The 56,837-nt window shown below is 70.6% G+C and carries 49 protein-coding genes and 1 pseudogene; 22 read left to right on the plus strand and 28 right to left on the minus strand.

The annotated features are described in order from the left end of the window. Nucleotides 1-433 (minus strand): annotated as a pseudogene (locus ACFV2S_RS29300) (hypothetical protein); the annotation flags it as partial. 501 nt (nt 434-934) lie between these two features. Between ACFV2S_RS29300 and ACFV2S_RS29305 the strand changes: the two are divergent. Then, a complete protein-coding gene (locus tag ACFV2S_RS29305) occupies nt 935-2,473 on the plus strand; it encodes a recombinase family protein (protein WP_385565282.1) in 1,539 nt (512 codons plus the stop codon). Nucleotides 2,474-3,411: 938 nt separating this feature from the next. Here ACFV2S_RS29305 and ACFV2S_RS29310 read toward each other — a convergent pair. Beyond that, nucleotides 3,412-4,002 (minus strand): hypothetical protein, encoded by a 591-nt coding sequence (locus ACFV2S_RS29310; RefSeq protein ID WP_385565286.1) that lies wholly within the window; start codon nt 4,000-4,002, stop codon nt 3,412-3,414. Between the two features lie 861 nt (nt 4,003-4,863). Between ACFV2S_RS29310 and ACFV2S_RS29315 the strand changes: the two genes are divergently transcribed. From ACFV2S_RS29315 to ACFV2S_RS29330, 4 genes are all read left to right on the plus strand, one after another. Continuing rightward, the gene (locus ACFV2S_RS29315) at nt 4,864-5,919 is read left to right on the plus strand and encodes a phage major capsid protein (RefSeq protein WP_385565290.1); all 1,056 of its coding nucleotides are present in this window, start codon (nt 4,864-4,866) and stop codon (nt 5,917-5,919) included. Between the two features lie 18 nt (nt 5,920-5,937). Then, nucleotides 5,938-6,746, plus strand: a protein-coding gene (locus tag ACFV2S_RS29320; protein WP_385565295.1) for an IS5 family transposase whose coding sequence is annotated in 2 segments (ribosomal slippage) — nt 5,938-6,285 and nt 6,288-6,746 — 807 coding nt in all. Because the reading frame shifts where the segments join, the coding sequence is not laid out codon by codon here. An 83-nt stretch (nt 6,747-6,829) separates the two neighbouring features. Further along, nucleotides 6,830-7,426 carry a hypothetical protein gene (locus ACFV2S_RS29325; RefSeq protein ID WP_385565300.1) on the plus strand — a complete coding sequence of 199 codons (597 nt, stop codon included), beginning with the start codon at nt 6,830-6,832 and terminating at the stop codon, nt 7,424-7,426. 6 nt (nt 7,427-7,432) lie between these two features. Continuing rightward, a complete protein-coding gene (locus tag ACFV2S_RS29330; RefSeq protein WP_385565304.1) occupies nt 7,433-7,624 on the plus strand; it encodes a phage major capsid protein in 192 nt (63 codons plus the stop codon). A gap of 317 nt (nt 7,625-7,941) precedes the next feature. Here the strand turns inward: ACFV2S_RS29330 and ACFV2S_RS29335 are convergent, their stop codons facing one another. From ACFV2S_RS29335 to ACFV2S_RS29370, 8 genes are all read right to left on the minus strand, one after another. Beyond that, a complete protein-coding gene (locus ACFV2S_RS29335) occupies nt 7,942-8,151 on the minus strand; it encodes a DUF397 domain-containing protein (protein ID WP_385565309.1) in 210 nt (69 codons plus the stop codon). Between the two features lie 121 nt (nt 8,152-8,272). Continuing rightward, nucleotides 8,273-8,683 carry a hypothetical protein gene (locus tag ACFV2S_RS29340; protein ID WP_385565313.1) on the minus strand — a complete coding sequence of 137 codons (411 nt, stop codon included), beginning with the start codon at nt 8,681-8,683 and terminating at the stop codon, nt 8,273-8,275. Between the two features lie 345 nt (nt 8,684-9,028). Further along, nucleotides 9,029-9,232 (minus strand): hypothetical protein, encoded by a 204-nt coding sequence (locus ACFV2S_RS29345; protein ID WP_385565316.1) that lies wholly within the window; start codon nt 9,230-9,232, stop codon nt 9,029-9,031. Continuing rightward, nucleotides 9,229-9,357 (minus strand): hypothetical protein, encoded by a 129-nt coding sequence (locus ACFV2S_RS29350; RefSeq protein ID WP_385565321.1) that lies wholly within the window; start codon nt 9,355-9,357, stop codon nt 9,229-9,231. The genes ACFV2S_RS29345 and ACFV2S_RS29350 overlap by 4 nt, the downstream gene beginning before the upstream one ends. A gap of 182 nt (nt 9,358-9,539) precedes the next feature. Further along, nucleotides 9,540-10,382, minus strand: a complete 843-nt coding sequence (locus tag ACFV2S_RS29355; protein WP_385565326.1) for a helix-turn-helix domain-containing protein — start codon at nt 10,380-10,382, stop codon at nt 9,540-9,542. Then, nucleotides 10,372-10,896 carry a DUF6879 family protein gene (locus ACFV2S_RS29360; RefSeq protein ID WP_385565330.1) on the minus strand — a complete coding sequence of 175 codons (525 nt, stop codon included), beginning with the start codon at nt 10,894-10,896 and terminating at the stop codon, nt 10,372-10,374. Before ACFV2S_RS29360 ends, ACFV2S_RS29355 begins: the two co-directional genes overlap by 11 nt. Beyond that, nucleotides 10,880-11,086 carry a hypothetical protein gene (locus tag ACFV2S_RS29365; protein WP_385565335.1) on the minus strand — a complete coding sequence of 69 codons (207 nt, stop codon included), beginning with the start codon at nt 11,084-11,086 and terminating at the stop codon, nt 10,880-10,882. Before ACFV2S_RS29365 ends, ACFV2S_RS29360 begins: the two co-directional genes overlap by 17 nt. A 240-nt stretch (nt 11,087-11,326) precedes the next feature. Beyond that, entirely contained in the window at nt 11,327-13,000 is a 1,674-nt protein-coding gene (locus ACFV2S_RS29370) for a fumarate hydratase (protein WP_385565338.1), read from the minus strand. A 271-nt stretch (nt 13,001-13,271) separates the two neighbouring features. On the opposite strand from ACFV2S_RS29370, the gene ACFV2S_RS29375 reads away from it, so the two are divergent. Together ACFV2S_RS29375 and ACFV2S_RS29380 are read left to right on the plus strand one after the other, a co-directional pair. Next, entirely contained in the window at nt 13,272-13,988 is a 717-nt protein-coding gene (locus ACFV2S_RS29375; RefSeq protein WP_385565343.1) for a DUF1707 domain-containing protein, read from the plus strand. A 138-nt stretch (nt 13,989-14,126) separates the two neighbouring features. Beyond that, on the plus strand, nt 14,127-14,498 hold the full coding sequence (locus ACFV2S_RS29380) for a WhiB family transcriptional regulator (protein WP_078908476.1): 372 nt from the start codon (nt 14,127-14,129) through the stop codon (nt 14,496-14,498). A gap of 185 nt (nt 14,499-14,683) precedes the next feature. Here ACFV2S_RS29380 and glpX read toward each other — a convergent pair whose 3' ends face one another. Then, a complete protein-coding gene (gene glpX / locus ACFV2S_RS29385; RefSeq protein ID WP_383797364.1) occupies nt 14,684-15,718 on the minus strand; it encodes a class II fructose-bisphosphatase in 1,035 nt (344 codons plus the stop codon). A 117-nt stretch (nt 15,719-15,835) separates the two neighbouring features. On the opposite strand from glpX, the gene ACFV2S_RS29390 reads away from it, so the two are divergent. Next, nucleotides 15,836-16,369 carry a DUF4245 domain-containing protein gene (locus ACFV2S_RS29390; RefSeq protein WP_385565351.1) on the plus strand — a complete coding sequence of 178 codons (534 nt, stop codon included), beginning with the start codon at nt 15,836-15,838 and terminating at the stop codon, nt 16,367-16,369. Nucleotides 16,370-16,426: 57 nt separating this feature from the next. On the opposite strand, the gene ACFV2S_RS29395 is transcribed toward ACFV2S_RS29390, so the two are convergent. From ACFV2S_RS29395 to ACFV2S_RS29410, 4 genes are all read right to left on the minus strand, one after another. Further along, nucleotides 16,427-17,017 carry a malonic semialdehyde reductase gene (locus ACFV2S_RS29395; RefSeq protein WP_385565355.1) on the minus strand — a complete coding sequence of 197 codons (591 nt, stop codon included), beginning with the start codon at nt 17,015-17,017 and terminating at the stop codon, nt 16,427-16,429. A gap of 158 nt (nt 17,018-17,175) precedes the next feature. Beyond that, complete coding sequence (locus tag ACFV2S_RS29400) at nt 17,176-17,430, minus strand: exodeoxyribonuclease VII small subunit (RefSeq protein WP_383797367.1); 255 nt, start codon at nt 17,428-17,430, stop codon at nt 17,176-17,178. Between the two features lie 46 nt (nt 17,431-17,476). Continuing rightward, on the minus strand, nt 17,477-18,694 hold the full coding sequence (xseA, locus tag ACFV2S_RS29405) for an exodeoxyribonuclease VII large subunit (RefSeq protein ID WP_385565362.1): 1,218 nt from the start codon (nt 18,692-18,694) through the stop codon (nt 17,477-17,479). Between the two features lie 167 nt (nt 18,695-18,861). Continuing rightward, complete coding sequence (locus tag ACFV2S_RS29410) at nt 18,862-20,214, minus strand: APC family permease (protein ID WP_385565366.1); 1,353 nt, start codon at nt 20,212-20,214, stop codon at nt 18,862-18,864. Nucleotides 20,215-20,268: 54 nt separating this feature from the next. On the opposite strand from ACFV2S_RS29410, the gene ACFV2S_RS29415 reads away from it, so the two are divergent. Further along, nucleotides 20,269-21,321: a 4-hydroxy-3-methylbut-2-enyl diphosphate reductase gene (locus tag ACFV2S_RS29415; protein ID WP_385565370.1), complete on the plus strand. Its 1,053-nt coding sequence runs from the start codon at nt 20,269-20,271 to the stop codon at nt 21,319-21,321. A gap of 29 nt (nt 21,322-21,350) precedes the next feature. Beyond that, entirely contained in the window at nt 21,351-22,094 is a 744-nt protein-coding gene (gene ppgK / locus ACFV2S_RS29420; protein WP_385565375.1) for a polyphosphate--glucose phosphotransferase, read from the plus strand. A gap of 31 nt (nt 22,095-22,125) precedes the next feature. Here ppgK and ACFV2S_RS29425 read toward each other — a convergent pair whose 3' ends face one another. Beyond that, nucleotides 22,126-22,839, minus strand: a complete 714-nt coding sequence (locus ACFV2S_RS29425) for a DUF6542 domain-containing protein (protein WP_385565380.1) — start codon at nt 22,837-22,839, stop codon at nt 22,126-22,128. A gap of 161 nt (nt 22,840-23,000) precedes the next feature. Between ACFV2S_RS29425 and ychF the strand changes: the two genes are divergently transcribed. Further along, nucleotides 23,001-24,089: a redox-regulated ATPase YchF gene (ychF, locus tag ACFV2S_RS29430; RefSeq protein WP_030320605.1), complete on the plus strand. Its 1,089-nt coding sequence runs from the start codon at nt 23,001-23,003 to the stop codon at nt 24,087-24,089. Between the two features lie 157 nt (nt 24,090-24,246). On the opposite strand, the gene ACFV2S_RS29435 is transcribed toward ychF, so the two are convergent. Genes ACFV2S_RS29435 through ACFV2S_RS29445 form a run of 3 tightly spaced genes read right to left on the minus strand, consistent with a single transcriptional unit; the run spans nt 24,247 to nt 29,569 of the window. Then, a complete protein-coding gene (locus ACFV2S_RS29435) occupies nt 24,247-27,921 on the minus strand; it encodes a DEAD/DEAH box helicase (protein ID WP_385565386.1) in 3,675 nt (1,224 codons plus the stop codon). Between the two features lie 41 nt (nt 27,922-27,962). After that, nucleotides 27,963-28,868: an effector-associated domain EAD1-containing protein gene (locus ACFV2S_RS29440; protein WP_385565389.1), complete on the minus strand. Its 906-nt coding sequence runs from the start codon at nt 28,866-28,868 to the stop codon at nt 27,963-27,965. After that, nucleotides 28,865-29,569: a hypothetical protein gene (locus ACFV2S_RS29445; protein WP_385565393.1), complete on the minus strand. Its 705-nt coding sequence runs from the start codon at nt 29,567-29,569 to the stop codon at nt 28,865-28,867. Before ACFV2S_RS29445 ends, ACFV2S_RS29440 begins: the two co-directional genes overlap by 4 nt. 837 nt (nt 29,570-30,406) lie before the next feature. On the opposite strand from ACFV2S_RS29445, the gene ACFV2S_RS29450 reads away from it, so the two are divergent. Together ACFV2S_RS29450 and ACFV2S_RS29455 are read left to right on the plus strand one after the other, a co-directional pair. Beyond that, on the plus strand, nt 30,407-33,052 hold the full coding sequence (locus ACFV2S_RS29450) for a BTAD domain-containing putative transcriptional regulator (protein ID WP_385565397.1): 2,646 nt from the start codon (nt 30,407-30,409) through the stop codon (nt 33,050-33,052). A 130-nt stretch (nt 33,053-33,182) separates the two neighbouring features. Beyond that, nucleotides 33,183-33,959, plus strand: coding sequence for a DUF4232 domain-containing protein (locus ACFV2S_RS29455; RefSeq protein WP_385565402.1), 777 nt, complete (start codon nt 33,183-33,185; stop codon nt 33,957-33,959). Between the two features lie 34 nt (nt 33,960-33,993). Here the strand turns inward: ACFV2S_RS29455 and ACFV2S_RS29460 are convergent, their stop codons facing one another. Both ACFV2S_RS29460 and ACFV2S_RS29465 read right to left on the minus strand, forming a co-directional pair. After that, nucleotides 33,994-34,686: a DUF6000 family protein gene (locus ACFV2S_RS29460; RefSeq protein ID WP_385565406.1), complete on the minus strand. Its 693-nt coding sequence runs from the start codon at nt 34,684-34,686 to the stop codon at nt 33,994-33,996. An 87-nt stretch (nt 34,687-34,773) separates the two neighbouring features. After that, nucleotides 34,774-35,928, minus strand: a complete 1,155-nt coding sequence (locus ACFV2S_RS29465) for a threonine synthase (RefSeq protein ID WP_385565410.1) — start codon at nt 35,926-35,928, stop codon at nt 34,774-34,776. Nucleotides 35,929-36,256: 328 nt separating this feature from the next. On the opposite strand from ACFV2S_RS29465, the gene ACFV2S_RS29470 reads away from it, so the two are divergent. Then, nucleotides 36,257-37,327, plus strand: a complete 1,071-nt coding sequence (locus tag ACFV2S_RS29470; protein WP_385565414.1) for a DUF4190 domain-containing protein — start codon at nt 36,257-36,259, stop codon at nt 37,325-37,327. Between the two features lie 162 nt (nt 37,328-37,489). On the opposite strand, the gene ACFV2S_RS29475 is transcribed toward ACFV2S_RS29470, so the two are convergent. Beyond that, on the minus strand, nt 37,490-38,851 hold the full coding sequence (locus ACFV2S_RS29475) for a glycoside hydrolase family 18 protein (RefSeq protein WP_385565418.1): 1,362 nt from the start codon (nt 38,849-38,851) through the stop codon (nt 37,490-37,492). 213 nt (nt 38,852-39,064) lie between these two features. On the opposite strand from ACFV2S_RS29475, the gene ACFV2S_RS29480 reads away from it, so the two are divergent. The 6 genes from ACFV2S_RS29480 to ACFV2S_RS29505 all read left to right on the plus strand — a co-directional run bounded on the left by ACFV2S_RS29480 (nt 39,065) and on the right by ACFV2S_RS29505 (nt 46,092). Next, nucleotides 39,065-39,817: a GntR family transcriptional regulator gene (locus ACFV2S_RS29480; RefSeq protein ID WP_385565421.1), complete on the plus strand. Its 753-nt coding sequence runs from the start codon at nt 39,065-39,067 to the stop codon at nt 39,815-39,817. A 393-nt stretch (nt 39,818-40,210) separates the two neighbouring features. After that, nucleotides 40,211-41,941, plus strand: coding sequence for a purine-cytosine permease family protein (locus tag ACFV2S_RS29485; RefSeq protein ID WP_385565426.1), 1,731 nt, complete (start codon nt 40,211-40,213; stop codon nt 41,939-41,941). Between the two features lie 155 nt (nt 41,942-42,096). After that, nucleotides 42,097-42,276: an SPOR domain-containing protein gene (locus ACFV2S_RS29490; RefSeq protein WP_383791132.1), complete on the plus strand. Its 180-nt coding sequence runs from the start codon at nt 42,097-42,099 to the stop codon at nt 42,274-42,276. 40 nt (nt 42,277-42,316) lie between these two features. Continuing rightward, nucleotides 42,317-42,811: a (deoxy)nucleoside triphosphate pyrophosphohydrolase gene (locus tag ACFV2S_RS29495; RefSeq protein WP_385565433.1), complete on the plus strand. Its 495-nt coding sequence runs from the start codon at nt 42,317-42,319 to the stop codon at nt 42,809-42,811. A 143-nt stretch (nt 42,812-42,954) separates the two neighbouring features. Further along, the gene (locus tag ACFV2S_RS29500) at nt 42,955-43,377 is read left to right on the plus strand and encodes an ATP-binding protein (protein WP_383791137.1); all 423 of its coding nucleotides are present in this window, start codon (nt 42,955-42,957) and stop codon (nt 43,375-43,377) included. Nucleotides 43,378-43,521: 144 nt separating this feature from the next. Then, nucleotides 43,522-46,092: a SpoIIE family protein phosphatase gene (locus ACFV2S_RS29505; protein ID WP_385565438.1), complete on the plus strand. Its 2,571-nt coding sequence runs from the start codon at nt 43,522-43,524 to the stop codon at nt 46,090-46,092. A 31-nt stretch (nt 46,093-46,123) separates the two neighbouring features. Here the strand turns inward: ACFV2S_RS29505 and ACFV2S_RS29510 are convergent, their stop codons facing one another. Together ACFV2S_RS29510 and ACFV2S_RS29515 are read right to left on the minus strand one after the other, a co-directional pair. Continuing rightward, nucleotides 46,124-46,834 carry a PspA/IM30 family protein gene (locus ACFV2S_RS29510; RefSeq protein WP_385565443.1) on the minus strand — a complete coding sequence of 237 codons (711 nt, stop codon included), beginning with the start codon at nt 46,832-46,834 and terminating at the stop codon, nt 46,124-46,126. A gap of 29 nt (nt 46,835-46,863) precedes the next feature. After that, on the minus strand, nt 46,864-48,969 hold the full coding sequence (locus ACFV2S_RS29515; protein ID WP_385565447.1) for a TPM domain-containing protein: 2,106 nt from the start codon (nt 48,967-48,969) through the stop codon (nt 46,864-46,866). 138 nt (nt 48,970-49,107) lie between these two features. On the opposite strand from ACFV2S_RS29515, the gene ACFV2S_RS29520 reads away from it, so the two are divergent. Beyond that, a complete protein-coding gene (locus ACFV2S_RS29520) occupies nt 49,108-50,133 on the plus strand; it encodes a hypothetical protein (RefSeq protein WP_385565452.1) in 1,026 nt (341 codons plus the stop codon). 104 nt (nt 50,134-50,237) lie between these two features. Here the strand turns inward: ACFV2S_RS29520 and ACFV2S_RS29525 are convergent, their stop codons facing one another. The 4 genes from ACFV2S_RS29525 to ACFV2S_RS29540 form a co-directional block, all read right to left on the minus strand. After that, on the minus strand, nt 50,238-51,008 hold the full coding sequence (locus tag ACFV2S_RS29525; protein ID WP_385565456.1) for a succinate dehydrogenase/fumarate reductase iron-sulfur subunit: 771 nt from the start codon (nt 51,006-51,008) through the stop codon (nt 50,238-50,240). Further along, nucleotides 51,005-52,888 carry a fumarate reductase/succinate dehydrogenase flavoprotein subunit gene (locus ACFV2S_RS29530; protein ID WP_385565527.1) on the minus strand — a complete coding sequence of 628 codons (1,884 nt, stop codon included), beginning with the start codon at nt 52,886-52,888 and terminating at the stop codon, nt 51,005-51,007. Before ACFV2S_RS29530 ends, ACFV2S_RS29525 begins: the two co-directional genes overlap by 4 nt. A gap of 10 nt (nt 52,889-52,898) precedes the next feature. Next, nucleotides 52,899-53,729 carry a hypothetical protein gene (locus ACFV2S_RS29535; RefSeq protein ID WP_385565460.1) on the minus strand — a complete coding sequence of 277 codons (831 nt, stop codon included), beginning with the start codon at nt 53,727-53,729 and terminating at the stop codon, nt 52,899-52,901. Between the two features lie 70 nt (nt 53,730-53,799). Continuing rightward, nucleotides 53,800-54,027 (minus strand): hypothetical protein, encoded by a 228-nt coding sequence (locus ACFV2S_RS29540; RefSeq protein WP_385565464.1) that lies wholly within the window; start codon nt 54,025-54,027, stop codon nt 53,800-53,802. Nucleotides 54,028-54,227: 200 nt separating this feature from the next. Here ACFV2S_RS29540 and ACFV2S_RS29545 point away from each other — a divergent pair, with 200 nt between their 5' ends. After that, the gene (locus ACFV2S_RS29545; RefSeq protein WP_385565468.1) at nt 54,228-56,639 is read left to right on the plus strand and encodes an ABC transporter family substrate-binding protein; all 2,412 of its coding nucleotides are present in this window, start codon (nt 54,228-54,230) and stop codon (nt 56,637-56,639) included. Nucleotides 56,640-56,837: the final 198 nt, after the last annotated feature.

A 56,837-nucleotide genomic window follows, 5' to 3' on the forward strand; every position in this document is an offset into this window, starting at 1 on the left:
GGGGCGTGAGTCTCGCGCCGCGCGCTGCTCGCGGCGGGGGTCGGGGGGGGGGGGGGCCCCCCCCCCCCCCCCCCCCCGCGCGGGGGGCGGGGGCGCCCCCCCCCCCCCCCCCCACGTCCGCGATGGCCGGGGTCGGCAGCTCCCAGAAGGGGTGGAAGTCCGTCTCCAGGGAGCTGTTGTCGATGTCGAGGACGATGGCCTGCTTCTCGCCGCCGGCGTTCTCGGCGCGCGCCTCGATGTACGGGCGGGCCTCGGCGACGACGGCGGCGACGTCGCGGCGCCAGGTCGCGTAGTCGACGTGCGCGAGGGCCGCGGCCGAGGTGATGTGCGTGTCGGGGTCGGCGGCGGAGGCCGCGGGCGCGGGACCGACGACGAGGAGGGCCGTCAGGCCGAGGGCGGTGGTGGCCGTGGCGGTGGCCTTGGCGGAGGGCATGGGGGGCTCCCGAGTGGTCGACCGGCTCAGTGGTTGACATGCTCGCGCCCCATACTGGCCAGTAGGCGACGGGAAGGCTACCGGTCGGTAGCGACTTTCTGAGCGGAGATCGACGAAGCCCCCGGTCCGGCGGACGGACCAGGGGCTTCGCGGGGGACCTGCGTACGGCGGGGCCGGCCGTACGAACGGGCTCGACCCTGCGTGCGCGGTGGGGCCGGTCGTACGACGGGCTCGATGCTGCGTACGGCGGGGTCGAGCCGTACGCAGGGCTCGACCGGGCTACGGAATCAGCCGGACCCCGGGTTCAGCCGGACTCCGGGTTCGGCCGGACTCCGGGATCAGCCGGACCCCGGGATCAGGCGAGACCGGGGCCGCGCACCGGGATGTGCGTGAACGTCGGCTCCGGCGCCGGGTTCTGGAAGAAGTCGTTTGGCTTGTTCATCCAACGTGAACCCTCATGCGATCCTGCGCATGATCTCTAATCCGAGGGTCCTGGGCGCCGTGCGACTGTCGATCCTGAAGGACGACACGACCAGCCCTGAGAAGCAGCGTCACGCCGTCGAGCACTGGGCGACCGGCCCCGCCGTCGACGGGCGGGTGGTGGGGTGGGCCGAGGACCTGGATGTGTCCGGAGCGATGCACCCCTTCAAGCGCCCCGGGCTCGGCCCCTGGTTCGAAGAGCGCGCAGACGAGTGGGACGTGTTGGCGGTGTGGAAGCTCGACCGCCTCAGCAGGAAGGCGGGGCACTTCGCCGAGGTCTTCGAGTGGTGCCAGAAGCACGGCAAGGCAATCGTGTCCGTGACCGAGGGCATCGACATGTCCACCCCGATGGGGAAGATGTTCGCCCAGATCATCGCGGCCTTCGCCGAAGGCGAGTTGGACACCATCCGCGCCCGTGCCCTCTCCGGGTCGGCCGCGCGGAAGGCGAAGGGTGTGTGGATCGGCGGCGTGGAGCCGTACGGCTACCACTTCGAGCGGCAGGAGGACGGCGGCAAGAAGCTCGTCCAGGACGAAACCTATGCGGAGTTGTTCCGGGAAATCACTACGCGGCTGCGGGGGGACTGGACGGCCTACAAGATCGCGCATGATCTGAACAATCGGGGAGTTCCGACGTGGCGGGATCATCTTCGGATCACGAAGGGAGAAGAGCCGAGGGGAATCTCTTGGACGGCGAATGCCATTCGGGCCATCATTATGAATCCCACGGTCGCCGGCATCTACACGCACAAGGGTGAAAACGTCGTCGACGAGAACGGCGAGAACGTGCGGATCACCGATCACCCCCTGATGGACTTCACGGAATGGTCCGAGCTTGTGGCCACCTTGAAGAGTGACCGTCAGGTACGACGAGCTACGCCGTCCCGGTCGATGCTGGGGGGCGTGGCTGTCTGCAAGAACTGCGGTGGCCGTATGTCCTCGAACAAGAAGATCAAGTCCAGTGGTCGAGTGCACCATTACTACAGCTGCAACAACGTGAACATGGGGACCTGCCCCTATCCCAGCCGTATCCGTCGCGAACATCTCGACCAGGCCGTTGACCAGTTCGTCAATGTGACTCTCGGCCCGCTGCCGGTAATGGAGCGGGTGAAGAATTCCATCAGTCAAGCCAAGATCGAGCTTTCCGAATCCGAGGCTACGTTGGACAGGCTGGAAACGGATTACCGTGCCGGACGATACAAGAGCGACGTTCAGATCGAACGGTATTGGACTCAGCATGAATCCCAGTCCGTCAAGGTGGAGCGCTTGAGGAATGAGATCAAGAGCGCCGAGGCTGCCCCTACGTGGAGGGAGACGGGGCGAACCTATACCGAAGAATGGGCCGTCAAGGATGATGAGCAGAAGCGCGTATTCCTGCAACGGCACGGCATCACCGTGACGGTGGGAATCGCCGAAGACGAAAGTCGTCGCGTAACCTGCAAGATGCCTGAGCTTGCAGAGATCGCCGAGGAAACCGGACTTCAGATCCCGGAAGGGTATCTCTGGAAGGAACCAATTTCTGAGTACTCCTTCCCTGCTCGGGTTGCCTCTGTGCGAAAGTAGCGCCGGGTGTACGAATGCGAGCCCCACCGTGTGTCCACACGGTGGGGCTCTTTTGTTTCTTCCGAGCGTGCCGTTCGGGGCAGCGTTTAAACGGTCTCCTTGAAACCGCCAGGTACTCAGGCTTATACAGGGTTCGCCGACAACGACCGAAGGACATTGATTGATCAGCTTTGGCGGTAACGCCCCGTGGGGGGCGGTCTCTCAACTCGACTGTCGGGCGAAAGCCCGCGACCCTCGTATACGCCCGCTGGCGTTCCGGGTCTACTTCGCTGCCCTCGGCTGGGGAAACCGTCTGGGGCACGCTGAGTTCGCCGAGGGCGCCCTAGCGTCCATCCTGGGCGCCGAGGGTGCCCCGCTGACCAAGCAGGCCGTACAGAAGGGCATCACGGCCGCCAAGGCCCTTGGGCTGGTCGCGGACGACTCCGGGGCCCGTTGCCTGGTTCTGCCGCAACACCACTTCCAGAACGGCGGCAAGGGCGCCGCGTCCTGTCGGGTGCACGCCCTTCGGACCTCCACGTAACCCTGCCCGGGGCACCGCGTATCCCTAGCGGGATTACCAATCTTTCTCTGACCTGCGGATACGTTCGCTTCCTCTCTATCTCTTTTAGTCATCCCCTGACCGAACAACGGGAGACCAGGCAGAGAGGTAGCAACACAACGCCCTGGCGATCGAGCCAGGGCTATTGAGATCAGTAGTAGAACCTTGCCCGCTCCGGCTCTTACGGCCGGAGCGTTCTTAGTCTCCTTGGCCGAGGCTGAAGGCCGAGGAGAGAACGACTGATAGAAGGCACCCGAGCGAGGGTGCCTTGAATAAGTACTGAAGCCTAGGCCGCGTTCGGCGGCCTTCTTCTCTCTATCTGATATCTGAGGCCGGCGACGGCCGACCATGGGATTTCAACCCGCCAAGGCTTCAACCTGCCTAGGCAGTGAAGCGCATTTCAGTTTGCTTCCGGCGTAGACGTGTCTTCAGCGGACGTCTCATGGGAGTCAAGTAGTCCACCGAAGTGGCCGAATGCCCAGTCGTCAAGCATGGCTGGGTAGGCGTCTACCAGTGCCCTCGGCACCGGCTGATTCGGCTCGTCAATATGAAAGCACCATTGAGATACGACATTGTCACCACCGGCAAGTTCGGCCACGGCTGAGCGTAGACGAACGGCCTGCGCCAGGATGCCGTTCATCCTTGCTTCCATCACGGAACCGGTTGAGGCGCCTTCATGCGCAATGAAATTGCGCGCCTTTCTTGCTCGATCGAGCAGGTCAAAGTCAGAAGTATGCGATCCTAGCGAAGAGCTCGCTAGATCTTTCAGCGTGTTTCCAAGCATCTTTTTCGAAGGCAGGCTGGAGATGATCTCTTGAAGCTCCAAGATTGGATCAGCTTGTGTTGCCTCGACGAAGTGCTTCATGCACAACACGTATTGGCATTTTGATTCGAACGAATTGGCCAAGTGAAGTGCCCGGCCAGCTGAGAAGAAGAGTGCATCTAGCAACTGCGGTTCACGCGGCTGCAAGTACCCAAGTGACCATCCCATGAGCTCTACGGTACCGGGCTAGTCAAGGGATTTTTGGTTGCTTCCAGAGGGGGAGGGGGATCCAAAAGGATCCGGGCGCCCTTCTCCGCACCCGCCGTCTTCCCTCTACGCGAACGCGCGGGGGTTAGCCCAAAGTCGTGGGACCGAATTCCGCCTAGGTCAAGATCGAATTGTGACGGGCATCACGCGATTGCGACGCAAGAATCGCGCAAGTAACGGGTCTATAGGGAGTGAAGTAAGAAACCTTCGGTTCCTTTCAGGTCGGGACCGGAGAGCGGCACGGGCGGTGTTGCTGAGGTGGGTAGGTCCATGGTTTGCCTCCAGAGGTCATGTGGCCTGCCCACCTCGCTTCCCGGCGACATGGCTTTGGGCCGAGTAGGGAACGAGGAATCATGAATGACGACGTCACGCTTCGATGCTGGGCTTGCTATAAGGAATTCAGCGTGAGGTACGGCCCTGGCGTCCTCGGCGCTACTGCGATTCGCAGTGCAAGTCCGTGGCGCGCATGGCAGCGCGCAAGCTCCGCTACAGGCGAACAGGGAACGGCTTCGTAGGACGTATGTCGCTACGAACTGAGCGTCCGGGAAGCCAGGAAATCGGCTACTCGTTCCACTTGTACATCAACGCCGATGGTCGAGATCTCGCGACTGTCCTTTCGGAACGCATCATCGAGTGCCAGCACAAGGCCGATGCCGCAATGCATGCAACGGCCAAGGCTGAATGGCTAAGGCACATTCGAGACCTTCAGTCGCTCATGACTGAATCTGAGTAATACCGCCCAACTTTTATCCGCCCCACCCGTCAGGGTGTCTGGGCGGTTTTTCATGGCCGCTTCCGGCCCGAACATCGAAGGAACAATTCTTGAAGACTGAGCTTCGCAAGATTTTTGATTCTGCCGAGTCCGAGGATCGCGGCCTTTCGGCCCGCGAGATTGCTGCCGTTATCAACTCCATTCCAGCCGAGGAACGCATGGCGCGCACTGAGATCCTGGCGGCCGTTAATGGCTCGGACGGCTCCGATTCTCCGGAGACCCGTAGGGCGATTGCCGAGACTCTGAAGTACATGGAGTATCGAGCCAATGAAGCCCGTGAGGATCGAGCGCGGGCCGATCGGGAGGCCGAGGTTCGCAACCTCGTAGCTGCACATTCGGCGATCCTGACCCCGGGCAGTGCTGAAAGCCCCAGCACTGAAGAGTGGCGTTCCCTGGTCCCGTCTCTGAGTGAGTACCGCGCTATTTCCGGCGGGGTGGCCTCCGAGGGCGGGTACACGGTCCCTTCGGAGATTTCCGGGAAGTACATCGACGCGCTGAAGGCGAAGTCCACGTTCCTGCGTGGCCTGCCGGAAGGCAGCGTTATCCCCTTCACGTCGGCCACGTTCTCGGTTCCTCAGCTCATCTCTTCCACGGGCGCCGACTATGTCGCCGAGGGGCAGACCATCCCCGAAGGTCAGATGGTTTGGGGAGAGGTCAAGTTCACCGCCAAGAAGATTGGCGAAGTCCAGTGGGCTTCGTCTGAAGTGCTCGAAGACAGTGCCGTTGATCAGCGGCGAGTGATCGCCGACAACCTTCTTCGTGACGCTTCCCTGAAGTTCGACGCCGACGCGTTCACCGGGGCCGCTGGGACCCCGATTCGGGGTGTCCTGTCTCAGGGTGTCTCTACGACTCTCGGCGCCGGAAAGGTCACGGTCACCTATGACGACCTGGCCGACGCCGTTGCCCGTATCGAGGCGACGAACGGCACCCCTTCGGTGGTGTGGGCGTCCGTGGATATGGCTGCGGCTCTCCGGAAGGAGAAGGCTGCCGGTTCCGGCGTCTACCAGGGCGGTTCCCCGACCGACGCCCCGGCGTCGACGGCTTGGGGTCTCCCGATCCTGCCGAGTGCGTTCCTCCCCGCTAAGACGTCGTTTCTTATGGCGTGATCGTTCGTTGATCCGTGCATGACGGATCTCGTTGAGCGACTGGTGCCGGACGAATTGTGGGTGCTGTTCAGGCGGGTGGTGCCACCGACGGAGGTGATACGTCCGCAGGGCGGTGGCCGACGCCGGACAGGTGACCGTGAGGCCCTGGCAGCGATCATCTTCGTGGCGACGTCGGGCTGCACCTGGCGACAACTGCCGCCGGTGTTCGGCCCGGCCTGGCCCACGGTCTACCGTCGGTTCGCCCAGTGGAGCCGGGACCGGGTCTGGGCGAGGCTCTACCGCGTGGTCCTTGACGAGCTCGGAGCGCGGGGCGAGCTGGACTGGTCGCGGTGCGCGATCGACTCCGTCAGCCTGCGGGCCGCAAAAGGGGGCCGCTGACGGGACCGAATCCGACCGACCGCGGCAAGTTGGGATCGAAGATCCACCTGATCACCGACCGGAACGGTCTGCCGCTGTCGCTGGGCATCTCCGGCGCGAACATGCACGACAGTCTGGGCCTGGAGCCGCTCGTGCGCGGCATCCCGCCGATCCGGTCCCGCCGCGGGCCCCGGCGCCGGAGGCCGGCGAAGCTGCATGCGGACAAGGGGTATGACTACGACCACCTGCGCCGATGGCTCCGCGAGCGCGGTATCCGCCACCGCATCGCCCGTAGGGGCGTCGAGTCCTCGCAGCGGCTGGGCCGGCACCGGTGGGTGGTCGAGAGAACCGTGTCCTGGCTGGCCGGCTGTCGGAGGCTCCACCGCCGCTATGAACGCAAAGCTGAACACTTCCTCGCGTTCGTCGGCATAGCCGCAGTCCTCATCGGCTACCGCCGACTGATCCGGTGAGTCGGTCGGTAGCAGCAGTCGGCCGGCACCGGTGATGTCAGTGACAGCTCGTAGGGTGCGCTGGGATTCGACGAGGAGGTTCGATGGGCTTTTCCGGTCATCTGGTCTTTGCACGCAGCCAGCGCCCACTGCTGGAAGCACCCATGTTCAACAGCACCGGTCCAGGGCTGAGGGACGACGTGCACGAGTGGCAGCCGCGACCGGGCGGCTGGCAGACCCTGCAGCTGGAACAAGGCATCTGGGAGGACGAGTACCTGTCCACCTTGGTCGAATGGACCGGAGCGCCAGCCTGCGTCGCCGATGTCTCTGACAGCAGCATCGCCCTCGTGACTGGCCTGGACGCCGACGGGCACCGCTGGCAAGCATGGCTCAACCTGGACAACGCCGCCGCTCTCCTCGTCGAGGAACCGGAGGACGTAGACGACGTGAGCCTGTGGATGGCCACCCCGGAGTTCGAAGAAGCCATCGGACACAAGCGTGCAGAGCTCGATGCGGAGGTGCCGGCCGACGCCGAAGGCGCTCTCGTGTGGGCTTCAGCGGCTGGTGTCCAGGCCGCGGCGCAGCGGTCTCGGATCGAGGAACTGCTACGCGCGCAGGAGACCTTCGTGGAGGAGCTGTTCGACGCGCTGCTGGACGAGTTGGGCTTCCCTGAAGCCGTCCACCCCGCACCGCAGCCATAAGAAACGATGTCTAAGACCGTGATCGTCGCGGATGCTTCCCGAATCGTTGTCGGTGTCCGTCGTAACGCCACGGTCCGAATCAGTGAGGACGCTCGATTCGATAAGGATCAGGTCGGCTTCAAGCTGACCATGCGTATGGCTGGTGTTTCTGTCGCCGAGGCTTCCTCGGTCCAGGTCATTAAGGCCGCTGCCAGCTAGGCCGGCTGCGCTTATGCCCCCGCTCCCGAAAGGGATGCGGGGGCCTTTCGTATTTCCGGGGGGCAGGGAAAAGCCCCGCCCATCTGCCACGGGGGAACAGCAGACGGACGGGGCCGATCGAGGGAGGTCCCGCGCTCAGTGCTGGCGCGGCCTGTTCGGTGTGCGGGTGGCCGCGTCACGCCACCACCATAGGCCCCGGCAGCGAGGTTCGGTGAGCCCCGAATGAGCCCCGCAGGACGGACACCAGGGCAACCCGCTCTCCGGGTCTGTAAGGCACTGGGCGGCGCACCTGGGGCATTCGGGCACGGGACCTTCTCTCAGGCGTTCAGGTCGTACTCTCCGCCCTTCACGGCGGCCGACAGGTCGGCCCACTCGGCGGCGGTCATGACGACGATGGTGTCGGGGTCCTCGGTGTTGCACAAGGCGACCACGCCCGGCACGTTCACGGCCACCGCCGGGCAGTTGTTCACGCGGGCGTCACGGCACGCGGCCGTCTTGACGAACTCGAATTCGGGGCGCTTGCTCACAGTGCACTTCCCTTCCCGCGAAGATCGGGGATTCGGTCCCCGCGCCGGTCATGCCCCGCCCCCTGCCTCGCCGACGAACTCCCCATCGGCGCGATGAGAGTTCAGGCAGGGGACGGGAGTCTCAAGAGCCACGGGCGCCAGGGGTTCCGTGGCGGCCGTAAAGGTCGCGCAAGTACTGGTCCGCCATCGCCTGTTCCGCGACCTGGCGCGGGTCCACGTAGGCCCACTCGCACCGCCCGGGGTGGCCCGCGTAGATCGTGCAGGAGGACCCCGCAGGGGTGCGCGTCTTCATGCAGCACTCGACGTCCATGAGCCACTGTCCCTCCGGCGACCAGCACAGGAACACGTCGGTGTTCTCGCCGGAACCGGTTCGCAGCCACGCCGCGTGGAACGTGTGCTCGACGTTCTCGACCAGGCACTGAAAGCCGTCGTCGGGCGCCCATTCCGTGTCCCCGCGAAAGTTGGGGACGGCGTGGGCCAGGACGAGGATGCGGCGTTCCGGCGCGGTCGACTCGGTACAGCGGTAGGTCACCGGAATACCCCCGTGGCCCTGGCCGCGATGAGCCACCCGCACAGGGCCCACACGGCGCCTGTGCCGACCAGCCAGCAGGCGCCGACAAGCTTCCGCCGAGGAGACTTCACCATCCGACGCGCCTTGCCTTTCCGGTAACGCACTGCGGACACGACACCTTGCGCGTGTGCTTGCAGGCGTCACACCCCTTGAAGCCGAGACACTTGGCGCACCAAACGGAGCGGTGAGCGAAGCAGACGCCACAGACCGTAGAAAGATCGATCAGCCACTCGACCAACCCCGGGCACCCGAAGCCGGTGTACCCGGTCCGCCCCGCCCGCTTCTTCGGGCGCTCCGGAGCCGTGGTCATTCGCTCGCCCGGTGCGGGTGAGCACGAACCTTGCGGGACGCCTCGAAGCGCTTCGTGGCGTCGCCGGCCTTCTTCGCTCGCCTCAACTCCCGCATGGCGGCGGCACATTGGCGACAGCCCGGAACAGGATTCGCCTCGTACAGCCATGCGTCTATGGGCAGATCGATGGGCGGTTCCGGGTAGCGCTGCTGGGTGGTCACACCACCACCCCCCACACGGCCGTCGCTGGGAGTCTGCGGCCCTTGTCCGCGAAGTAGTGGGGGTGGTTGCCGATCTCCCGATTCGCGCCCGCCACGGCCTGGGCTTCGCCCGCCTCTCGGGCCATGTCGCGCGAGTGAGCGAGAGCGGCGCATGTCATGCACCCCTCGACGGCGACCGGCTCCAACGCGTTGAGAGTGGTCAGTCCGTTTCCTGATTCAGCGTGCGGCTTGTGTTCAAGCATCGATCGCCCCTCGGCTCCAAGACTGTCGTGTCAGGGTGCCGAAGGGCTGTGGTGAGACGCGAGGATTATTGGCGTGGTCGGGTAAATGCGGCCGACCACTCGGCGAGGAGCGTTCGGCAGTCGTCACCGAAGAGTGCGTATTCCTCGTATCGACTGAAGTCTTCTCGATACGCGTTGACGTCGCGATGGTCTCGAAGGATCAACGCACCCGTGCCGGTTTCGACAGTGGCTAGCCGCCTGTCGTAGACCGTGAATGTGTTGAGCGGCCTCTCCGGTACATGCCCACTCAACGGGATGACGCCTAGCCGGACATTCGGGAGGCGGGAGATGGATACAAGCCGGTCAAGCTGCATGGCCATCGCCATGGGAGGGAGTAGCGGCCATCTCGCCGCCTGCTCGGTGAGAATGAACGTGAACGACTTTGCTGAGTCGTAGAGCACTTGTTGCCGCTCTAGCTTCTTCGCGATCGTCTTCGTCTGGTCCCCGGGAACATCGGCGATGCTGGCGCGCACATAGTCGGGTGTGGCCAGCAGGCCGGTAATCATCGAGAGCAGGAAGAAGCGGAACTCTGTGGAGACGACTTCGAGTCTCGCTAGCTCATTCTGCTTCTTGTCCAAGCCTCTGCGGCGAGAGGACCAGTGGTCTTGCCACTCGGTGTTTGCCGTACGGGCCAAGGCGAGGAGCTTCTCAGCTTCGGGGCCTGTGGCTTCGAGTGCTTCTAGGATCAGCTCTATGTCGACCATGGCGGGTGTGAGCTTCCCGCTCTCGATGTTGCTGATCTTGGTTTGAGACATGTTGCAGCGGCGGGCGAGCCAGGTCTGAGTTTTCCCCGCTCGCTTCCGCGCGCTACGAAGTGCTTCCGCTAGGTCTGATCTGGACTGGCCTAGCCTCTCAGGCTCAAACGTCAAGGCCCTTCACGTACTCCTCGAAGGGTACCGATTCCGCTACTGCGATTCGCTGGTACTCGATGAACGGGGAGACGTCCCCGTCGTGTACCTCGCGGCTGATCTGCCTTCCGTCCGGGTGGTAGTTCATGAGCACTACTTCGGTACGGTCGAACATCCAGAAGTCCTGAACGCCTTCCAGCGGGTTCGTCCGCCCGGTCACGTCAAGGATTCTGATTTCCTCCCCTGCTAGAGAGTGAGCCGCGTAGTACTGGTGGAACTCGAATCGCAGATACTCGGAGAGCGGTCGCGTGACGACGTGTACGCGCCCCTGTGAGCGCCCCTCGGTGACCTGTCGGCGAAGCCGGTCGGTGTATTCGTTCGACACATCGTTAGGGTTTACACGGGCGCCATTGCGCCATGCCTCGATTTCCTCGACCTCTTGCGGCATGAGGTATTGAGGAAGGGTTTCGAGACGCCATGCTTCCCGCTGGAACCCCTCGAATCGAGCCGCCCACGACTCACCAGCCAAGAGCACGAATGGCCTCCCTCAGGATGTGCTCGGGGATCTCAACGAGCCCTTCGCCGTCCGGCGGCGTGAACGCGTTGGACACGTCGCCCTGGACCACGAGCGACCCGGAGGCGGTCCGGTAGACGTTGGGGCAGTCGTCCTTTCCGCAGTTTCCGTTTCCGTTGCCGGTGAGCCGGGTCAGTTCCTCGCGCGCCATGCTAAAACCCCCTTGTTTCTGGCCCCTGTTGAGGCCCTCGGGGATGACGGTACGGACGTGCGCGCTGTGGGTCTACGCGGGCACGCGAATATTTGCGTAGTCGGGTAGACCGGTGCTCGCGGGTGGTCGCCCCACCGTTGGCGGTGCCGCGCGTGGTGCCTGGCGGGCAGCCCCCGCCCTCGGTGGCAAGGGGAGAGCCCCCGGCGCTGGCCGGGGGCTCTGAAGGGATCAGGGGGCGTCTCAGGCGAGACCGGGACCCCGAACCGGGATGCTGGTGAAGGTCGGCTGAGCGGGTTCCTGCGAAGTGAAGAAGTCGTTGCCCTTGTCGTCGACCACGACGAACGCCGGGAAGTCCTCGACCTCGATCTTCCAGACCGCCTCCATGCCGAGCTCCTCGTACTCGACGACCTCGACCTTCTTGATGCAGTCCTGCGCGAGACGGGCCGCCGGGCCGCCGATCGAGCCCAGGTAGAAGCCGCCGTGCGCGCCGCACGCGTTCGTGACCTGCTGCGAGCGGTTGCCCTTGGCCAGCATGACCTTCGAGCCGCCCGCCGCCTGGAACTGCTCCACGTACGAGTCCATGCGGCCGGCCGTCGTCGGGCCGAAGGAGCCGGAGGCGTAGCCCTCGGGAGTCTTCGCGGGGCCCGCGTAGTACACCGGGTGGTCCTTCAGGTACTGCGGCATCTCCTCGCCCGCGTCCAGGCGCTCCTTGATCTTGGCGTGCGCGATGTCGCGCGCCACGACCAGCGGGCCGCTCAGGGAGAGGCGGGTCTTCACCGGGTACTTGGTCAGCTCGGCGAGGATCTCGTCCATCGGCTGGTTGAGGTCGATCCGGACGACGTCCTCGTCGCCGGCGAGCTGCTCCTCGGTCGTCTCCGGCAGGAAGCGGGCCGGGTCGGTCTCCAGCTGCTCCAGGAAGACGCCCTCGGCGGTGATCTTCGCGACGGCCTGGCGGTCGGCCGAGCAGGACACGGCGATCGCGACGGGCAGCGAGGCGCCGTGACGGGGGAGGCGGACGACGCGGACGTCGTGGCAGAAGTACTTGCCGCCGAACTGCGCGCCGATGCCGATCTTCTGCGTCAGCTCGAAGACCTTCTCCTCCAGCTCCTTGTCGCGGAAGCCGTGGCCGGTCTCGGCGGAGCCCTCGGTGGGCAGCTCGTCCAGGTAGTGCGCGGAGGCGTACTTCGCGGTCTTCAGCGCGAACTCGGCGCTCGTGCCGCCGACGACGATCGCCAGGTGGTACGGCGGGCAGGCGGCCGTGCCGAGCGAGCGGATCTTCTCCTCCAGGAACTTCATCATGGAGGCCTCGTTCAGGACCGCCTTGGTCTCCTGGTAGAGGAAGGACTTGTTGGCCGAGCCGCCGCCCTTGGCCATGAAGAGGAACTTGTACGCGCCGCCGTCCGTCGCGTACAGCTCGATCTGCGCGGGCAGGTTCGAGCCGGTGTTCTTCTCCTCCCACATGGTGACCGGGGCCATCTGCGAGTAGCGCAGGTTCAGCTTGGTGTACGCGTCGTAGATGCCCTTGGACAGGGCCTCCTCGTCGCGGCCGGAGGTCAGCACGTTCTGGCCGCGCTTGCCCATGACGATCGCGGTGCCGGTGTCCTGGCACATGGGGAGCACGCCGGCGGCGGCGATGTTCGCGTTCTTGAGGAGGTCGAGCGCGACGAACTTGTCGTTGCCCGAGGCCTCCGGGTCGTCGATGATCCGGCGCAGCTGGGCCAGGTGGGCCGGGCGCAGGAAGTGCTGGATGTCGTGGATGGCCTCGGCGGCGAGCGTGCGCAGCGCCTCCGGCTCGACCTTGAGGAAGGTACGCCCGTCGGCCTCGAAGGTGGAGACGCCTTCGGAGGTCACCAGGCGGTAGGGCGTGGTGTCCTCTCCCAGGGGGAGCAGATCGGAGTACGCAAACTCAGGCATGACGGCGGCCATTCCTCACTCGGCAGACAGCTGCGCCGCCTCCGTTGGCGCGCGCGCCCTCCAGCGTAAGACGCGGGGGCGGCGCCGATCCTGTGAGGTAAGGCTCAGTAGGTGCCGGGACCGCACCGGAATGGCGTGTTTCCGTGCCCCGGTGCGGAATTCGGCCCGGGGGCGCGGTCGTCGCCGTTCCGGCCCCGGGTCCATCCCCTAGGGGATGGACCCGGGTGACTCCCTCTGGTTGCGATCTATCGCGTTTCGCTAGGCTGGCTCCGTGGACCTCGAAAAGCAGCCCGAACCCGAGAAGCAGCCGCAGCCGCAGCGGTCGGCCGCCCCCGCCGAGCCCGCCCTCGCGGAGCCCGCCTTCGCCGATCCGGAGGGCTCGCTGCGGGCCTCGGACGCGGACCGGGACCGGATCGCGGACATCCTCAGGGACGCTCTGGCCGAAGGGCGGATCGACCCCGAGGAGCACTCGGACCGGATCGACGCGGTCTACCGGGCCAAGACCGTCGGGGAGCTGGAGCCGATCGTCCGCGACCTGCCGGGCGCCCGGACCCCGCGCGAGTCCGAACCGGCCTTCGCCTGGGGCTCCGACGACTCCGAGGGTCCCGCGGACAACCTCGTCGCGATCTTCTCCAGCACGACCCGCAAGGGCCGTTGGCGGGTGAGCCGCCGGACGAACGCCTTCGCCCTCTTCGGGAACATCGAGGTCGACCTGACCGAGGCGATCTTCGCCCAGCGGCTGACCACCATCAACGCCACCTCCATCTTCGGCAACGTCGAGGTGCGCGTCCCGGAGAACATCAGCCTGCGCGGCAACGGCAGCGGCATCTTCGGGAACTTCGAGGTCGTGACCCTGGAAGGGGTCGACCCGCAGGCGCCGGTGGTCGTCATCAACGGCTACTCGGTCTTCGGGAACGTCGAGGCACGGCCCAAGCGCGGCAAGTGGATCACCGACCTCCAGGACAAGCTCCGCAAGCACCTCAAGTGACCGTTCCGGGAGTGACCGGAATCCGTCTTCGGGTATCCGCAGTGCGGAACGGCGAGGCACGCAGTGCATAGGCGCGCGCACAGCGGGTAGGGCTGGTGCATCGCCGCTCGCTCGCGAAGCCGTCGTCAGGAGTAGACCGTGCTGCAACTGCCGCATCAGCCCCTCCAGGTCGCCGCCGTACCCTCTCAGCGCGCCCCTGCCCGGGAGGACGAGGCCGGGCCATGGCACGCGGAGGCGGTGTGCCGCCGGGACGAGGCCGGGCTCTTCTTCGCCCCGTCCAAGGAGCCGACCGCCGCGAGGCTCGCGCGCGAGGAGGCGGCGAAGCGGGTCTGCGCGCGCTGTCCGGTGATGGTCGAGTGCCGGGAGCACGCGCTGCTCCAGCCCGAGCCGTACGGCGTGTGGGGCGGGCTCACGGCGGCGGAGCGCCGCGTGGTCCTCGCCCGGCGGCGGCGGCGCGAGGTGGAGCTGCGGAAGGCCGCCGCGACCGAGCGGATCGCCCAGGCGGGCTGACGGGATCGCGGAGACCTTCCCCCCGGGTCCGTACGAGCGGGCCGACGGGATCGCGGAGACCTTTCCCCCGGGTCCGTACGAGCGGGCCGACGGGATCGCGGAGACCTTCCCCCGGTCCGTACGAGAAGGGGCGCCCCCACCGCACATGGGGGCGCCCCTCTTCGTACCGTCACCGCGCAGGAGCGTTACTTCGCGCGGTCGAAGTCGATCTTGCTGTACGCGCGCAGCTTCGAGAGCCGGTGCGTCGAGTCGATCTGGCGGATCGTGCCCGACTTCGAGCGCATGACCAGCGACTGCGTGGTCGCCGTCTCGGCGCGGTAGCGCACGCCGCGCAGGATCTCGCCGTCGGTGATGCCGGTGGCGACGAAGAAGACGTTGTCGCCGGAGACCAGGTCGTTCGTGGAGAGCACGCGGTCCAGGTCGTGGCCAGCGTCCAGCGCCTTCTGGCGCTCGGCGTCGTCCTTCGGCCACAGCTTGCCCTGGATCACGCCGCCGAGGCACTTGATGGCGCAGGCGGAGATGATGCCCTCGGGGGTGCCGCCGACGCCCATGAGCATGTCGACGCCGGTGCCCTCGCGGACGGCCATGATCGAACCGGCGACGTCGCCGTCCGAGATGAACTTGATCCGGGCGCCGGTCTCGCGGATCTCCTTGACGATGCCCTCGTGGCGCGGGCGGTCCAGGATGACGACCGTGATGTCCTCGGGCGAGGAGTTCTTCGCCTTGGCGACCCGGCGGATGTTGACCGAGACGGGGGCGTTGATGTCGACGAAGTCGGCGGCCTCGGGGCCGGTGACCAGCTTGTCCATGTAGAAGACCGCGGACGGGTCGAACATGGTGCCGCGGTCGGCGGCGGCCAGGACGGCGATCGCGTTCGGCATGCCCTTGGCGTTGAGCGTGGTGCCGTCGATCGGGTCGACGGCGATGTCGACCTCGGCGCCGGTGCCGTCGCCGACCCGCTCGCCGTTGAAGAGCATGGGGGCTTCGTCCTTCTCGCCCTCGCCGATGACGACGACGCCGTTCATCGAGACGGTGGAGATCAGGGTCCGCATGGCGTTGACCGCCGCCCCGTCCGCGCCGATCTTGTCGCCGCGGCCGACCCAGCGGCCGGCGGCCATGGCGGCGGCCTCGGTGACGCGGACCAGCTCAAGGGCGAGGTTGCGGTCGGGGGCCTCGGGGGAAACGACAAGCTCGGGCGGAAGGTGGTGGTGCTCGGTCATCGGAACGCACCTTTCTGTACGGCGACGGCCGGAAAAAAGAGGGTGCTGCGACTCTATCGGTACGTCGACAAAATGAGCAGAGGGGCCCACGTATGAGCACGGCACCATGATGCGACCATGGTGGGCGTGGCAGGTATGCGAGGCAGGCAGACGGTACGCGGGATGTTCCAGTCCCTCGGGGTGATCATGGTCGCCGCGGGCGTGATGTATCTCTTCATCCCGCACGACGAGAACGCGGAACCGGTCAAGGCGAAGGACTACCGGGTCGAGCTCCTCACGGCCCAGCGGGCGGCGCCCTATCCGGTGCTGGCCCCCGAGGGCCTGGGGGAGGGCTGGAAGGCGACGGTGGTCTCGTACAAGCGCGAGAAGTCCGACGCCTGGCAGCTGGGCTTCCTCTCCCCGGACACCCAGTACGTGGCCGTGAACCAGTCGACGGCGGAGCCGGGGAAGTTCGTGCCCGAGGTGACGCAGAAGGCGAAGAACACCGGGAAGACCCAGACGGTCGCCGGCCAGGTCTGGCAGCGCTGGGAGGGCCCGAGGTACGACGCGCTCGTCCGCACGGAGAACGGCGCGACGACCGTGGTGACCGGCACCGCCTCCTTCGAGACGCTGGCGGAGATGGCCGGCTCGCTCCAGTCGAAGAAGGCCTGAGACGCGACGGAGAAGGGCCCCGCACTCGTGGAGTGCGGGGCCCTTCTCGCGTACGGGTCAGACGGTGGTGATGACCTCGTCGTAGGAGAGGCGCGGGGAGCGCGGGAACCAGGCGTCCTCGCCCGGCTTGCCGATGTTGACGACCATCAGCGGGGTGTGGTCGTCGTCCAGGAACTCCTTCTGGACGCCGGCGAAGTCCAGGCCGGTCATCGGGCCGGCGGCCAGGCCGGCGGCGCGGACGCCCACGATGAAGTACGCGGCCTGGAGGGCGGCGTTCAGCAGGGCGGAGCCCTCGCGGACCGGCCGCTCGGCGAAGAACATGTCCTTGGCCTGCGGGAAGTGCGGGAGCAGGGCCGGGAGCTCCTCGTGGAACTCGTTGTCGGCGGACAGGATCGCGACCAGCGGGGCGGCGGAGGTCTTGGCCTGGTTGCCCTCGGCCATGTGCTTCACCAGGCGCTCGCGGGCCTCGGGGGAGCGGACCAGGGTGATGCGCAGCGGGGACTGGTTGAAGGCGGTCGGGCCGTACTTCACCAGGTCGTAGATCGCCTGGACCTGCTCGTCGGTCACCGGCTCGTCGGTGAACGTGTTGGCGGTGCGGGCCTCACGGAAGAGGAGGTCCTGGGCGACGGCGTCAAGGGCGAGAGACATGCTGCGTACCTTCCGGACTGCAAAGGGGAACCGCTCGAACATGGGCTCGGGCGACGTCTCGACAGTACGCGGAGGATTGGTGAAACTTCAACTAATCCATCCGGATAGTGATCCGCTTCACTCGGAGTCTACATGCCGGCCCCGGCCCGCGCCGGGGGCTACTCGTCCCCCTCCGCCGCCTCCGCCCCGGCCGCGCGCTCCGCGGCCAGCGAGGCGTCGAGCCGGGCCCGCGCGCCCTCCAGGCGCAGCCGGCACACCTTCGCCAGCTCCTCGCCGCGCTCCCAGAGCGCGAGGGACTCCTCCAGCGAGGTCCCGCCCGCCTCCAGCCGCCGGACCACCTCGATCAGCTCGTCCCGCGCCTGCTCGTAGCCGAGAGCCGCCTCTTCCGCGCTCGTCTCCGTACCCGCTGCCATCCGTCGCTCCATCCCTGGTTTTCCGTTCTCTTCGCTCAGGCTCCGCTCAGGCGGGATCGGCCGTGCGGCGCACCGTGAACTCGCCCTCGGCGACCCTGGCCCGCAGCTCCTCGCCCTCCGCGACCTCCTCGGGGGAGCGGACCACCGCCCCGTCCACCCGCTGGAGCACCGCGTACCCCCGCTCCATCGTCGCCGCGGGCGACAGCGCCCGGACCCGCGCCCGCGTGTGCGAGAGCTCCGAGTCCGCCCGGTCCAGCAGGTGCCCGAGGACCCGCCGGCTCCGGGCGAGCAGCGCCGCCAGCTCGTCCTCGCGGACCTCGACCATGCGCTGCGGATGCTCCATGACGGGCCGTGCGAGCGCGTGCGCCAGACCGCGCTCCTCCCGCTCCAGGAGGCCGCGCACGGTCCGCAGGGCCCGGTCCCGCAGGCCGCGGACCCGGTCCAGCTCCTCGCCCACGTCCGGGACGACCTTCTTGGCCGCGTCCGTCGGCGTCGAGGCGCGCAGATCGGCCACCAGGTCGAGCAGCGGCGAGTCCGGCTCGTGCCCGATCGCGGACACCACCGGCGTGCGGCACTCGGCCACCGCCCGGACCAGCTGCTCGTCCGAGAACGGCAGCAGGTCCTCGACGCTGCCGCCGCCCCGGGCCACGATGATCACGTCCACGTCCCCGTGCGCGTCGAGCTCCTTCACCGCCTGGGCGACCTGCGGGACCGCCTTCACGCCCTGCACCGCGACGTTCCGCACCTCGAAGCGGACGGCGGGCCAGCGCCGGCGCGCGTTCTCCAGGACGTCCCGCTCGGCCGCCGAGGCGCGGCCGCAGACCAGGCCGACGAGGTGCGGCAGGAACGGCAGCGGCTTCTTCCGGTCGAGCGCGAAGAGGCCCTCCGAGGCCAGACTCCGCTTCAGCTGCTCCAGCCGCGCGAGCAGCTCGCCGATCCCGACGGGCTTGATCTCCACCGCGCGCAGCGACAGCTGGCCGCGCGGCGCGTACCACTCGGGCTTCGCGTGCACGACGACCCGGGCGCCCTCCGAGACGACGTCGGCGACCGCGTCGAAGACCTGGCGGTAGCAGGTGACGCCGATGGAGATGTCGTGCGAGGGGTCCCGCAGGGTCAGGAAGACGACCCCGGCGCCGGGGCGCCGCGACAGCTGCGTGATCTGCCCCTCGACCCAGATCGCCCCGAGCCGGTCGATCCACCCCCCGATCATCCGGGAGACCTCACCGACGGGAAGCGGCGCTTCGGCGGACGTAGTCAGAGCCATGGACCGAGCGTAACCGCGCGGTACGACAACGTCAGGGGTGCGCGGCGGCCGGGCGGCTCCCCGCGCGCGGGGACACCGCCCCGTGGCGCACCGCGCCTCACGCGCGCGGGGACACCGCCTCGTACCTCGTACCGCGCTTCACGCGCGCGGGAACATCGCCCCGCGCCTCACCCGCCCGTGGACGTCCGGGTCGCGCCCTGGACCGCGAGGACCACCAGGCCCACGCCCAGCCACACCACGCCCACCACCTGCGCGGCGGGCGACGCCTCGACGATCACCGCGATCAGGATCGCCGCGCCGGTCACCGGCAGCACGATGTGCTTCAGCCAGTGCGGGGGCCCCTCGGCCCGGCGTACGGCGAACCAGCCCACCACGCTCGCGTGCAGCAGGACGAACGCGGTCAGCGCGCCGACGTCGACGACCGAGACCAGGTGGTCGAGGCCGTCGTCCCGGCTCGCCGCCCACAGCGCCGCGATCATCGTCACCGTCGCCGCCACGAGCAGCGCCACGCGCGGGACGCCCCCGTCGGTGCGGCCCAGCACGTGCGGAAGGCGCCCCTCACGGCCCATCGCGAACAGCAGCCGCCCGCCCGCCGCCTGCCCCGCGAGCGCCGCGAAGGCCGCGCCGATCGCCTTCGAGGCGGCCACCAGGTCGTGCAGCCAGTCCCCCACCGAGGCGTCCACGGCGTCGTAGAAGGCCGAGCCCTGCTTGGCGGGGTCGGCGGCGAGGTCGGCCGAGGAGAGCGGTTCGAGGAGCGCGACCAGCCAGGTCTGGGCCACGAAGAGGGCGCCCGCGAGCGCCAGGCAGAACAGCACCGCCCGCGCCACCTTCGCCGAGCCTCCCGTGACCTCCTCCGCGAAGGAGGCGATCGCGTCGAAGCCCAGGTACGACAGGACGGCCACCGAGACCGCGCCGACCACCGCGGCGAGGGAGAACGAGACGTCGCCGGTGAGCGGCGACCACCAGTCGCGCAGCGCCCCGTCCCGTGCGAGCACGACCACCGCGGAGACGACGAAGACCAGGAGGACCACGATCTCCAGGGCGAGCACGGCGAAGCCGACCCGGGCCGCCGCCCGCACGCCCCACAGGTTCAGGAGGGTGGTGACCACCACGGCGATGCCGGTCCACACCCACCGGTCCACCTCCGGGACCAGCGCCTCCATCGCGATGCCCGCGAACAGGTAGGCGACGGCCGGGATCAGCAGGTAGTCGAGCATCGCCATCCACCCGGCGATGAATCCCGGCCCCTCGCCGATGCCCTTGCGCGCGTACGTGAACACGGAGCCGGCCTGCGGAGCGACCCGGACCATCTGGGCGTAGCTGAACGCCGTGAAGGCCATGGCGACGGTGGCCACGACGTACACCAGTGCCACCGCGCCGTGCGACTTCGCGTCGAGCGTGCCGAAGACGCCGACCGGCGCCATGGGGGCGATGAACAGCAGTCCGTACACGACAAGATCGCGGAACCCGAGATTCCGCCGCAGCTTCTCGTGGTCCGTGACCTGCGTCTCCTCAGCCATGGCGCCAGTTTCGGCCACGGCGCCGCTCCAGACGCTCACCGACGCGGCCTTACGATGGGACGCATGACTGCAACGCCCGCGCCGACGCCCGATTCCGCCTCCGCGACGAACCGCCCGAAGCGTGTCCTGCTCGCCGCCCCCCGCGGCTACTGCGCGGGCGTGGACCGTGCCGTGATCGCCGTGGAGAAGGCCCTGGAGCAGTACGGGGCCCCGATCTACGTCCGGCACGAGATCGTCCACAACAAGTACGTCGTCCAGACCCTGGAGCGGAAGGGCGCGATCTTCGTCGACCAGGCGACCGAGGTCCCGCCCGGCAACATCGTGATGTTCTCCGCGCACGGCGTCGCCCCGGCCGTCCACGAGGAGGCCCGCGTGGGCCGGCTCGCGACCATCGACGCCACCTGCCCGCTGGTCACCAAGGTCCACAAGGAAGCCGTCCGCTTCGCCAACGACGACTTCGACATCCTCCTCATCGGCCACGAGGGCCACGAGGAGGTCATCGGCACCTCCGGCGAGGCCCCCGACCACATCCAGCTGGTCGACGGCCCCGAGGACGTGGCCAAGGTCGAGGTCCGCGACCCCTCCCGGGTCGTCTGGCTCTCCCAGACCACGCTCTCGGTCGACGAGACCATGGAGACGGTCGACGCGCTGAAGGAGAAGTTCCCGCAGCTGATCTCCCCGCCGTCGGACGACATCTGCTACGCCACCCAGAACCGCCAGACCGCGATCAAGGAGCTGGCCGGTCAGGCCGAGCTGGTGATCGTCGTCGGTTCGAAGAACTCCTCCAACTCGATCCGCATGGTCGAGGTCGCCAAGCAGGCCGGCGTCCCCGCCGCGTACCTGGTCGACTTCGCCAGCGAGATCGACGAGGCCTGGCTGGACGGCGTGACCAGCGTCGGCCTCTCCTCCGGCGCCTCCGTCCCGGACGTCCTGGTGCAGGAGGTCCTGGAGTGGCTCGCCGAGCGCGGCTACGCGGACGTGGAGATCGTCAAGACGGCCGACGAGTCCCTCACCTTCTCGCTGCCCAAGGAGCTCCGCAACAAGGACCTGCGCGCCGAGGCGGACAGGCTCGCGGCGGCCGCGGCCGTCTCCTCCGTCGACAAGTAGCGAGGCGCGCCAGCCCTTACCGTGGGTCCATGAACGTCTTCGGAGTGGACATCGGCGGCTCGGGCATCAAGGGCGCCCCCGTGGACCTGGAGCGCGGCACGCTCGCCGAGGAGCGCCACAAGGTACTGACCCCGCAGCCCGCCACACCCGACGGTGTGGCGGGCTGCGTCGTGGAGGTCGTGGAGAACTTCGGCTGGACGGGACCGGTGGGGGTGACCTTCCCGGGCGTCGTGGCGGGCTCCACGATCCGTACGGCCGCCAACGTCGACAAGTCCTGGATCGGCGTCGACGCCGGCACCCTGCTGAGCGAGCGGCTCGGCGGACTCCCGGTGACCGTCCTGAACGACGCGGACGCGGCCGGGATCGCGGAGATGGCCTTCGGCGCGGGCCGGGGCCGCAAGGGCACGGTGATCCTGCTGACGCTGGGCACGGGCATCGGCTCGGCCCTCTTCGTCGACGGGCGGCTCGTCCCCAACACCGAGCTCGGCCACCTGGAGCTCAAGGGGCACGACGCGGAGACCCGGGCCTCGACGAAGGCCAAGGAGGACGAGGACCTCAGCTGGGAGCACTGGGCGACGCGGCGGCTGCGCAAGTACCTCGCGCACGTGGAGATGCTCTTCTCGCCGGAGCTGTTCATCATCGGCGGCGGCGTGAGCCGCAAGGCGGACAGGTTCCTGCCCCTGATCGAGGGCATCCGCGCGGAGATCGTCCCGGCGGAGCTCCAGAACAACGCGGGGATCGTGGGGGCGGGGATGGCGGCGAGCACGGCCTGAGGGGCGGACCGAGCCGCCCCTGCCGGGTCGTCTACGCGACGGGCCGGCGTCCCGCCGTCCGCGGCCGCCCGCCGGGCCCCTCGCCGGCCCCGGAGGCCGTCCGGGCGACGGGCCGGTGGGGGCGGCGCCCCATGTCGCGCACCTTGCGGACGCTCGCGATGACACCGGCGACCAGGGTCCCGCCGTAGAGCCACCCGGCGTGCACGGCGAGGGCGGTCACCACGGCCATGGCCTGGCCGCCGAAGCCGCCCGTGCCGCCCGCGATGGGGACGACGCCGACGGCGAAGGCGATGGGGACGGCGATCGGCGCGGTGACCAGGTCGGCGGTCCGGACCCAGAGCGCGGTCAGGGCGCTGACCGGCAGGAACAGCAGGCCGTAGACCACGGGGGAGCCGTCGAGGAGCAGCTGGTCGAGGAGCCCGAGGGTGAGCATGACGGCCGAGGCGAACAGCCCGCTGCCGAGCCCGGTGAGACGCGGCGACGGGAGCCGGCGCAGGGCGACGACCACCGGCGGCGCGGGCCGGCGCCCGGAGGGGCGCCCGGAACCGCGCCCGGCCGGTCCCGCGCCCGCCTCGGCCGCCGCGGCCCGCTCCACACGGCCGCGCCCCGGCGGGCGCCCGGCCCTGCCGGTCACCCGGTAGACGGCCGCGCCCTCCACGAGCGCGCCCGGCGGTGCGACCGGCGGCGTGGCGGGGTTCTGCGCGCTTCGGCGGCCTTGCGGCTGACTTGTCCTGTGCTGCTCCACCTGACCAACGTAGGTCGGAAGGGGGCGGGAACCGGGTCCGGGACACGCCCTTTGGGTGACCTTGCCCCCGAGAACGACCGAAGGTCGGCGTCACTGGCCGGTTCGGCCCGCCCGTAAACTGGGGGATCGGCCCACCATCCACACTTCAGGAAGTCGCCACCGTGTCGCTCACGATCGGAATCGTCGGTCTGCCGAATGTCGGCAAGTCGACCCTGTTCAACGCCCTGACCAAGAACGACGTGCTGGCGGCCAACTACCCGTTCGCCACGATCGAGCCCAACGTCGGCGTCGTCGGCGTCCCGGACGCCCGCCTGACCAAGCTCGCGGAGATCTTCAGCTCCCAGCGCATCCTCCCGGCGACCGTCGACTTCGTCGACATCGCGGGCATCGTGCGCGGCGCGAGCGAGGGCGAGGGCCTGGGCAACAAGTTCCTCGCGAACATCCGCGAGTCGGACGCGATCTGCCAGGTCATCCGCGCCTTCAAGGACGAGAACGTCGTCCACGTCGACGGCAAGGTCTCGCCGAAGGACGACATCGAGACGATCAACACGGAGCTGATCCTCGCGGACCTCCAGACGATCGAGAAGGTCCTGCCGCGCCTCCAGAAGGAGATGCGGATCAAGAAGGACACGGCGCCGAAGGTCGCCGCCGTCGAGGCCGCCCAGGCGATCCTGGAGAAGGGCGACACCCTCTTCTCGCAGGGCATCGTCCAGGGCTCGGAGAAGGCGGAGCTCCTGCACGACCTCCACCTCCTCACCACCAAGCCGTTCCTGTACGTCTTCAACGTGGACGAGGACGAGCTGACGGACGACGCCTTCAAGGCCGAGCAGAGCGCCCTGGTGGCCCCGGCCGAGGCGATCTTCCTCAACGCCAAGCTGGAGCAGGACCTCGCCGAGCTCGACGAGGAGGACGCCATGGAGCTCCTCCAGTCCGTCGGCGCCGAGGAGCCCGGCCTCGCCACCCTCGCCCGCGTCGGCTTCGCGACCCTCGGCCTCCAGACCTACCTGACGGCCGGCCCGAAGGAATCCCGCGCCTGGACGATCAAGCAGGGCGCGACGGCCCCCGAGGCGGCCGGTGTCATCCACACCGACTTCCAGAAGGGCTTCATCAAGGCCGAGGTCATCTCCTTCGCCGACCTCGTCGAGACCGGCTCGGTCGCCGACGCCCGCGCGGCCGGCAAGGCCCGCATGGAGGGCAAGGAGTACGTCATGCAGGACGGCGACGTCGTGGAGTTCCGCTTCAACGTGTAATACGTTCGGCGAAAGGCCGTCTGACCTGCGACGGAGCGGGTTGGGCGGCCTCTCTGGACCGTGCTGGGCGCTCTGGCGGGCGACTGGTATCGCTCTCTCGCGATCCCAGCTGCCCCCACCCCGCCACCCGTGCACCCCCGCGGGGGTGCACGGGTGGTCACCAGTCTCTTCCGATTGACGACACCCGGATCTTGCGCAGCTCCTCGACCACATGGTCCGGCGAGAAAGCGTGCTGGAGATCCTGCACCAGATGCGCCAGGCTCTGGAGCACGTATTCCATGGTCACGAACCGAGCCTGGGTGCCCTGCTCCTCCAGTACCCTCCGCGCGCCGGCGTCAGCGCTCCGCACGATGACCCGGGCGGGCCGCTGTGCCACGGCCTTCGCTCCGTCGGCCGTGAGCGAGAACTGCTTGGGCACCATGATCTCGACGGTGGCCCCGGTGCCGGGCGCGGTCCAGACGGACATGGCGAACGCGCCTTCCGTCTCCGTCTCCGTGGCGTCTACGCCCATGTCCCGCACGGTCTCGCAGAGCCGGTCCAGATACTCCTTGGCCGTCTCCGCGTTGTCGAGGTCGTCCGAGAGTTCCGTGAACGTCTCGCCCTCGGTGCCCGGAATCGTCTCTCCTGCCACCTCGCCGCCGACCCGCTCGAGCTGTTTCCGTTCGTCCTCCATCCGGCTCTCGATGGTCTTTCGGACGAGCTCGCGCTCCTGCTCGTCGAGCACCGCCTTGATGACGTCGGCGTTCACGAGGTCGGACAGAGGGGTCAGCTCCTCTCCGTCGGCCAGCTTTGCGAGGCGCTCGCGGTGCAGCGAGGGGATCCGCATTTTCGAGACACGCGCGAGCCAGGTCGGTAGCCCCGATTCCACGCGCTGCGCGAGCGCGTGGATGCGGAAGGAGTGGTCGGACCCGTCGTCGCCCACGCAGAGTTCGGCTGCGGCGCGTAGGTACCCCGCGACCTGTTCGCAGAGCTGCTCGACGTCCGCGTAGTACAGCTTGACCGACGGTGCCCTCCGTTTCCCGCGGTCGGGCTCCTCGGACGACTGGACCACGCCACCGATTCGCCTGGCCATCTCGTCGTACGGAGTCCCGTTCAGCCACTCCCACGCGACGACCGCTCGCAGGAGCGCATTGGCGTCCTCCATCGTCAGCGCGTCCTCGTCGATGGTCAGGAGCTGGCGCAACTCGTCGGAGATCTGCTGGTTGTTTGCGTTGAGCAGTCGGTCCGGTACGGCCGGCCCCTTGGCGGCGATGTAGCGAAGGGAGAAGTGGCGTTTCGTCGGCGCCTCGGCCGAGTCGTCCGGCAGACAATGTGCGCACAGGAGGGTGAGTACGGCTCCTTTGAGTGAGGGCATGTGGTTGCTCGTGGGCTGTCCCGGCAACGCGACCCAAGCGGTGATCCGCTGCACGGACCGGGCCTTGAACGCATGCCACAGCAGGTCGAGGTGGCCCTTGTTCTCGATCGCGAGGCGCGCGAGGTGCTGTAGTTCCGCCGCGTCGTCCAGTTCCAGCCCCGACTGACCGAGCGCCTGGCCGAGAGGGGTCAGCGACAGCACCTCCTCACCGCCCCGGTACCCCTCGCCCTCGCTGAACACGATCAGGTTCCGGGCCTCGAGTTCCCGCAGCACGTCCTCGGCGTCGGGAATGTCCGGGGCGTCGGGTTCGTAGGAGATGAGGAGTCCGGCGATGATCTCCGACACCCGAGCGAGCCACTGCCGCCGGGTGAGACCGCTGCGTCCCTGGCAGAGCACCTGGAGGACCAGACCGCTGATCTGGAGCGTGTCGCGGAATTGTGACTGGATTCTGAGCGAGCGTTCGGAGCTCGCGACGAAGGTCCGGTACACGCCCTCCTCGGTCGAGAGTGCCTTGACCTGCTCCGGGGCCAGTCCGTCGATCTCCTGGAGATCCTTCGGGGACGGGACGAGGATGAAGAACTTCCCGAGCTGGTCCGTCACGGTTTTGCCGAGTCGCCGCCCGGCCCGTCCGCCCTTGTTGTCCAGATCGGCCGCCGGCAGGAGGCGCCGGATCCGGTTGGCCCCCCCACCGCCCCAGCCAGACACGCTCGTCGAGATGACGACGTCGGCGGGCAGATTGAGGCCCACGGCCAGGGTGTCCGTGGCCACGATGACCCGCAGCAGCCCGTCGGGCTCCCTGAACTCGTCCTCCACTTGGCGCCGCAGGGTGGGTGCCAGGGCCGCCGTGTGGAAGGCGACGCCGTGCCGCAGACCTCGCATGACCAGGTCGTACAGGGGCAGATCCGAGTTCCTGAGCTTCTCGTAGAGATGGCCCGCCTCGTCCCTGGCCTGCGACTCGGGCCCGTGGTAACGGCCGACGCGCCAGGGAGAACCACGCCTGCCTACCGGCTTCTGACCGCTGGTTGCCTGCAGCAGGTCCTGAATGGCCAGCGCGAGGCTCTGCGCGATGGTGCGCCCGGGGACGAAGACGATGATCCGCTTGTCCCGATCCTTGATCAGGGTCTGGACGACCAAGGCGGCCGCGAGTGGCGCGGTGGAGAGCCTGCTTCCCGGGAGTCCCTCGAAACGGAGGGACAGGGCCTTCGCATGCTTGTCGCGGATGTCGCCGAGCCCGTGATCCTGCTCGTAGGGAGGTGGGGGCGGCTGGTGCTCTCCAGGCATGCTCAGCAGGTGCGCCTTCTCCTGCACAAGCCAGCGCCGTGGACCCACCACATAGGTGTCGAGCGGCACCGGTCGCACGTTGGTGAAGTGCTTCCGGAGGAGGCGGTCGTGCCCGAGCCAGCGTTCCAGCGTCTCTCCCGCCGCAGGCGAGAGAGCGGCCGACAGGCCGAGGAGGGCGGGCTGCTGGTCCCGGGGGAGCATCTTCACCAGTGTGAGCAGGGCCTCCAGTTTGGCGGCCCGCTCGCTCCGCTCCGCCAGCATCTGGAGTTCGTCCACCACGACGAGGGCACTGCGGCGCAGCGGCGACAGCCGGTGCACCAGGTAGACCCCGAGCTTCTCGTAGATGGCGAGTGCGACGTCGTACGAGCCTGCCCCAACCGGCCGGTCGTTCTCCGGATAGTCCCGCGAGGCCGGGTAGACGCGCAGGCCCTTCATGTCCGGGCTGCTGTCCTGGAGCACCTGCCACTCGGAGTGCTCCTGGGTCACCAGAGCCTTGATCGGCAGCAGCATCATCGACGTCTTCCCCGAATTGACCGCCATGGTCATACCAAGACGAGCGAGGGTGGTTTTGCCGCTGTTGGTGACGGCGTAGACGAGGCCCAACCCGCGCTGGTCGATGATCTCCCGGCACAGGATGAGCAAATGCTTCTGGAAGTCGGACAGTTCGGACCAGGAGCCGAGCCGATCCTCCCAGCTCTCCAGCAGCGCGTTCCGCAGCTCCGGGCGGTCTCCGGCGGGGAGTAGTTCGCCGTAGCCACGGATGGTGGGCGCCATGGCGCCGATCCTCGACTCAGCCCGCTCCTCCGGGGGCTCGACGAACGGTGCCGCGTCGGGGAAGGGATCGACGGCACCGCCCAGCCGGGTGAAGACGGGCTGGTGGGCGGCCGTCTGGTCACGGTTCGCGCGGTCGGCGAAGTCTCGCCAGCCCAGCGACACAGCTCCCGACTCGCACCGTTCCCGGACGTGCTCCCAGAAGTCTGCCTGGCTCGATGCGGACGGAGGGAGTTCGTTGGCCGGGAATTTCAGGTCGCGCATGAACCTCGCCCTGGCTGTGGAGTCCTGATACGCGTCGCTCAGTCCCGCGCGCAGTTCCTCCCAATCCTCCTGCGAGATGTCCCATAAGGGGGCCGGGCCCGTCACTTCCTCGTCGGATACATCGTCCGACGTCTGGAACTCGGGCGAGTCGTTGAATGGCATGACGGCTCCTGTGCGAGACGTGGATCAGTGCTGCGGGCGGTTCACGTCGTGCGGGGCAGAACGATGAGCTGGGTCTGGACGCTGCGGCACGGGGCGGCCTGGTTGACGGTGTCCTGGGCCGCGAAGCGGGCGGCTGACCCGATGGCCTGCGCGTCGGGCGAGTGGGGGGAGGCCGCGAGTTCGCGGTAGAAGGCGGTGGCGAAGAGGACGGAGCACTCGGCGTCCAGCCTGCCTTGGTGGGCGATGACGACATCCGCGTAGGGCATGAAGCGCTCCGCCACCTCCTGACCCTCGCAGGAGCGGAGGAGCAGTGCCCGCAGGCGGTGACCGCGGTGCTCGGCGACGAGTTTCAGGGTGTTGACGAGATCGTCCGCCGCCAAATGGTGTGCGTCGCCCGCGGCATCCTCGAGGATCAGTTCGTCGCGCGTACCGTGACAGGCGAGGTGCAGCACATGGGGCAGGATCGAGCGGATCTCACTCAGATCGGCACCGCCGGCGGCCGGGAAGAGCCGCATGTCCAGGCGCCCGCGGTCCTCCCTGGCAGCCGCCCCCAGTTCGGCGCTCGCCCTGGTGGTGCCGTAGCGGGCGGGCTCGGCGCCCATCAGCATCACGCGCAGGCGCTCGTCCGTCGTTCTCCCCGCAGTCGGAGCCCCCGCCGTTTCCGGATCGCCTTGGTCGGCCGTGGCGAACACGGGATGGAAGGGATGCTCGTCGTGCGCTTTGGCCAGGATGCGGGTCCGTCCCGCCGCCATCACCCCGCCCTCCAGCTCGGAGGAGACCTGTCCCCAGAACTCGCCCATGGTGTTCGCTCCGGCCGGGATCGCCCACGCAGGGAATCCGGCGGAGCGCAGCATCAGCCGGGCCCGCCCCGCCGAGTGGTAGACCTCCGCCAGTGCACGCACCTCCTGCCTGCGCAGAGGGACACTGTCTTTGTCCGCGGGCGTCATAGGAACGCCTTCAGCCGCAGCGGATTGGGCAGCTCCCGGCTGAACCGGCGCAACAGTGGCTTCTCTACCCCGGCTGTCACCGTGCATCTCAACTCTGTCTCGGTGCCCGCTCCGCAACGTACGACGAGGCTGAGCGGATAGGTGCCGCTCAGTTCGGTCGCAGCGGTTGGCCTGAAGTCCCAGGCCGGGGTAGAGCCGCCCAGGTCGAGCGCCTGGACGATGGGCTGATTGGTCGTGTAGCCGACCGTCCGTGTCATCTCGCCGAGAGAGGCGTCAGCACCGAGCAGGGAGAGCTGCGGTCCGAGGCGACGTACGTGTTCGATCTGCACCGGGTCCGTCAACCGGATCGGGTCCATGGAGTGGGCGACGGGCTTCGGTCCCCAGCCGGAGGTGAGGTGGAGGGCCACATTGGCGAACTTGAGCCGGGGGCCGCTCGTGTGGGGGACGAAGGTGAGGGACAGTCGTACCAGGTGGTGTTCGTACAGGGCGGCCTGTTCCTCGGCGTACCTGGCGAGTTCCGGGTCCGCGGCGAGTTCCTCGGGGGTCAGTCGGACGGCGTGCGGTCCGCCGAGCCGGAGCCGGCCGGCCAAGGCGGCGGGTTCGCTGACCTCCGCGGGCCCTTGTTCCGGCCCTCGCGCGGGGTCGTCGGCGCTCAGGACAATGTCGTACGTCGTTAACCCAGGATCGGCGAGCTCGATCATCAGTAGTCACCCTTTCGGGGAGGGAGGCATTTCGGGATGGACCTCGGAGCCGTGGCTCCAGCCGGCGTGCTGACGTCGATGATCTTTTCGAGTTGTCGCCGCGTGTCCCCCTGGCGGTAAAAGGTTACCCATAGTGGGTCCTTGGGGTTGGAGCTTTGCCACGCATGGATCTCCGGCCGACCGTCCGTCGGGTGCCAGACGACCCTCGTGACCCCGGCCGGACTCCTCGGGTCGTCGCAGGGAGGGGCCGCGGAGGCGATCCGTGCGCGGGTGGGCAAGCGGTAGTTCTCTGCGGTCGTCGCCGCGGTGGTAGGGCGTGAGCTACGCCGCCAGGAATCGGGGGAGTGCCTGGACGACTACGAGAACTGCGAGGGGCCGGTTTTCGAGCGGGCGCAGCAGGTCTTCGCCGAGGAGGCCCGCGTGCCCCGCCGCAAACTGATTCGCGAGGGAATGCCGGCCCCTTACAGCGAGGGGTTCTCGAAGCTCCTGGCCGACGACGAGCGGGTGGTGGCTCTGGCTCTCGACGACATGGTTACCGATAGAGGGCCCGCCGGTCCGCAGCCAGTCCGCAGGACACTCGTAAACGACCGTCGAAAGCCAATGCACGCCGACACGGAAATCACAGGTCAGAGCCCTGGAGAGGGCTCCGCCGCAGGTCAGGATCTGACTTCAGGCGTTCCGCTTCAACGTCTGACGTCCGGGAGTGGTGGGCAGGGTCGGGCCTCGGGGTCCGGCCCTGTTCGTTCCGGGTCGTGGGACGGCTCGGCGGGTGACCCCTTACTGCCACGTATCCTCGGTTCCTCGGAATGGGGGAGACGGATCGCGGAGGTACAACAGGTGGAGTTCCGGCTGCTCGGCTCCGTTGCGCTCGTGACGGAGGACAGGGACGTAGCCTTGGGGCCCGCCAAGCGGTCCAGTCTGCTCGCCATGCTCCTGCTGCGGCCCAACAGTGCGGTGAACACCGGGCAGTTGATCGACGCCCTGTGGGAGGAGGAGCCGCCCACGCACGCCAAGACCGTGCTCCAGGGGCACGTCTCGCGGCTGCGGGCGCTGCTCGCCGAGCACGGGGCGGAGGCGTACGGGGTCGAGCTCGCCACGCAGGGGTCCGCCTATGTGCTGCGGATGCCCGAGTCGTTGGTGGACGCCCACCGCTTCGAGGAGCTCGTCGGGCTCGCCGGGGTGCAGCGCAGGCCCGCCGACGCGGTGCGGATGCTCCGGGAGGCGCTGTCGTACTGGCAGGGGCCCGCGCTCACCGGGACCGTGCACAGCAGGCCCCTGGAGGCCGCCGCCGGAGGCCTGGAGGAGATGCGCCTCGCGTCGGTGGAGGCGCTGGCGGAGGCGTACGGGCAGCTCGGGGAGCACGGCAGGGCCGCCGCCGTCCTGCGCACCGAGGCCGTCGCCCACCCGCTGCGCGAGTCCCTTGCCGCCGCGCTGATGCTGGCGCTCGCCCGCTCCGGACGCCAGTCCGACGCCATGGACTGGTACCACCGCACGCGGCGGCTGCTCGCCGAGGAGCTGGGCGTCGACCCCGGCGAGGCCCTCAGCGAGGCGTACGCGACGCTGCTGCGCGCCGCCGAGCCCGTCCCCGTGCCCCGGCCCGCCGTCGAGGTCAAGGCCCCGGCACCCGAGGGACTGCCCCGGGCGCCGCGCGGCTTCACCGGGCGCGCGGCCGAGCTGGCCGAACTCGACCGCGCCGTCCGGGCCGGGGACGGGCCGGTCTGCCTCGTGACCGGGCCCGCAGGCGTCGGCAAGACCGCGTTCGCCGTCCACTGGGCCTACGAGCGGCGGGCCGACTTCCCCGACGGGCGGCTCTTCGCCGACCTGCGCGGCTTCAGCGACACCGCGGAGCCCGAGACCGCCGCCGTCCTGCGGGAGTTCCTGCTCGCCCTGGGTGTCCCGCCGCAGCGGATCCCGGAGACCGTCGAGGCGCGCGGGGCGCTGTTCCGGTCCCTCACCGGCGGGCGCCGGCTGCTCGTCGTCCTCGACAACGCCCGCTCCTCCGAGCAGGTCCGCCCGCTGCTGCCCGGCGGGGACCCCTGCACCACCCTCGTCACCAGCCGGGACCGGCTCGGGGGCCTCATCGCCTCCGACGCGGCCCGCCCCGTACCGCTCGGACACCTCCAGCCGGCCGCCTCGGCCGCTCTGCTCACCACTGTCCTCGGCCAGGACCGGGTCGCCGCCGAACCGGCCGCCGCCACCCGTCTGGCCCGGCTCTGCGACGGCCTGCCGCTCGCCCTGCGCGTCACGGCGGCCCGCCTGGCCGAGCGGCCGCAGTGGACGCTCGACGCGATGGTCGGCGAACTCGCCGACGAGCAGGGCCGGCTGGCGCTGCTCGACGTCGAGGACCGGGGCGTCTCGGCCGCGCTGCGCCTCACCGTGCAGCAGCTGCCGGAGTCGGCCGCCCGGATGTTCCGCGCGCTCGGCCTGCACACCGGCTCGGACCTGGACCGGTTCGCCGCGGCGGCGCTCGCCGGGACGACGCCCGGACAGGCCTCCGCCGACCTGGACCGGCTCGCCGCCGCGCACCTGCTGACCGAGGCCGTCCCCGGCCGCTGGACGCCGCACGACCTGGTGCGCCTCTACGCCCGCCACCTCGCCCCGCTGGCCGACCCCGAGGGCCTGCCGCGGCTCCTCGACCACTACCTGTACACGGGCCTGGCGGCCGACGCCGCCGCTGAGCCCGGCTCGCAGCCCTGCTACGGGCTGCCCGCCGACGCCCGGCGGCCCGCCTCGACGCGGGAGTTCGAGGACCGTACGGCGGCGCTCGACTGGTACGTGGCCGAGCGGCCCGCCCTGGAGGGCGCGGTCGCCGCCGCGGCCGCCCTCGGCATGCACGACCGGGCCTGGCGGCTCGCGCTCGTGCAGTGGCCGCTGATGCTCAGGCGGATCGGGGACGGCTGGACACCGCTCCTGGAGGCCGGTCTCGCCTCGGCCGAGGCCGTCGGCGACCTCGACGCGCAGTCGCGTACGTGTGCCCTGCTCGGCTGGATCCTGCACGAGGAGGGGCGCGACGAGGAGGCGCTGGTCCACCTGGAGAGGGCGCCCGGTCTCGCGGCCCGCGCCGGTGACGCGATCAGCGAGGCGATCGCCTACGTCAACCACGCCGCCGTCCTGGACGCGACCGGGGAGCACGAGCGGGCGGGGCTGCTCATGCTGCACGCGGTGTCGCTCGCCGACCGCACCGGCCACCCCTCCACCCAGGTGCTGACCCTCCAGCACCTCGCGGGCCACTGCCTGAAGGCGGAGGAGTACGAGGCGGCGCTCGCCCACACCCTTCGCGCCGGGGAACTGGTCGCGCCCGACGCGGTGGTCATCCGGGCCTCGCTGCAGATCACCCTGGGTGAGGCCCTGGCCGGTATCGGGCGTCTCGATGAGGCCGCCGACCAGCTGAAACGTGCGATCGTCGCGGCCGACGCGGCCGGTTTCACCGAGGGTTCGGCGCGGGCGGCGGCGCATCTCTCGCGGCTGTCAGCGGATCGTTAGCGGTACGCAAGCGGGACGGCAGCGCGGGCCGGGAAGCTGAACACGGCACCGAGGAGAGCACGACGGTGCCGCGAGGCACGCGCACCGGGCGCGTACCTCGGCCGAACCGCGTCAACGGGGGAGAACCACCATGCGCAACCACCGCAAGCACACCGTCCTGGCCGCCGCCGCCATCGCCGCCCTCTCGCTGGGCCTCACCGCCTGTGGCGGCGGGGACGCCGCCGCGGGTGCGAAGGACGCGGGCAGCGCGAGCTCCGCCCCGTCGACCACCGGTGAGGCCGGCAGCGGCACGGCCGGCGGCGGTACGGCGGACCAGACGGCCGCGCAGAGCGGCTCGGGCTCCACGGGCGGGTCCACGGGCGGGTCCACCGGCGGCTCGAAGGCCGGTGGCTCCACCGGCTCCGGCTCCGGCTCCGGCTCCAAGAGCGGCTCCGGCGCCGGCTCCACGGGCTCCACGGGCGGGAGCTCCGCCAAGGCCCCCGCCTGCGCCTACGGCGACATCAAGGTCACGGCGGCGAAGGCGGACGAGGTCCCGACCGAGCACATCGTCCTCACCGCCACCAACACCTCCGGCCGCTCGTGCACCCTGCTCGAGTACCCGCTCATCGCCTTCGGCCCGATCCAGACCGCCAAGGACATCCCGTCCGTCGCGAAGAGCAAGCCGGGCACGCCGATCGTCCTGAAGGCCGGCGCGCCCGCGTACGCGAACGTGCGGATCGCGCTCGGCGGCGTCCACGAGGACAACAAGGTCGTGAAGGAGTTCAACGTCAACCTCTTCGCCGCCGAGGGCCCGGCCGAGGGCAGCATCGTCGTCAAGGCCCCCGCCGGCGGCCTGGCCGTCGACGAGGCCGCCGCGAAGACGGGCTACTGGACGTACGAGCTCCGCAACGGCGCCGACGAGTTCTGATCCGCACGGCGGCGTGAGGGCCCCCGGCGCGGCGTCAGGGGCGGGTCCAGCCGTCCGCGAAGTCGCACCGGAGGTCGCTCCATCCGCGCAGCCTCTCCGGGGTGAACACGGGGTCGTCGCGCAGCAGGGGCGAGGAGCCGACCCAGGTGTCCCAGAGGCCGTCCGGGGCGAGGAACCGTTCGGCGTAGGAGGTTCCCAGGGCGGCGTCGAGCCGCAGCAGGGAGCCGAGGGCCTTGGGCTGGTCGTACCGGAGGTCGGTACGGGGCAGGTAGCGGTCCAGGTAGGCGGTGAGGAGCTCCGCGTCCGCACGGGTGCCGAGCCTGGCGAGGGCGAAGCAGTAGGCCCCGCCCGCGTAGCAGACCTCGCTGGCCAGGAGCAGTGCGCCGAGCCGCTCGCGGAACCGGTCCCGCCGGTCCACCCCGATCAGCCAGGCCGCGGTGAACCGTGACCGCCACTCGTACGCGAGCAGGGCGTCCAGCTCCTCGTCGGTGACGGCCGCCGCGTCCTCGGCGATCCGGCGGACGAAGTCGTCCTCGGGTTCCTGCCCGGGGTGCAGGAACCGGCCGCCGAGCAGCCGCAGGTAGCGCGGCGGGCCGCCGCCCTTGGCGACCACGTACCGCTGCACGACGTCGCCGTGCCCGCTGTCCCGGGGGTCCCGCAGGACGACCCGGCCGGTGGCGCCCGCCACGTGGGCCTCGACGCCGGTCACCTCTCGACTGCCGCTCATGGGGCGCAGTCTGCCGGGGAACGGCGCCGGGCGGCCAGGTGTTTACGCCTCGCCCGCCCGTTCGTCAGGAACCCGTCGGCCCGGGGCTCACGGGGCCAGGCCCGTCTTCGCCCCCGCCCCGCACAGCGGCACCACCGTGAGCCCCGGGCGGGGCGGGGCCGCGCTCACCGCCGCCCAGCAGGCCACTCCGGTGGCCTCCACGAAGAGCCCGCGCCGGGCCAGGTCCTTCTGGGCGGAGCGGATCTGCTCCTCCGTCACCGTCAGGAACGTGCCGCCCGTCGCGCGGACCGCCCGGAGGATCTGCCGGGCCCGGGGCGGGGCCGGGATCGCGATGCCCTCGGCGAGGGTGGGGCGGGCGGCGGCCGGTTCCGTGAGGTCCTCCGCGCCCGCGTGGAAGGCCTCGGCCAGCGGGGACACGGCCTCGGCCTGGACGGCGACGAGCGCGGGCCGGGTGCCGATGAGCCCGTGGCCGTACAGCTCCTCGACGGCGAGCGCGGCGCCGAGGAGCAGGGTGCCGTTGCCGACGGGGACGACGATCGTCTCCGGCAGGCGTCCGCCGAGCTCCTCCCACAGCTCGTACACGTAGGTCTTGGTGCCGTGCAGGAAGTACGGGTTGTACACGTGCGAGGCGTAGAACACGCCCGGCTCGCCGGCGGCCTCGCGCGCCGCCCGCGCCGTCGCCTCGCGGTCGCCGGGGACCTCGACGATCCGGGCCCCGTGGGCCCGGATCTGCTCCAGCTTCTTCGGGGAGGTCCCCTCGGGGACGTACACGACGCAGTCGAGCCCGGCCCGTGCGCCGTACGCGGCGATCGCGGTGCCCGCGTTGCCGCTGCTGTCGGCGAGGACCGTGCGGGGCCCCAGGGCGCGGGCGTGCGCGGCGAGCATCACCGCGCCCCGGTCCTTGAAGGACAGGGTGGGCATGAGGAAGTCGAGTTTGGCCGCGACCGAGCCGGTACCCGGATCCGAGCCGGTGTTCGAGCCGGTATCCGGCGCGGTGGCCGACGTGGCGAGGCGGACGAGCGGGGTGCGGCCCTCGCCGAGGCTCACCTCGGGCCCGTACGGGAGCGAAGGGAGCGCCTCCGCGTAACGCCACAGTGAATTGACGCGTGAGCCGAGGGACGCGAGGGGGACCGGAGCGCTCGTGAACGCGAGGTCCCAGGGGCCGCGGCACTTCGGACAACACCAGGTGAGGGCGGAGACGGGCGACTGGATCCGGCATTCGGGGCACTCGTAGACGGTCATGAACGGCAGCATGTCAGCCGTGTGGCAGGGGTGTTGCGGAGATGCGCGGGCCCCTGTGCGATTCCTGTGGATCAGCCGATCCTCCGATCCGGTCCCCGCCGTCCGATCCACGCCTGGAACAGGGGGGCGGTCGTCCGCGGGCGGCCGCCCCTTTCGTACGATGCGCGACCGAGCGTCTGTTCGCATCGCCCGCCCGTCACAGGAGCACGCACCCGTGGAGCCGACCCAGCCGAGCCAGCCGATCCCGCCGCCCGCAGGCGGCCCGCGGTCCGGGGGTGGTCCAGGGGCCGGAGGATGGCCCGCACCGGGCCCTTACACCTCTCCGGGGATGCCGTACACGGCGTACGGGCAACCGGGCGCGCCCGGCGCCGCCCCCTACGGGCAGCCGCCGCACCGCTCGACCAACGGGCTCGCCGTCGGCTCCCTCGTCTCCGGCATCGTGTGCTGCCTCCCGCCCCTCGGGCTGGTCCTCGGCCTCGTCGCGCTGCCGCAGATCAGGAAGCGGGGCCAGAACGGCAAGGGGCTCGCGATCGCCGGCATCGTGCTCTCCGCCCTCAGCTGCCTGCTGCTCGTCGCCGGCCTCGTCAGCGGTGGCTTCAGATCGGCGTACGACGGCTTCAAGGAGGGCGTCGACGAGGCCTCCCGCTCGCGGTCGGCCTTCGCGCTGCGCCCGGGGCAGTGCTTCACGGACCACAGCAAGGGCGCGGAGTTCGCGACGGACGTCCGCGTCGTCGACTGCGCCCGCCCGCACGACGGCGAGGTCAGCGGCACCTTCAAGGTCACCGGCGTCGCCGCGTGGCCCGGCGACGACGCGATCGAGGACATCGCCGACAAGCGCTGCGAGCCGATCAACGCGGCGTACGCCATGGACACCTGGGCGATCCCGCGGAACGTCGGGCTCTCGTACTACCAGCCCAGCCGGGAGAGCTGGCGGCTCGGAGACCGCGAGGTGACCTGCGCGTTCACCGGTGAGAAGCCGTTCTCGGGCTCGGTGCGCTCCGACTCGACCCGGCTGACCCTCGACCAGGAGCACCTCCTGCTCAGCCTCAACCCGATCGAGACGGTCGGCTACCGGGAGCCGGAGGACGACCCGGACGAGGACTTCGAGGCCAACCGGCAGTGGGCCGGCGAGCTGCTGACCGCGATCGACTCGGCCCGCGCGGGGGTGCGGGACCACGACTGGCCCGGCACGTCCAAGGCGGCGCTCGCGGCGCTCGGCGAGGAGCTCGACACGGCCTCCCGCCGCTGGCGCGCGCTGTCCGCGGCGGCCGACGCGGACGCGTACTGGGCCGCCTACGACGCCGCCTGGGACGCCCTTCCCGAGGACCTGGGCGCCGAGGCGCGGACCGCGCTCGGACTGACGGGCACGCCGCCGGCGGGCGAGGGCACCCAGGCCTGAGCCGGGCGCGCGCTGTGCGGACGGGGCCGGGCTCCCTCCTCGGGAGGCCCGGCCCCGTCGGGTGCGGACCGGCGGCGGTGGACCGGGGACGGCGGCCCGTGACCGGCCGCCGTTCCGGGACACCGTGGGCGGCGGGGCGCCGGTCCGCGGTTCGGGGGTGTGTCAGCGCCGGGTGAGGCCGCGGTCGATGGCGGTGATCAGCTCGCCGTCGGGGGTGTCCCCGTCGAGGGACCAGACCATCGCGCCGCCGAGTCCGTTCCGGCGGACGTAGGAGGCCTTGGTGCGCAGGACGGTGGGGTCGTCGTACGTCCACAGGGTCGTGCCGTCGAAGAGCCAGGCGTGGCCGTTCGACGCGCCCCGGTAGAGCTTGTACGTGCCCGAACCGGCCAGCGTCTTCAGGTGCTTGTAGTCCTCGGAGCCGGCCGTCCAGGTCGCCGGGGCGGGGCCGGCCGCGGGCTGCCCGAGTCCGTCGCCGCCGCCGGTCACGCCGGTCCAGCCCTGGCCGTAGAAGGGCATGCCGACCACCAGCTTGTGGGCGGGGGCGCCGCGCCGCAGCCAGGCCCGGACGGTCTGGTCGACGCTGAAGTCGTCCTTGGCGTAGAGCGCCGACTGCTGGGCGGTGGTCTTCTCGCCGGAGACGTGGAAGTCGTAGCCCTGGAGGTTCACGAAGTCGAAGTCCCGCATGATCCGGGCGACCTCGAAGCCCGCGTCGATCTTCGCGGGGGCGGTGGGCACGTACGCGCTGAGGTCGTAGTGCCTGCGTTGCGGCAGCGAGCGGCCGTAGCCGTCCAGCTGGGTGCGGAACTCCCGTACGAGCTTGGTGAAGTTGGGCTTGTCCTCGGGGCGGATCACGTTCCCGGGGGCGCCGTCCGAGCCGGGCCACTCCCAGTCCAGGTCGATGCCGTCGAAGACCCCGGCGGCGGCCCCGGCGCCGCCGCGGGCGCCGTCGACGGGCAGGTTGCCCTTGATGTACGTGTCGATGCAGGAGGCGACGAGGGCCTTGCGGCCGGCGTCGGTGCGCACCGCGTCCGAGAAGTGCGCGGAGCCGCTCCAGCCGCCGAGGGAGATCATGACCTTGAGGCCGGGGTTCTTCGCCTTGAGCTCGCGCAGTTCGTTGAAGTTCCCGGCCAGGCGCTGGTCGGCGGTGTCGCCGGTGCCGTCGACGGAGTTCGCGGCGTCGACGGGACGGACGTAGTCGGCCCACGAGTCCGAGCCGGGGACGCCGCCCACGGCGCACCTGCCGTCCGCGCCGACCACGCCGAAGGCGTAGTTGATGTGACTCAGCTTGGCCGCCGTGCCGCTCGTCTCCAGATCCTTGACCTGGAAGTTCCGGCCGTAGATGCCCCATTGGGTGAAGTAGCCGACGCGCTTGAGCGCGGGCGTGTGCGCGGTCGCGTGCGAGGACGCGGACGTGTGCGGGGCCCGGGAGTTCGCGTCGGCGGCGGGGGCCGGGGTGGCGAGGAGGCCGAGGGCGGCCGCGGCGGCGGTGCCGAGGGTCAGCGTGGTCAGGGCTCTGGGGCGCATGGGCTCGTTCCTGTGCGAGGCGGGATGGAGCGTGCGGGCAGGAACTTATTGGTCTGGACCAATAGGGGTCAAGAGGTGGGACGACATCTCTCCCGGGGTGACCGCGGGTGGCCGAGAGTGTCATCACTTCGAGTGAAACTTTGGCCCATGCTTGCGGATCGCGACCGTGGGTTGCCAGGCTGTAGCTGACAGTCAACCTGAGGGGAGTGTCCAGTGACGTTCGGTGAGCAGCCCGCCTATCTGCGCGTGGCGAGCGATCTGCGGGAGAAGATCGCCAACGGCTCGCTTCCGCCGCATACCCGCCTCCCCTCGCAGGCACGCATCCGCGAGGAGTACGGGGTGTCGGACACCGTCGCGCTGGAGGCCCGCAAGGTGCTCATGGCGGAGGGGCTCGTGGAGGGCCGCTCGGGTTCGGGGACCTATGTGCGCGAGCGGCCCGTCCCGCGGCGGATCGCCCGCTCCGGCTACCGACCCGCGTCGGGCGCCAGCCCGTTCCGCCAGGAGCAGGCCGCCGAAGGGGCCCGCGGCACCTGGGAGTCGCGCAGCGAGCAGGAGCCGGCGAGCGTCGAGGTCGCCGACCGGCTCGGCATCGAGCCGGGCGAGCGGGTGATGCGCACGCGGTACGTGTACCGGGACGGGGGCGAGCCCATGATGGTCTCCACCTCCTGGGAGCCCCTCGCCGTCACCGGCCGGACGCCGGTCATGCTGCCCGAGGAGGGCCCGCTGGGCGGCTGCGGCGTCGTCGAGCGGATGGCGGCCATCGACGTCGTCGTGGACAACGTGGTGGAGGAGGTGGGCGCCCGGCCCGGCCTCGCCGAGGAACTCCTGACCCTCGGAGGGGTGCCGGGGCACGTGGTCATGGTCCTGGAGCGGACGTACTACGCCTCGGGCCGCGCCGTCGAGACGGCCGACGTCGTCGTGCCGGCCGACCGCTACCGCGTCGCCTACCACCTGCCGGTGCGGTGAGCCCCCGGCGGAGAGTGGTCTCCCCGGGGCCGACGGGGCCGCGCGGGGCGGGCCGACAGGGCCGCCGTGGTCCGTCCCGTCGGCCCCGAGCCACGCGGCCGTCGCGCCTGACCGCGGGCCGGTCCGGCCTGACCGCGGGCCGTCGCACCTGACCGGGCCGTCGTCGCACCTGACCGTGCGGCCGTCGCGCCCGACCGAGGGCCGTCGCATCCGACCGTGCGGCCGTCGCACCTGACCGTTCAGCGGGGCGCGCCGTCCGGGTGGTGTGACCGCGAGTTAACGGGGCGTCAACGCGCGTAACCGCGCGGCAACCGCCCGCCGCCGCCCTCCGTCACGCGCGGCTCCTACCTTCCTCGTCCGTACCCGCGACCCGGTCGGACGACAGGAACCCTCATGACGGACACGGTCACTCCACCCACCCCTCAGCCGGAGGCGGCCCCCGAGCCACCCGCCGGACCCCGCCGCAGCTACGCCAGGCTGGCCGCGGACGAGAGCCGCGAGGACTACTCCCTGCGGTACGCCCCGCACTCCTTCCGGCGCTGGTCGCCCGGGACCGTCGCCGGCACCGCGCTCGGCGGCATCGCCTACCTCGCCGACTTCGCGATCGGCGCCTCGATCGTCTTCACCTACGGCTTCACCAGCGGCCTCGCCTCGATCCTCACCGCCGCCGCGCTGATCTTCCTCACCGGCATCCCCATCGCCCGGGCCTGCGCCACGTACGGCCTGGACATGGACCTCATCACGCGCGGGGCCGGCTTCGGCTACTTCGGCTCCACGCTCACCTCGCTCATCTACGCCTCCTTCACCTTCATCTTCTTCGCCCTCGAAGGCTCGATCATGGCCCAGGCCATGCATCAGGCCATCGGCCTGCCGGTGCAGATCGGCTACCTCGTCACCACCCTGATCGTCATCCCGATCGTCTTCCGCGGGATGGGCGCGCTCGCCAAGGTGCAGGCCTGGACCCAGCCGGTCTGGATCGTCGGCCTGGTGCTGCCCTTCGCCGTGCTCGCCTTCGAAGCCCCCGACGCCTGGGGCGCCTTCGCCTCCTTCGGCGGTACGGAGGGTGCCGGAGCGGGCTTCTCGTGGATCGGCTTCGGCCTCGGCACGGGCGTCGCGCTCTCCCTGATCGCCCAGATCGGCGAACAGGCCGACTATCTGCGCTTCATGCCCGCGAAGACCGAGGCGAACAAGCGCCGGTGGAACCTCGCGGTGCTCGCCGCCGGACCCGGCTGGGTCGTGATCGGCGCGGCCAAGCAGCTCGGCGGCGCCTTCCTCGCGTTCGTCGCCCTGGAGGCCGTCGGCAAGACCCACGCCCTGGAGCCGATCGCCCCGCAGATCGAGGCGCTCCGGCCCTGGCTCGGCTCGGTCGCGCTGCCCGCCGCGGCGCTCTTCGTGATCGTCTCCCAGATCAAGATCAACGTCACCAACGCCTACAGCGGCTCGCTGTCCTGGTCGAACTTCTTCTCCCGCGTCACCCACCGGCACCCCGGGCGCGTCTGGTACATCTTCCTCAACCTCGCCATCGCGCTGACGCTGATGGAGATGAACATGTTCGCCGCCCTGAACAAGCTGCTCGGGTTCTACTCGAACGTCGGCATCGCCTGGATCGCGGCCGTCGCGGCCGACCTCGTCATCAACAAGCGGGCCGGCTGGAGCCCCCCGTACATCGAGTTCAAGCGGGCCTACCTGTACGCCGTGAACCCGGCCGGCTTCGGCGCCATGGTCATCGCCTCCGTCGTGTCGATCCTCGCCTTCTTCGGTCTCTTCGGCACCTATGCCGAGGCGTTCTCCACCTTCATCGCCGCCGGCCTCTCCCTGGTCCTCTGCCCGCTCATCGCGTGGGCCACCCGGGGCCGCTACTACCTGGCCCGCCCCAACACGGTGAACGGCCCCGGGGCCGACGTCGCCGACGAGCGGGCGACCCACACCTGCGCCGAGTGCGAGACGGCCTACGAGCTGCCGGACATCGCCGACTGCCCGGTGCGCTCCGGCCCCGTCTGCTCGCTGTGCTGCTCGCTCGACGCCACGTGCGGGGACGCCTGCCGCAAGGGCCCCGAGGGCGCGGGCCGCGGTCCCGTCCTCATGCCGGTGCCCACCGTCCCCGCGGCGGCGCCCGGAGTGTGACCTTCGGCCTCCGTCCGTCGGTTCCCGGCCGATCCGTGCCTCTTTGTGAAAACCCGTATCCGCTGTGTGAAGGTCAGGCGTAAGCTCCGGCATATGCGGATTGCGGTTTCCCGGAGATCCTTGACGGTGCCCGGACCGGCGGAGGGAGAAGCCTGATGACCGACAGCGGCCCCGTCCTTGCCTGGCTCGTCATACGGCAGGACGACAACGGCAACCGCTACCGGGTGGGGCGGTACGCGACCAAGGACGAAGCCCAGAAGATCGCGGACAGTCTCGACGACCGCGGCCACAAGCAGCTCTACTGGGTCGAGCGCATCGGCAGCCCCGCGCTCTGACCCCCGCGGGCACCGACCGGACCGGGCTACGCTCGCGCCCATGACGGAACGCACCACCGACCCCGCCGCGGCCCACGAGCCCCACGAGTCCCCTCGCGACGCCGGCCCCGGCCAGGGAGCCGGCGTCGTGGTCGTCGTCGCCGGCGCCCTGTACGACGGGGGGCGGCTGCTCGCCGCGCGCCGCAGCGCCCCCGTCGAGCTCGCCGGCCGCTGGGAGCTGCCCGGCGGCAAGGTCGAACCGGGCGAGAGTCCGGAGGAGGCCCTGGTCCGCGAGCTGCGGGAGGAGCTCGGCGTGGAGGTCGCGCCGGGCGAGCCCCTCCCCGGCGCGTGGCCGCTGAAGCCCGGATACGTCCTGCGGGTATGGACCGCGCGGCTGCTCTCCGGTGAACCGCGCCCCCTGGAGGACCACGACGAGCTCCGCTGGCTCGCCCGGAGCGAGCTGGACTCGGTCGACTGGCTGGACCAGGACCGCCCCGCCGTCGCCGAGGCCGCGCTGAGGCTGCCCGCCACCCCCACGGGCGGAGCGCGCGACTGAGTTCCTACGCCGTTCGTGCCACCGTGCGCCCGCGGACGCCCCCGACGGGATATCCCGCCCCAAATAGCGGGTATGTGCAGAATGTCCCCTTGGGGAGGGGCTTGGATCTTCCTGCTGACGCACGGCTGGGGAAGTGATCGGGTGTGATCGACACCGACGGCGAGCGCGCGGAGTGGCACTTCCCGGCGGAGGCGAACGCCGTGCGCACGGCTCGCCACGCGGTGCGCGAGACCCTGCGCGCCTGGGAGCTCGACAAGGACCTCGGCGATCTGACCGTCCTGCTGGTCAGCGAGCTGGTGACCAACTCCCTGCGGTACGCCTCCGGGCCCATCGGGGTCCGGCTCGTCCGCCCCCGCTCCGACGGCGCCGACCCGGCGCATCCGCCGGCGCTCCTGGTGGAGGTCTCCGATCCGCTTCCGGATCCGCCCACCGAACGGGCCCCGGGACCCGAGGACGAAGGGGGCCGAGGACTGGGCCTCGTGGCCTGTTCCGCACGCCGCTGGGGGACCCGTAGAGGAACCAAGGGCAAAACCGTATGGTTCGAGCTGGCTCTCCCGGGTGAGTAAACAGGGTGGGACAACGATCACCGGTACTCGGCGAGGGACGAACGAGACCACCCTGTGATCGTGAACGTCGTGCCGTCGGGGCCTGCCGTATTGAATACTGCGGGCATGGCCGGTCCGGTGCGGTGAGCTGGAGGGGACGGTCGCGTGAGCGAGATACCTGAGACGGCGAGTGGCGGCGTCGTGTGGCAGAGCAGCCCGCCCGGCTCGATCTATGACTACATCCGGGTGGCGTCCTTCTCGATCGGGCCCGACGGCCTCGTCGAGCAGTGGAGCCGACGGGCCGCGGACCTGTTCGGGGTCACCGCTGAGGAGGCCAGGGGCAGGGACCCCGTCGAGGCCTTCATGCCCGCCGACCTGCGCGAGCGCGGCCACCGGCGGGTCAAGGAGATCCTCGACGGCAAGGAGTGGACGGGCCTCGTCCCGTTCCGCATGCCCGGCGAGGACCGGCCCCGGGGCATCGCCGAGATGTACGTCATGCCGAGCGAGACCCAGACCGGGGAACGGGCCGCGCTGTGCATCGTCGTCGACGTGCGCGCCCTGCGCCGCATCGAGACGGACCTCGCCGCCTCCCAGGCGATATTCGGCCAATCCCCCTTCGGGTTCCTCCTCTTCGGCACCGACCTCACCGTGAAGCGGGCCAACCGGCGCTTCGCCACCGTCTTCGGCGGCGAGGCCGACGACCACCGGGGCCGGACCGTCCACGACTACCTGGGCCACGCCGAGGCCGACCGGATGACCACCGCCCTCCGGCGGGTCCTGGAGACGGGCGAGTCCGTCACCGACTTCCAGATCGTCGGCGCCGCCCCCGGCGCCCGGGACCGCCGCCACTGGTCCATCAACCTCTACCGCGTGCACAGCGGATCCGGCCGCCCGATCGGCGTCGCCGGACTCGGCATCGACGTCACCCGCCGGCACAACGCCGCCCGTGAAGCCGCCAGCGCCCGCCGCAACCTCGCCCTGCTCAACGAGGCCGGCTCCCGCATCGGCACCTCCCTCGACCTGGAGGCCACCGCCCGCGAGCTCCTCGACGTCGCCGTCCCCGGCTTCTGCGACCTCGCGTCCGTCGACCTCTACCAGGGCCTCCTCACCGGCGACGAGGCGCCGCCCGGCCGCTGGGGGAACTCCCACGACGTCGGCTACGGGGCCGGCAGCGCCGAACTCCGCAGGGTCGCCTTCGCCAGCGCCGTCTCCGACACCCCCCTACGCACCGACGAGGGGCACGGCCCGGACAGCGGCTGTTGCGGACCCGTGCCCATCGCGGTCGGCGCCGTCCACCGCTACCCCTTCAACTCGCCCTGTGCCGGGGCCCTGCGCACCGGACGCGTCCGCACGGTCCCGGGCGGCGAGGGCGACCTCGTGCAGTCCACGCTGATCGTCCCGATGGTCGCCCACGACACCCTCGTCGGGCTCGTCCAGTTCTCCCGGGCCAAGGGCAGCGAGCCCTTCGGGGAGCGCGACCGGGCCCTCGCCGTCGAACTCGCCGCCCGCGCGGCCGTCTGCATCGACAACGCGCGCCTCTACCGGCGCGAGCACGAGCGGGCCCTGATCCTCCAGCGCAGCCTGCTCCCGCCCGGCGACCCCGAGGCCGCCGGCCTCGACATCGCCTGCCGCTACCTCCCCGGCACCGCCGCCACCGAGGTCGGAGGCGACTGGTTCGACGTCATCGAACTCCCCGGGCACCGCACCGCGCTCGTCATCGGCGACGTCATGGGCCGCGGCCTGCGCGCCGCCGTCGCCATGGGCGAACTCCGCACCGCCGTCCGCACCCTCGCCCAGCTCGACCTGGAGCCCGCCGAGGTCCTCTCCCACCTCGACGAGATCGCCCGCGGCCTGGGCGCCCCCATCGGCGCGCAGCAGTCCCGCAGCCACAAGAACCGGGGACCCGAACTCTCCGAGGTCTACCTCGCCACCTGCGTCTACGCCGTCTACGACCCGGTCACCCGGCGCTGCACCTTCGCCAACGCCGGACACCTCCCGCCGGTGCTCGTCGAACCCGGCGAGGAGGCCCTGCTCCTCGACGTACCCCCCGGGATGCCGCTCGGCGTCGGCGGGGAGCCCTTCGAGGAGGTGGAGGTCGAACTGCCCGAGGGCGCCCTCCTCGCCCTCTACACCGACGGGCTCGTCGAGTCCCGCGACCACCCCCTGGACGAGGGGCTCCAGGCCTTCCGCCGTGCCCTCACCGACCCGGACCGTCCCCTGGAGGACGTCTGCGACCGGGTCCTCACCAGCCTCAACACCGGACACGGCGAGGACGACATCGCCCTCCTGATGGCCAGGATCCAGGGGCTGCCCAGCGAGGCGGTCGGCGACTGGCAGCTGCCCAGGGAACCCCGCTCGGTGGGCCGGGCCCGCGAACTCGCCCGCGCCCAGCTCGCCGCCTGGGACCTCGACGCCCTCGTCGACACCGTCGAACTCCTCGTCAGCGAACTCGTCACCAACGCCCTGCGGTACGGAGAGGGCGAGATCAGGCTCCGCCTGCTGCGCGACCGCACCCTCGTCTGCGAGGTCTGGGACGCCGGACTGGTCCAGCCGCGCCGCCGCAGGGCCCGGGACACCGACGAGGGCGGCCGCGGCCTCCAGCTCGTCGGACTCCTCTCCTCCTCCTGGGGCTCGCGGCGCACCCCGCGCGGCAAGACCGTCTGGTTCGAACTGGGCCTGCCGGACGGCGAGGGGGCGTCGGAGCCGACGGTGGAACAGCTCCTCAGCATGTTCTGACCAGCCGTTCCGAGGGGCGCCGGCGTCGTCCTCAGCCCTTGAGCGCGGCCAGCCGGGCCTCGATCTCGGCGCTGTCGCCGAGCGCGTCCAGCTGCTCGAACTGGGCGTCCAGGGAGGAGGCGGCCAGCTCCTGCTTGCCCAGCGCCCTCGCCTCCTCCCGGCGCACCTTGTCCTCGAAGCGGCTCAGCTCGCTCGTCGGATCGAGCACGTCGACGTTCTTCACGGCGTCCATCATCCGGTTCTGCGCCCGGGCCGACGTGGCACGCGCGACCAGCTCGTCGCGCTTGGCCCGCAGTTCGCCGAGCTTGGCCTTCATCTGGTCGAGGCCGGTCCTGAGCTTCTGTACGACCTCGGTCTGGGCGGCGATCGTCGGCTCGGCGGTCCTCGCCTCCTTCTCCGACTGCAGCTGGCGGCCCAGCGCCACCTTCGCCAGGTTGTCGAAGCGGTCCGCCTCCGCCGTCTGGCCGCCGGCCCGCAGCTCGTCCGCCTTCCTGCTCGCGGCGAGCGCCTTGCCGCCCCACTCCGCCGCCGCGTCCACGTCCTCCTTGTGGTCCTGCTCGATCAGCCGGAGGTTGCCGATGGTCGCCGCCACCGCCTCCTCCGCCTCCGCGATGTTGTTCGCGTAGTCGCGGATCAGCTGGTCCAGCATCTTCTGCGGATCCTCGGCCTGGTCGAGGAGGGCGTTGATGTTCGCCTTCGCGAGTTGGGTGACCCGGCCGAGGATCGTCTGCTTGCTGCTCATGTCTCTCCTCCTGGGAGATCTCGTGGAACTCAGAAACGGCCTCCGCCGCCCAGCCGGCCACGGGTCCCGCTGCCGCCGAAGCTGCCGGGCCCGCCGCCGAAACCTCCGCCCCCGAAACCGCCCCCTCCGCCCCCGAGACCGCCTCCTCCTCTGCCGGACCCGCCGCCGAACAGTCCGCCGAGGATGATGCCGCCGAGCACCGCGCCGCCGAGCCCGCCGCCACCGCTTCCGCCCACCCCCGTCGTGCCGCCCAGGCCGTTCGGGTTCCCGTACCTGCGGACGTCCTGCTCGGCGAGGTCCTGGGCGCGCCGGGCCAGAGCGTCCGCCTGCTGCGCCTCCACCAGCGCCGTCTGCGGGTCGCCGTCGGCCGCGAGCGCGCGCGCCTTCTCCCAGCGGCGCTGGGCCTCGGCGAGGCGGGTACGGGCCTCGCTGCCCACCGCGCCCCGGTGCGTGGTGACGTAGTCGGCGGCGGCCCCGATCGCCGAACGGGCCGTCAGCATCACCTGGTCGAGGAGCGCGCGGGCCCGCCGGGTTCCCGAGTCGCGCTCCCGCGCGCCCTCCAGCGTCTCGTCGAGCGCCCCGTCGGCCTCCTCGACCCGGCGCAGGGCCTCGATCGGGTCGTACCGCCCGGCGTCCACACCGCGCCGCACCTCGGCGATCACCGCCTCCGCGCGGGCGATACGGCCCTGGAGATCGGCCGTGGACACCCCCTCGGCGGTGCCCTTCAGCAGCCCGCGGGCCTCCGCCAGGTCCGCGTCGGTCTCGGCGAGCGCGCCCGTCAGCTTCCCGACCGCCTCGGCGAGCTCCCGCGCCCGCCGGTCCACCGCCTCGACCAGCCGGGCGGCCTGGTCCACCGCGCCCTCGGCGGCCCGGATGTGCACCGCGGCCCCGCCGTTGTCACCGGCGTCGATCCGTCGGCGGGCCTGGTCGACGTGGGCCGTGGCGAACACGAGCCGGTCCTTCGCCTGCTCGATGTCACCGGCGACGGGAGCGGCGGCCGTCTCGGCGTACCGCTCGCGCATCGCCGTCAGCGTCGCCTCGGCCGTCCCGATCCGCCCGGTCTGCTCCCGGAACGCCGCCTCGACCGCGGCGAGCGCCTCCGGGGCCGTGCGCTCCAGGGCCCGCAGCCGGTCGAAGTCCTCCGTCTCGGCGTCGAGGCGCGTGTTCGCCTCGGCGCAGCGGCGGAGGATCTCGTCCAGCATGCCCCGGCGGGTCGCGTCGTCCTCGGGGAAGGAGTCGTCGAGCTTCTGCCGCAGCCGGAACGAGGCCGTCAGCTGCTCCTCGGCGAACTCGACGGCCTCGGTGAAGGGCCGCACCGCCTCCTCGCCGAACTGGGCCGACGCGAAGCCGAGTTCCTCCTGGCTGGTGCGGACGGCGTCGTCGGTGGCGACCAGGGTCCGGCGGGCCTCCCCGTCGAGTTCGTCGAGGGAGGGCGGCGCGGTCTCCTTCGGCGGGCCCCAGCCCTGCCCGCCGCCCGGGGTCGTGCGGGTCTCGGTGCGGCGCCGCCGTTTGGTGTACGCGTAGGCCGCGACGGCCCCCGCACCGCCGACGAGGACCACGGGCAGGACGAGGTCGGTCGCCGAGGTGCCGTCGTCGGGCGCGGTCCCGGGGTCGGCGGGGCCGGGGGTGACGGCCGGGGCGGGGACGGGCTGCCCGGCGAGCACGGCGTCGTAGCCGTTCGCCGCGCCGATGGCGGCGCCGGCCCAGTCGTTCTGCCGCAGGGCCGGTTCGATCGCGGTCCTGGCGACCTCGTCGAGCTGGGGCTGGGTGAGGCGGGAGCCGGGGTCGGCCGAGTAGCCGTACTGCCGGTCGTGGGTGGCGACGGCGAGCAGGACGTCGTCGACGCCGAGCCCGTTGCGCTCGGCGGTGGCGTCGGCCCAGTTCTGGCCCGAGCGGCCGGAGAAGTCCCGTACGTAGACGACGAAGAGCTGGACGCGCCGGTCGTCGTAGAGCCGGTCGAGGGCCTGGACCACGGAGGCGCGGCGGTCCCCGAGGGCGTCCACCCGGTCGGTGATCTGGCCGTCCCGGGACAGGACGACGGGATCGTCGGCGCGGGCACCGTGTACGGCGGGCACGAGGAGCCACCACGCCGCCACCAGCACCGCGACAAGGGCTCGGGTGGCTATTCGCGTCACAAAGGGGAGGCTATGTCCGGGTATCTCCGTCCGCGACCGGACCGGTGCCGCCCGCAACTGTTCCTCCCGCCCCGACGTCACTGTCAGTAGCCGCCGCTACGGTGGTTCCAGTGACGCGACGGCTCTTGGGGGGCTCGGGTGGACGGACGGCTGAGGCGTGCGTGGAGGCGGGGACGCTGGTTCGTCCTCGGCCTCGTCCTGCTGCTCGTGGTGCCCCCGCTGTTCGGCGCGCTGGCGCTGCGCGTCAGCTACACGGGCGACCTCAGGGACGACGCGCGGACCCGCGGCAAGGACGCCTTCTGGATCGGGCACGCCTGGGTCGACGGGCGGAAGAAGGACGCGGACCTCACGGCCCTCGCCGCGCGGCTGAAGGGCAGCGGCATCCGTGACCTGTACGTGCACGCCGGACCCCTGGAGCACGACGGGACCCTCGGGGCGGCGAAGTACCCGCGCGCCCGGTGGCTGATCGACGGGGTGCACCGCCTGATGCCCGGGATACGGGTCCAGGCCTGGCTGGGCGACGTCCTGGCGAGCGAGGGGCCCGTGGGCCTGCGCCTGGCGGACGCCGGTTCGCGCCGCGCCGTCGTGGGGTCGGCCCGGCAGATCCTCGACGCCGGCTTCGACGGGGTCCACTTCGACCTGGAGCCGCTGCACTCCGACGACCGCGACTACCTCTCCCTCCTCGACGACCTCGGGAAGCTGACCCGGGCCCGGAAGGTCCCGCTGTCGGTGGCCGCCCACCAGATCGACCCGCTGCCGGGCGCCCACAGGGCCCTGGGCGCGGTCAGCCCGAACGGCAGCGAGAAGTGGTGGTCGCAGGAGTTCTTCGGCGAGGTCGCCCGCCGCGTCGACCAGATAGCCGTCATGTCGTACGACACCTGGATGCCGCTGGAGAGCCTGTACGGCGGGTACGTCGCCCAGCAGACGGCCCTCGCCCTGGAGGTGACGCCCGAGAGCACGGACCTGCTCATGGGCCTCCCCTTCTTCCACGAGGACGACCTCGGCCACCACGAGTCCGCGGAGACGGTCGCCGCGGCCGTCAGGGGCGCGAGACTCGGCCTCGGCCGCACCGACCCCGGCCGCGAGCGGTTCGGCCTCGCGCTGTACGTCGACTTCGCCGCGGAGGAGGGGGACTGGGCGGCCTACCGGGCGGGCTGGCTCTGAGCGGACCCCCGCGCGCCGGGCCCGGGCCGGCGGAGGAGGACGGCGCCCGGGCGCGGGCCCGGGTCCGGGTCCGGGTCCGGTGGCGGGCGCACGCGGCGGCGGTACTAGGTCCTCCGCCGCCTGATCGTCTTCCCGAGCCAGACGAGCGGGTCGTACGTCCGGTCCACGACCCGCTCCTTCAGCGGGATCAGCGCGTTGTCGGTGATCCGGATGGACTCCGGGCAGACCTCGGTGCAGCACTTGGTGATGTTGCAGTAGCCGAGACCGTGCTCCTCCTGCGCGGTCCTCCGCCGGTCGAGCCCCGCCTCCTCCGCCGCGTCCAGGGGATGCATGTCGAGCTCCGCGACCCGCATGAGGAAACGGGGCCCGGCGAACGCCTCCTTGTTCTCCTCGTGGTCGCGCACCACGTGGCAGGTGTCCTGGCACAGGAAGCACTCGATGCACTTCCTGAACTCCTGCGAGCGGTCCACGTCCTCCTGCCGCATCCGGTACTCGCCGGGGCCGAGCCCGGCGGGCGGGACGAACGCCGGGATCTCCCGGGCCTTCGCGTAGTTGAAGGAGACGTCCGTGACCAGGTCGCGGACGACGGGGAAGGCGCGCATCGGGGTGATCGTGACCACCTCGTCCGGAGCGAAGACCGACATCCGGGTCATGCACATCAGCCGGGGCCGGCCGTTGACCTCGGCCGAGCACGACCCGCACTTGCCCGCCTTGCAGTTCCAGCGGACGGCCAGGTCGGGGGCCTGGGTGGCCTGGAGGCGGTGGACGATGTCGAGGACCACCTCGCCGTCGTGCACCTCGACCGTGTAGTCGGTGAGCTCCCCGCCGTCGGTGTCGCCGCGCCAGATCCGGAAGCGGGCCTGATACGTGCTCATGCGTCCAGCTCCTCCTCCGCCAGGTACTTCGCCAGCTCCTCCTTCTCGAAGAGGGCGAGGAGATCCGGCCTGATGGGCTCGGTGCGCACCCGTTCCAGGGCGACCCCGCCGTCACCGGCCCGGCAGAGCAGGTTCACCGGACGCCACGAGCGCTCCATCGCGGGACGGTCCTCGCGGGTGTGCCCGCCCCGGGACTCGGTGCGCTCCAGGGCGGCCCGGGCCACGCACTCGCTCACCAGGAGCATGTTCCGCAGGTCGAGCGCGAGGTGCCAGCCGGGGTTGAACTGCCGGTGCCCCTCGACCGCGACCCGCTCCGCCCGCTCCCGCAATGCGGCGATCCGCTCCAGGGCCTCGGTCATCTCGCCCTCCCGCCGGATGATCCCGACGAGGTCGTTCATCGTCTGCTGGAGCTCCTGGTGGAGCGTGTACGGGTTCTCGGGGGGTCCCGCGGCGACGGGGTCGAACGGGGCCAGCGCCTCCGCCCGCGCGGCGGCCACGTCGTCCTCGATCACTCCGCCGCCGGCCCCCGACATCGCGTACTGCGCCGCGTGGAGCCCGGCCCGCCGCCCGAAGACGAGCAGGTCGGAGAGGGAGTTCCCGCCGAGCCGGTTGGAGCCGTGCATGCCTCCCGCCACCTCCCCGGCGGCGAAGAGCCCCGCCACCCCGACCGTGGCGGCCGTCTCCGAGTCGACGGCGACGCCGCCCATCACGTAGTGACAGGTCGGCCCGACCTCCATCGCCTCGGCCGTGATGTCGACGTCTGCCAGCTCCTTGAACTGGTGGTACATCGAGGGCAGCCGGCGCCGGATCGTCTCCGCCGGCATCCGGGTCGACACGTCCAGGAAGACCCCGCCGTGCGGGGAGCCGCGGCCCGCCTTCACCTCGGAGTTGATGGCGCGCGCCACCTCGTCGCGCGGCAGCAGCTCGGGCGGGCGCCGGTTGTGGTCGGGGTCCTCGTACCAGCGGTCGCCCTCCTCCTCCGACTCGGCGTACTTCTCCTTGAAGACGTCGGGCACGTAGTCGAACATGAAGCGCCGGCCCTCGGAGTTCCGCAGGACCCCGCCGTCGCCGCGTACGGACTCGGTGACCAGGATCCCCTTCACCGACGGCGGCCAGACCATGCCGGTCGGGTGGAACTGCACGAACTCCATGTTCACCAGGGGCGCGCCGGCGAGCAGGGCGAGCGCGTGGCCGTCGCCGGTGTACTCCCAGGAGTTCGAGGTCACCTTGAAGGACTTGCCGATGCCGCCCGTCGCGAGGACCACCGCGGGCGCCTCCAGGACGAGGAAGCGGCCGCTCTCCCGCTCGTAGCAGAAGACCCCCGAGACCCTCCCGTCACCGTCCTTGAGGACGCGGGTGACGGTGAACTCCTGGAAGACCTTCAGGCGTGCCTCGTGGTCGCCGGTCTCCCGGTGGTCCTCCTGCTGGAGGCCGACCACCTTCTGCTGGAGGGTACGCAGGAGTTCGAGACCGGTGCGGTCGCCGACGTGGGCGAGGCGCGGGTACTCGTGGCCGCCGAAGTTCCGCTGGGAGATCCGGCCGTCCGGTGTGCGGTCGAAGAGCGCGCCCCAGGTCTCCAGCTCCCACACCCGCTCGGGGGCCTCCTGGGCGTGCAGCTCGGCCATCCGCCACTGGTTGAGGAACTTCCCGCCGCGCATGGTGTCCCGGAAGTGCGTCTTCCAGTCGTCGTGCTCGTTGGCGTTCGCCATGGAGGCGGCGATGCCGCCCTCGGCCATCACCGTGTGCGCCTTGCCGAAGAGGGACTTGCAGATCACGGCGGTGCGCGCGCCGGCCCGGCGCGCCTCGATCGCGGCCCGCAGCCCGGCGCCGCCCGCGCCGACCACGACCACGTCCCACCGCTGCCGTTCCACGGAGCTCACAGGACTCATGTCAGAAGAACCTCGGGTCGTCGAAGGCGCCGGTGGCGAGCAGGTACACGTACAGGTCGCAGACGGCGACGCTGATCAGCGACGCCCAGGCCAGTTGCATGTGGCGGCGGTTGAGGCGCCCCACCCAGGTCCACAGCCGGTAGCGGACGGGGTGCTTCGAGAAGTGCCGCAGCCGGCCGCCGACGATGTGCCGGCAGGAGTGGCAGGAGAGCGTGTACGACCAGATGAGGACGATGTTGACGAGGAAGATCAGCGTCCCGAGCCCCGCGTGGCCCCAGTCGTAGTCGGCGTCCCGGAAGGTCAGCGCGGTGTCGTACGTGAGGATCCCGGCGACCGGCACCGCCGCGTAGAAGAAGTACCGGTGGAGGTTCTGCAGGAGCAGCGGGAAGCGGGTCTCGCCGGTGTACGTGCGATGGGGCTCGGCGACCGCGCAGGCCGGGGGAGCCGCCCAGAAGCCCCGGTAGTACGCCTTGCGGTAGTAGTAGCAGGTCAGCCGGAAGCCCAGCGGGAAGACCAGGATCAGCAGGGCGGGGGAGAGCCCCCACCAGCTGCCGAAGAGCTCCCAGTTCGGGCCGCCGCGCATGGGGACGCAGTTCTCGGCGAGGCAGGGCGAGTAGAACGGGGAGACGTACGGGGCGGCGTAGTAGTGGGCGTTCGCGAAGGCCCGCCACGTCGAGTACGCGACGAAGGCGAGCAGTCCGGCCGCGGTGGCGGCGGGGGAGAGCCACCAGCGGTCGGTCCGCAGGTGGCGGGCGGCGATGGCGGCACGCCCCGGGGAGCGCACCCCCGTCGCGGCCCGGTGACGCGTCGGGGGCTGCGTACCTGTGGCCAACCGGGCCTCCTCGGCTCTACGGCTCTACGGCTCTACGGCTCTTCGACTCTGCATCGCCGCCCCGGTGCCGCTACGGCGCGTGGCGGTCACGTGCTCCCAGGCCCTCGTCGTCGACGTCGGTCCACTTCCCGGCGTCGTACGGGGCCTCGGGGATGGTCACCATGCTCTGCGCACGGCCGGTGGAGGGTGCGGGTGGTGCGCCCCGCTCCGTCCCGACGCGGCGTTCCAGCTCCTCGACCGTGTGTTCCAGGTCCTGCAGGCGGCGCCTGACGGCCGCCAGGTCGTCCTGAACGGACATGGTTGCCCTCACCTTCGTGAGTGTCGCGCGTCACATCCCGCTTGGGAAGTCGTGTGCACGGGCGGTTGGGCCGCACGAGTGGGGTTCACCGGGCGCCCCGCCGTGTCGCCGTGGCCGGATCTGCTCCGTCCTTTTCAGTGTATGAGCAATAGGTCTGATCATCTCCAAATGGAATAAATCTGGACGAAGGGGTACAAGTCATGTCCCAGATCGGCGCCCCACGCGGGAGGACATGCTCCAGGAGCCCGCGCTCCCGCACGCTCCGCTCCGTCGCCACCCTCACCAGCGCGGTCCTCGCGGTCACCGTCCTCGCCGGCTGCAGCTCCGGCGACGAGGCCGACGAGACCCCGGCCGCGGCCCAGGACAACGCGCCCGCCGCACGCGACCGGGTCGCCGACGGGGGCACCCTCCGCTGGGCCGTCGACGCGCTGCCCACCACGCTCAACGCCTTCCAGGCCGACGCCGACGGCACCACCTCGCGCATCGCCGGAGCCGTGCTCCCCTCCCTCTACACGCTCGACGGACGGGGCCGGCCGCAGCTCAACCCCGACTACCTGGAGAGCGCGCAGGTCATCGAGACCGAGCCCAAGCAGGTCGTCCTCTACAAGCTCAACCAGCAGGCGGTGTGGAGCGACGGCCGCGAGATCGGCGCCCCCGACTTCGTCGCCCAGTGGCGGGCGCTGAGCGGCCGCGACACCGCGTACTGGACGGCCCGCAACTCCGGCTACGAGCGGATCGAGAAGATCGAGCGGGGCAAGAACGACCTGGAGGTCCGGGTCACCTTCGCCAAGCCCTACGCCGACTGGCGGTCCCTCTTCACGCCCCTCTACCCCAAGCAGGTGATGGGCTCCCCGAGCGCCTTCAACGACGGGGCCCGCACCACCCTCAAGGCCACCGCAGGACCGTTCCTGCTCAAGACCGTCGACCGGAAGAGCGGCGACGTCACCCTCGCCCGCAACCCCCGCTGGTGGGGTCAGCCCGCCAAGCTCGACAGCGTCGTCCTCAAGGCCGTCCCGCGGGCCGAACGGGCCGACGCGCTCGCCGCGGGCACCCTCGACCTGGCCGAGATCGACCGGTCCGCGGCCGAGCGGATCGCCCTCGCCCTCCGGGACGCCCGCGCCGGCCGGAACGGCGCCGAGGCGGCCCTCGCCCACGGCCCGGGCGCGGCGATCACGCCCTCCAAGGCCCTGAAGTCCTGGGCCCTCGCCCATGGCTCCGACGACGAGAAGGCGGCGGAGGTCCAGGAGGCCCGCAAGAAGAACCAGGAGGCGATCGCCCGGTACGCGAGTGCCCAGGACGCCCTGGCGAAGTACGTGGTCCGCAAGTCCCTGGAGCCCGCCTACACCCAGCTCTCGCTGAACGGCGAGTCCGGCCCGCTGGCCGACGAGCGGGTACGGCGAGCGGTGGCCCGGGCCATCAACCGCCAGGAACTGGCCGACTCCGTGCTCAAGCCGCTCGGCCTCCCCGCCCTGCCCCCCGGCAGCCACCTCGCCCTCGCGGGCCAGGCGGCGTACGCGGACAGCAGCGACGCGCTCGGCGGCCAGGACACCAAGGAGGCGCAGGCGCTCCTCGCCGACGCGGGCTGGGTCCCCGGCGGCGCGCTCCGGAAGCCCGCCGGCACCAAGGCGGGCAGCGAGGCGGAGAAGGAGGCGGAGAAGAAGAAGGAGGAGGAGAAGAAGGCCTCCGACAAGACCGCGGACAAGACCGCGGAGAAGGAGAAGAAGGCCGAGGGCTCCACCGACGCCAAGAAGAAGGAGAGCGAGGACACCGCCTCCGACGAGGGCCTCTACATCGTCGGCGACGACAAGCCCGGCGAGCACCCGGCCGCCCCCGCTCCCGCCGTCGGGGTGAACGGCCCCGAGAGCGGCGCCGACATCCTCGTCCCGGGATCCGCCGCCGCCCGGCAGAGCGCCGCGCTCCTCGCCCGCGTCCAGGCGCTCGACACCGGCTCCGGCTCCCACGCCGCCAAGCCGGACCAGGGGATGGCCGGTGCCTACGCCCCGCGCGGCACCGCCGCCCCCGTGAAGGCGCCCGAGGCCGGCGCGGCCCTCGGCAAGGACGGCACGGCGCTGAGCCTCCGCTTCGTCCTGCCGTCCGGGCCGGGCTCCGAGTCGCTGCGGACGGTCGGGGACAAGATCGTCCGGATGCTGGACGCGGTGGGGATCCGCACCGAGGTCACCAAGGTCTCCGACGACAGCTTCTTCAAGGACCACGTCGCCTCGGGCGACTACGACCTGGCCCTCTACTCCTGGCCGGCCTCCGCCTTCCCGGCGACCGACGCCCGGCCGATCTTCGCCAAGCCCGAGCCCGCCTCGGACGGCTCCCTCCTGGTCGAGCAGAACTACTCCCGCGTCGGCACCGACCGCATCGACCAGCTGTTCGACCAGGCGGCGGGGACGCTCGACGAGGAGGAGGCCCGCGAGCTGGTGCGTCAGGCCGACGCCCGGATCTGGGCCGCGGCCGGTTCCATCCCCCTCTACCAGCGCCCGCAGCTCGTGGCCGCCAGGGCCGATCTGGTGAACGCCGGGGCCTGGGGTCTCGCCGCTCCCCGCTACCAGGACATCGGATACAAGAAGCCCGAATCCGCCAAGGGAGCCGAGCGAACCCCCTGAAAGCACTGAAACCTCCGAAACCACGGGGCGCAACCTCAGAAGCAGCTCAATATCCTTGCCCGCCGGTGATCCCGGCGGGCAGGATCGCGACGGCCCTTTGACCCGGTCGCACGACCTGCCCCACACCCCCCAGAACTCCCGGCACCACCTCTCGGATCTTGGCCGGGGAAGCCCCTTGCGCGGCAGCCCCGTACCATA

This window comes from Streptomyces sp. NPDC059695 (genome assembly GCF_042733785.1).
GTDB lineage: Bacteria > Actinomycetota > Actinomycetes > Streptomycetales > Streptomycetaceae > Streptomyces.

Coding starts and splice junctions, on each gene's coding strand:
- ACFV2S_RS29350 (WP_385565321.1), bottom strand. CDS start 9,357: ATGGCCCGAGAGGCGGGCGAAGCCCAGGCCGTGGCGGGCGCGAATCGG.
- ACFV2S_RS29465 (WP_385565410.1), bottom strand. CDS start 35,928: ATGACCGTCTACGAGTGCCCCGAATGCCGGATCCAGTCGCCCGTCTCC.
- ACFV2S_RS29485 (WP_385565426.1), top strand. CDS start 40,211: ATGACGGACACGGTCACTCCACCCACCCCTCAGCCGGAGGCGGCCCCC.
- ACFV2S_RS29435 (WP_385565386.1), bottom strand. CDS start 27,921: ATGCCATTCAACGACTCGCCCGAGTTCCAGACGTCGGACGATGTATCC.
- ACFV2S_RS29490 (WP_383791132.1), top strand. CDS start 42,097: ATGACCGACAGCGGCCCCGTCCTTGCCTGGCTCGTCATACGGCAGGAC.
- ACFV2S_RS29440 (WP_385565389.1), bottom strand. CDS start 28,868: ATGACGCCCGCGGACAAAGACAGTGTCCCTCTGCGCAGGCAGGAGGTG.
- ACFV2S_RS29495 (WP_385565433.1), top strand. CDS start 42,317: ATGACGGAACGCACCACCGACCCCGCCGCGGCCCACGAGCCCCACGAG.
- ACFV2S_RS29365 (WP_385565335.1), bottom strand. CDS start 11,086: ATGGCGCGCGAGGAACTGACCCGGCTCACCGGCAACGGAAACGGAAAC.
- ACFV2S_RS29510 (WP_385565443.1), bottom strand. CDS start 46,834: ATGAGCAGCAAGCAGACGATCCTCGGCCGGGTCACCCAACTCGCGAAG.
- ACFV2S_RS29475 (WP_385565418.1), bottom strand. CDS start 38,851: ATGCGCCCCAGAGCCCTGACCACGCTGACCCTCGGCACCGCCGCCGCG.
- ACFV2S_RS29470 (WP_385565414.1), top strand. CDS start 36,257: ATGCCGTACACGGCGTACGGGCAACCGGGCGCGCCCGGCGCCGCCCCC.
- ACFV2S_RS29390 (WP_385565351.1), top strand. CDS start 15,836: ATGGTGGGCGTGGCAGGTATGCGAGGCAGGCAGACGGTACGCGGGATG.
- ACFV2S_RS29330 (WP_385565304.1), top strand. CDS start 7,433: ATGTCTAAGACCGTGATCGTCGCGGATGCTTCCCGAATCGTTGTCGGT.
- ACFV2S_RS29325 (WP_385565300.1), top strand. CDS start 6,830: ATGGGCTTTTCCGGTCATCTGGTCTTTGCACGCAGCCAGCGCCCACTG.
- ACFV2S_RS29460 (WP_385565406.1), bottom strand. CDS start 34,686: ATGAGCGGCAGTCGAGAGGTGACCGGCGTCGAGGCCCACGTGGCGGGC.
- ACFV2S_RS29400 (WP_383797367.1), bottom strand. CDS start 17,430: ATGGCAGCGGGTACGGAGACGAGCGCGGAAGAGGCGGCTCTCGGCTAC.
- ACFV2S_RS29545 (WP_385565468.1), top strand. CDS start 54,228: ATGTCCCAGATCGGCGCCCCACGCGGGAGGACATGCTCCAGGAGCCCG.
- glpX (WP_383797364.1), bottom strand. CDS start 15,718: ATGACCGAGCACCACCACCTTCCGCCCGAGCTTGTCGTTTCCCCCGAG.
- ACFV2S_RS29455 (WP_385565402.1), top strand. CDS start 33,183: ATGCGCAACCACCGCAAGCACACCGTCCTGGCCGCCGCCGCCATCGCC.
- xseA (WP_385565362.1), bottom strand. CDS start 18,694: ATGGCTCTGACTACGTCCGCCGAAGCGCCGCTTCCCGTCGGTGAGGTC.
- ACFV2S_RS29415 (WP_385565370.1), top strand. CDS start 20,269: ATGGGACGCATGACTGCAACGCCCGCGCCGACGCCCGATTCCGCCTCC.
- ACFV2S_RS29370 (WP_385565338.1), bottom strand. CDS start 13,000: ATGCCTGAGTTTGCGTACTCCGATCTGCTCCCCCTGGGAGAGGACACC.
- ACFV2S_RS29310 (WP_385565286.1), bottom strand. CDS start 4,002: ATGGGATGGTCACTTGGGTACTTGCAGCCGCGTGAACCGCAGTTGCTA.
- ppgK (WP_385565375.1), top strand. CDS start 21,351: ATGAACGTCTTCGGAGTGGACATCGGCGGCTCGGGCATCAAGGGCGCC.
- ACFV2S_RS29395 (WP_385565355.1), bottom strand. CDS start 17,017: ATGTCTCTCGCCCTTGACGCCGTCGCCCAGGACCTCCTCTTCCGTGAG.
- ACFV2S_RS29410 (WP_385565366.1), bottom strand. CDS start 20,214: ATGGCTGAGGAGACGCAGGTCACGGACCACGAGAAGCTGCGGCGGAAT.
- ACFV2S_RS29525 (WP_385565456.1), bottom strand. CDS start 51,008: ATGAGCACGTATCAGGCCCGCTTCCGGATCTGGCGCGGCGACACCGAC.
- ACFV2S_RS29445 (WP_385565393.1), bottom strand. CDS start 29,569: ATGATCGAGCTCGCCGATCCTGGGTTAACGACGTACGACATTGTCCTG.
- ACFV2S_RS29540 (WP_385565464.1), bottom strand. CDS start 54,027: ATGTCCGTTCAGGACGACCTGGCGGCCGTCAGGCGCCGCCTGCAGGAC.